This is a genomic window from Acetobacter sp. A11-2, from assembly GCF_040208445.1.
Lineage (GTDB): Bacteria > Pseudomonadota > Alphaproteobacteria > Acetobacterales > Acetobacteraceae > Acetobacter > Acetobacter oryzoeni.
This window is the reverse complement of record NZ_CP157843.1, coordinates 1453914-1510527: the sequence shown is the minus strand read 5'-3', so window position 1 is coordinate 1510527 and position 56614 is coordinate 1453914. Positions and strand designations below refer to the sequence as shown.

Here is a 56614-nt window from a genome sequence, read left to right as displayed (position 1 = left end):
CGGCCAGCATTGCTTTTGTGCTGCTTCCCCCCAGTGCCGGGGTGGATTTTGGATCTTTTCTGGCCATTTACATTGCGTCTTACACAGCTGGGCTGGTGGCCAGTGTGCCGGGCGGTCTGGGTGTGTTTGATGGGGCCATGCTGCTGGCTTTAGGCCCCTATATGCCAGCACCGCAGATTTTGGGCATGGTGCTGATTTTCCGGCTTTTCTATTACATTATTCCGCTGTTTCTGGCTGGAATCATGTTTGCCGGGCACGAGCTGTTTTTGCGCGGTGATGCCGCTCTGGCAGAAAAGAAAAACCGCAAGATACAAAACAACCCGGATGCCCCCGCGGCTCCGGCGCCCGCGCAACGCAGGCCCAGCCAGGTTGTGCGGGAAAGTGAAGCCGCTTTTTCTGTGGCCGTGGCAACGGGCACGGTTTCACTTTGCGGGGTTATGCTGATCTGTCTGGTGATGCTGGACCCCGTGCCCAAATTTGCCATGGTGCCAGAAAGCCTGCTGACAATGGCCCGTGTGGGCGGCAACTATGTGCTTTCCCTTATGGGTGTGGTGCTTATCAGCTTGGCTATTGGGCTTTCCCAGCGGGTTACGCTGGCATGGCGTGGCGCGCTGTATCTGCTGCTTACCGCAACTGTGCTGACGTTTTTGCGCGGTAATACGTTTTTTGTGCCGGTTATGCTGGGGCTTTCTGCGCTGTTTATTGCGCCGTTCCGCTCCTGCTATTACCGGCACGCGCGGCTTTTGAGTGAACCTCTTTCTACCGGTACCCTGCTTTCCTTGCTGCTCCTGTTTGGCTGTGTGATTGCACTGGCCACACGGCATGATACGTCTGGCAGTTGGTGGCAGATGATGCTGGCGACGCATGCCCGGGGTTCCGTACGCTGGACAATCGCGCTTTCTGTGGGCTTGGCGCTGTTTGTTGTGGCGCGGCTGATGTGGCCGGGGCGTATTGCCGTGCGGGAGTGGGATGAAGATGCCTACACCCATTATAAAAATCTGGATCATGCCCTGCCAGATATTCAGGCATTTCAGCCTCAGGGGTATGTGACGGGGGAAGCGGGAGAGGCCATTTTGCCGCTTTACCGGCGAGATGCCTATCTGGTGGCATTGGGGGATCCGGCAGGGGAAGAAACAGACAGTATTTCTGCTATCTGGAAATTTCGGGATCTGGCCTTGCAGGAAAGGCTAAAACCCGTGTTTTGGCAGGTGGGAAATGACTTCCTGCGTATTTACGATGATATCGGGCTGAGTGTATGGGCACTTAATGATGGCAGTGGATTTAATTTCTGCTATCCAGCGGACGATATTGCGCAGGCATCACGCTTTGTTAAAACGTACAAGGGTGGTGCGGGCAATTTGGTGCCATCAGATTTTTCGTGATGAAACGGTGTTTCCTCGGGTAGAGGGCGGATGCCTCGGACAGAACGGTGAGGGGTTATGTCAGCTCATTTTCCCGCAATGCTGTTAACAGCAACAGCATTTACATCTTCCATTTCCTCGTTTCTGCTGGCGTTTCCTGCGCTGTTTTCCATTGTAAACCCGTTTGGGGCTGCGCTTATTTTTGCGCAGGCAACAGCAGGCCGCTCGCAAACTGAAATTATGGCACTGGCGCGGCTGGTGTCTTTTTACTCCCTCTGCCTCATCATGGCCTCGCTTTGGCTGGGCAGTATGGTGCTGGCGTTTTTCGGTATCACCGTAAATGCGCTGCGCGTTGCCGGCGGGCTGGTTGTGGCTGTGCGTGCGTGGGATCTGCTGCAAAGCCCGGAAACGGTTGAAGCACAAAAGGAAAAGCAGGCTCTGCAAGGTGGTCGTACGGTTATGGCCCCTAACTGGGCCGATGCCGCGTTTTTCCCGCTTGCCATGCCATTTACGGTGGGGCCGGGCACAATTGCCGTGGCCATTGCCCTTGGTTCTGGCTGCCCGGCAGATGAGCCTTTCTGGGCGTACACCATTGGCACCACGCTGGCTGGTGTGTGCGTAGTGGCTATTGTATGGGCCGCCTATTCTGGCGCGGATAAGCTGGTATCCATGCTGGGTGTGACCGGCACGCGTATTGTCAGCCGTATGGCAGCGCTAGTGCTGCTGTGCATTGGCGTGCAGATTTTGGCCGCAGGCGTGCAGGGCTTTGCCACAGATATGTGGCGGCACCTGCTTGCCATAAAACTACACGCATAACGTCGGTAAGGGCGTTATTCCGCTATAAGCTGAGTGATGCAGCTTTCATGCGCGCCCAGCACGTGTTGCAGCCGTTCAAGCTGTGCGCCTGCTTTTTCTGCAAAGCCAAATGGCGGGCGGATAACAAGTAGGCCCGCGCCGTTAAGCTGATCCGGGTTGTGTGGTGGGCGCATGAGCAGTTCTGCCACGCAGATATTGCGGATACCGGTGCCCATGAGCGTTTCATGAAAAATCCGAACCGGCGTGCGATGCTTGATGGGGTACCAAATAGCAATAATCGCGTTGGCAAAGCGGGCCTGAATGGTTTGCACCGCTTGTGCGAGCCGGTCGAATTCTCCCGGTTCTTCAAATGGTGGATCAATCAAAATCAGCCCGCGCTTGGCGGTTTTGGGGGGTAACAGGGCACGCAGGGCCTCGTAAGCATCGCGCTCATGCACCGTGACATTGGGAGTGTTGGTAAAGAGCCGGTAGAGGCTGCGTTTATCTTCCGGGTGTTTTTCGCAGCAGATTAACGAATCCTGCGCCCGCAGCATTTGCGCAATAATGAGCGGAGAACCGGGATAATACTCCGGCCCGCCGGCTTTTTTCACCTGCCCCAGCCAATCTGCCAGCGGGCTGGCGGCATCCTCATTCCACAGCTTGCCAATGCCATCTCGCCATTCCTGCGTTTTTTCGGCTTCTGGGCAGTGCAGATCATACCGGCCAATACCGGCATGCGTGTCCAGCACCATAAAGGGTGCGGGTTTGCGCAAAAAACTTTGCAGCAGGGTAACCAGCAGGGCGTGTTTCATGCAGTCGGCAAAGTTGCCGGCGTGGTAGGCGTGGCGATAGTTCATGCGGAGGGTGTTTCTGCTTCAAAACGGCTGGCCATATCTTCCAGTGGCCAGCGCGGGCGAGGGCGTAGGGCGTTATCGTTTATGGGGGGCAGATTGCACTCTGCGGCTTTCTGCCATGTTTCCAAGGCTGCCCACCCCACCATAACGGCGTTATCCGTGCACAGGCGCAAAGGCGGGGCTGCAAAGCGCAGGCCACGTTGTGCTGCTGTTTTTTCTAACGCGGCGCGCAAAACCGTATTTGCGGCCACGCCACCGGCAGCTACCAGAAGTTTGGCTTCGGGCATCATATCCAGTGCGTGTTCAATACGGTTGGTCACCACATCGGCCACAGCCTGCTGGAAGGAAGCAGCCAGATCTGCCGCAAACTGGCGAGGCAGAGGCTCTTTGCCAAAAGGTACAAGCTTTTGGGAGATAGCGGTTTTCAGGCCGGAAAATGAAAAATCGCAGCCTTCACGTCGCCAGAGTGGGCGGGGCAGGGAAATGGCCTTGGGGTTGCCCTCACGCGCCAGTTTTTCCAGCTCCGGGCCACCGGGCCAGCCAAGGCCCAGCATTTTGGCAACCTTATCAAAGGCTTCACCGGCAGCATCATCAATCGTGCCGCCCAGTTTGCGGTAATGGCCTACGCCTTCTACGGCAATGCACTGGCAATGGCCGCCAGAAACCAGCAGCAGCAGGTAGGGGAAGGGCGCGTCATCGGGCACAATGCCGGGCAGGCGGGCTGTGAGGGCATGGGCCTCTACGTGGTTGACCGCTACAAACGGAATGCCCAGCGCCAATGCCAGCCCCTTGGCAAAGCCACTGCCCACAATCAGCCCGCCAATAAGCCCCGGCCCGGTGCTGGCGGCAATGAAAGACAGAGTCGCTGGAGCGATGTTGGCATCCTGCAAAGTGGCCTTAACCAGATTCGGCAACAGGGCCAAATGGGCGCGGGCGGCAATTTCGGGCACCACGCCACCAAAATCTGCATGCCCGTCCTGAGAAATAACACGCTGCGCAAGCACGGTGCCATCGGGGGACAAAATGGCGCATGCGGTTTCATCGCAAGAAGATTCAATGGCCAGTATTGGGCCATCTGGCCTGCGGTTTTGTGCGGTTTCGTTCATGGACGCATCATGCAAAACGGCGTATCCTTACGGCAACGCAATAGATGGACGGGGGCGGAATGTTTTTTCGGTCGCGCAAGTTTTTCAGACCAGCCGGGCATCATCACTTCTTGTCCTTTCTCTACTCCCGGTAATAGACACTCTTATGGATTCAGCCTACCCTTCCTCATCCGCCCCTTCTCCTGCGTTGCAGGAACTTGCGGCGGAAGCGGCGGCCCGCCAGAAAAAGGCAAGTGGCCATTCTGGGCGCCGCACCCTGCCTTTGCGTGTTGGCACGCGGGGTTCGCCCCTCGCGCTGGTGCAGACGCGCGCCTTCCTTACCACACTGACACGCTTCTGCCCCGTTTTGCGGGATATGGGCGCGTTTCAGGAACACCAGATTAACACCACGGGTGATCAGGTGCAAAATCGGCGTTTAGCCGAAATTGGTGGTAAAGGCCTGTTTGCAAAGGAAATTCATGAAGCCCTGGCCGATGGGCGGATTGATTTTGCTGTGCACAGCCTCAAGGATCTGGAAACCACGCTGCCCCCCGGCCTTGTGCTGGCCTGCACGCTTAAGCGGGAAGATGCGCGTGATGCCCTGATCCTCAGCCCCGGCCTTGCGCAGTCTGACCCGGATGATCCGTATTCCGCCCTGCCAGAAGGTGCGCTTATTGGCTGCGCATCCGTACGCCGGCAGGCGCAGATGCTGCATGTGCGCCCAGACCTGCAATTTGGTCTGCTGCGCGGCAACGTGCAAACCCGACTCGATAAACTCGCGGCCCATCAGTGTCAGGCCACGCTGTTGGCTCTTGCCGGGCTTAAGCGCCTTGGCATGGCAGAACGCGCCAGCATTGTGCTGGACCCCACAGTTATGGTGCCAGCCGCAGGGCAGGGCATTGTGGGCGTAACCGTGCGCGAAGATGATATTGAACTGCGCGAACTGCTGGCCGCGATTGAAGATTACGAGGCCCGTGCCGTTGCCACGGCAGAGCGCTCCCTGTTGGCAGAGCTGGATGGTTCGTGCCGCACGCCTATTGGTGGCTACGCGCAGCTTATTCCCATCGTGGCGGGGGAAGACCCCAAACTGCACCTTACGGGCCTTGTTGCGCGTGAAGATGGGTCCTTCCTGTTAAAGCGCAGCATCACGGGCCTGCCGGAAGATGCTGCAAGACTGGGTAAGGAACTGGGTGAAAGCCTGCGTAAAGACAGCCCGTCTGATATTTTTGAGGAAAACTGAGGTAAGGCCATGCATCCGCGCGGCGTGATTATCACGCGCCCGGAACCGGGGCTGAGTGAAACAATGGCAGCCGTTGCAGATGCAGGCTGGCTGCCATTGGCCTCACCTGCATTGGTTGTGCAGCGGTATACGTTGCGCTTACCGAAAAAATTACCCGCAGCCATACTCCTTACCAGTGGGCAGGCTGTTTCTGCTGTGGTGGCAGCGGCACAGCAGGCCAAAGCGCTGGATATACCAGTTTACGCGGTAGGGGATCGCACAGCCCAACGGGCGCGAGATGCCGGGTTTACGCATGTTAAAAGTGCGGATGGTGATGCCCGTGCGCTTGTTGCGCTTTTGCAAACCCACCAACAGCCAGAATGCGGCAGCCTGTTGCTATGCTCTGGGGCAGGGCAAGGCGTAGAGCTTGCAGCTTGGTGCAGGCAAGCCGGGTTTAAGGTTGTGCGCCGGGTTGTTTATGCAGCCAAACCAATCCAGCACATAAACGCGCAAACGTGCACAGCCATTCAGACCGCCAAGGTGGCGGTGGTTCTGTTTTTTTCAGCAGAGAGTGCGGCTGGTTGGTTGGCAGCTTTGCCAAAGGCAGAGCAGAATGCGTTAGCCGCGCAAGCAAGAGCAGTGGTGATATCTGGCCGTGTGGCCGGTGTGCTGCGTGCCGCCGGTTGGCAAAACGTGCGCATTGCAGACCATGTATCCGCCCCAGCGGTTATGGATGCTTTGGGGGCATATCCCGCATAAAAAAAACCTCCGCACCCGTAAGTGCGAAGGCTTTTTGTAACCCTTACAACAAGGGCAACGCGATTATGCGTGGCCTGCTGCTTCGGGGAATTCTGCGCGGCGTGCCTGCCACAGAGCCACAAAGTCGATCGGCTGCAGCACGATGGGCGGGAAGCCACCATCACGCGTGACATCGCTGATGATGTTACGTGCGTAGGGGAAGATCAGACGCGGCACTTCAACCAGCAGGATCGGTTCGATCAGTTCCTGTGGCGGGTTGGTCAGGGTTACCTGTCAGGTTGTGAGACGTCATTGGCGTAATCAAGGATTTCGTCGACCTGTTTCATGATGTCACGACCAGCCGGTTTGATATAGTCTTGATTACGTGACGCGGGATGTTTTTCAAGCCATGAGATGATGCATTGGGCGGGAGCGATGCCGCCCAGAACACGCTGCGGGCGATGATTGTAGGCGAAACAGAAGCCTCTGAGCAGAATTTCCAGATCTTCATGGTTTGAGACACAGACCTGCAGTACTTCTGTAGCGACACGGCCATTGAAGCGTTCCACCATTCCATTGGTCTGAGGGGAGTAAGCCTTGGTCCGGCGTCGGTCGATTCCCATGTCATGACAGGCTTTTTCGAAGGCGTCCGCTGTAAAGCAGGAGCCACGATCGGTCAGGATATGGGTGATCCGGAAAGGAAAGGCCGATTTGACGGCATTGAGGAAATCAACGGAATTATCCGCATTTTCCGCGTCATAAACAGCCAGGTGCACTGAACGGGAACAGCGATCGATGGCGACATACAGAAAACGTTTCCGCCGGTCCCCATCTGCTGTCTGTAATTTTGGCAGATGTTTCACATCGATATGGACATAACCGGGATCGTAATCGCGGAACTTTCCCTGTCCCCGAACTGGTCCGGCCTTTGGAACAGGAGGCAGCCTGTTCAATCCGGCGTCTTTCAGTATCCGCCAGATATTGTCCCGGTTCAGATGCGGCAGGAAATGCCGTAAGACAAAGGTCAGATCATCCAGACCAAAACCGGTAGAACGCCGAAGCTGACAGACAATGGCGCGCTCCTCCTCCGAGGCTTTCCAGGCCAGCCTCCAGGGACGGCTGCTGCGGTCCTGACAGGCGTCCGAACCACGCCTGCGCCACTTGCGGACTGTTTCATCGCTGATCCCGTAGCGTCTGGCGAGCACGGATGTCGGTTCTGACGAACGAGCTATCTCAGCCCGGACAGCCGGTGTCGTGCGTGCCTGTGGGTGGATCTGAAGCATCATTCGGTCTCCCTGCAAACGGAAGAAAACAACGAAGCATAACGCGGTATCGCCCACGCTACATCATCCCAATGACGTCTCACAACCTGACAGTTACCACAGCGGCGTAAACCAGCTCGGTCAGGAACACGGTGCGGCCAGCGGGGCCACCTTCCTTTTCTGGGGCTTCCTTGGCTTCTGCCTTAATGGACAGAACAACCTCGTAAACCATCTGGTCATCCTGCAGGCGGTTGGCCTGCACATCAATGTTCACGCCAATCTGGGGCTGGCTGCGCAGGGTGGCAAAAATTTCTGCACCAACCGGCACTTCAAACGACAGATCGCGGGTGTACTGCAGGTTAACGGCAAGCGGCAGTGCGGGTGGGGCACTCTGTTCTGTTTCAGACATCGGTTCTGCTTTCGTCAGCTTCAACTTTGGATACCCTTCGCGGTAGCATGCCCGCAGGCATCCGCCAACCGCAAGCGGCACGTTTGGCAGGGTATCTGGGCTGTGCGCACGCCTTTTTATGCGTGCTCAGGGTGAAAAATGCTGCCAGTCTCCATTTTCAAAACTCTCTCCGGTCAGGCTCAGCAAAAACCACCAGTGAGAAACCACAAGCGTTTCAGATGCTCTGGCATCCTGCGCCATGATCTGGCGGAACTGTTGTGCCCGGTTTTCCAGGCTTGCACTGCTTTCTGGCAGTGCAGACCACCAGTGCTCATCTATGTGGGCAAAATCTAGATGCGGCCATGCAGATGCCAGAACAGAGGCTGGTGTACCTTTATCGCATGAATACATGCCGCGTTCGCGCACAAGCGGCATAATTTGCGGGGTAATGCCTAAACGTTGCGCCAAAGGTGTGGCGGTTTGCAGCGCACGTGTGAATGGAGAAACCAGTATGCGCCGGATTCCCCTATCCGCCAGCTTCAGGGCCAGTTCCTGTGCGTGGGCCTTGCCCTCAGCAGAAAGATGCGGGTCTTCCAACCCGGGGTCTCCCCCATGAAGGTTGTAATGGCGGTTGAATTCGCTTTCGCAGTGTCGCAGGATGATCATGATACCCGCAAGGTAGGAAGCATAATGCCCCTTTAGCAAGAGGGCAGGTGATTGTATCCCCCCATGCGCGTGACTATGTGATAAGTAACACGCGATTCTCCGGTTCTGTTTCATGTGCTGTGGCAGAACAGGCGCAAGGTTTTTGGTGGACGTAAGACAGATGGATTTTTCTCTCGGCCATTTCCCGGTCGATCTGGTGCTTCTGGCTCTGGTTGCAGCATTTCTGGTGCTGCGGTTGCGTAGCGTGCTGGGCAAGCGCGTGGGTATTCAGCCGGTACAGGTCAAGCTTCAGGTTCGGCCGGATGCAGCGCCTAGAGTTGTGGAAGGCAAGCCAGAGCAGGCTGAAACCGCGGCGGAATTTGATATTCCTGCTCCGGGCACGCGCGTGGGCACATTGCTGGCAGATATCCGGCAAAAAGATCCTTCCTTCACACCCCAGCAGTTTTTGAACGGTGCACAAATTGCATTCGCGCAGGTTGTGGGGGCCTATGCGCAAGGCAATGTGGATGTGCTGAAAACGTATCTGACCCCCGCAGTGCTTTCTGCGTTTGAGGCCGGTATTACAGCCCGCACCAATGCGGAAGAAACACAGCGCACAGATGTAAAAGCCATTCGGTCTCTGGCCATTGAGGATGTGCGCATTGCCCCAATGGAAGCCGGCACGGCAGCAGCCATTGATGTGCGCATTGTTTCTGACCAGATCAGCCTTGTGCTGAACAAGGAAGGTCAGCCGGTAACAGGCACGGATGCCGTTACCGAGTTTTCTGATCTGTGGACTTTTGAGCGCCTGCTGGATGTGAACGGCAGCACATGGCGCCTTGCGGCGGCGCGTAGTGCGTGAAAGCTGCCAAAGGTAACGGGGCATCCCGCGCCAGCACCACATCCACCAAACCACCTCGCGCCCGCCGTTATAAAATTGGGCAGCAGGAAATTGTGATGGGTGACTGCCTGCGTGCGCTCAAGCGCGTGCCGGCGGAATCTGTGGATGTGGTTGTTACGTCCCCCCCTTATAATATCGGCCTGTCCTACCGCAGTTATCCAGACAGGCGGGAGGAAGAGGATTATCTGGACTGGATGCTGGAGGATGCGCAGCAGTTGCAGCGCATCCTCAAGGATGATGGTTCATTCTTCCTGAATATTTCCGGCTCATCCGCACAGCCGTGGCTGCCGTTTGAACTGGCGGTGCGGCTGCGTGATCTGTTTGTGCTGCAAAACCATATTTCGTGGGTGAAATCCATTTCCGTGGGGGAAGATAGCTTCGGGCACTTCAAACCCATGAACAGCCAGCGGTTTTTGCACCGCGGGCACGAGCATGTTTTCCACTTCACGCTGCATGGAGATGTGCGGCTTGATCGGCTGCGCGCCGGGGTGCCGTATAAGGATAAATCCAACATTGCCCGCCGTGGCCATAGGCAGGATAGGCGCTGCCGGGGTGATACGTGGTTTATTCCGTATGAAACCGTGCGGGGCCGTGCAGAAAAGTTTGATCATCCCGGCACATTTCCCGTAGCGCTGCCTGAACAGTGCATTCTGCTGCATGGGCGTGAAGGTGCGCGCGTGCTTGACCCATTTATGGGCACGGGCACCACGCTGCTGGCTGCCCAAAGGCTTGGCTGTTACGGGCTGGGGATGGAGCTGGACCCCGAATACGTGGCTATTGCTCGCGCACGTTTGAAAGATGATCTGGCGTCCTGAACGCCTGATCATCGAAAATTTCAATTATTAAAATAAAAACAATCGTTTGGACATATTGATATGTATCAAACACAATGCAGGTAACAGCGCATAAAAGCTATTCAATCAAGGCGTAGAAATCAGGAGACCGGGTTTTGAAACGATTAATCGTGTCAGCAGTGGGTGCAGCTCTGCTGGCTTATGGTGGAACAGTCGCTTACCTGCAGCATTTTGACCATATTACAGCACCAGAATTACCAGCATCTTCCCCCACGCTGAAAGATCCTGTGGCACTGGCAGCCTTTAATGCCCTGCGTGAGGCACGGTGTGATTACTGCCATGCCGAACAGCGTGATCTGCCGTTTTACTTCCGCGTGCCGGTTGCCAAAGCGCTTATGGAAAAAGATCGCGCCAACGGGCTGCGTCATTTCCGTGTAGAGCCGGTGCTGGATGCGTTTGAACAGGGCACAGCCCCTACGGAAGAGCAGCTTTCCCGCATTGAGGAAGTGATTACGCAAAACCGTATGCCGCCAAACCTGTATCTGATGATGCACTGGCACGCCCATCTGTCTAATGCAGAACGCGAAGCCGTGTTGAAATGGGTGCAGGATACGCGCCGCAAAAACTACAACAACACCGGTGCGGCAGAGCAGTTTGCAGCAGAGCCTATTCGCCCTGTGCCAGAAAGTGTGGAAGCAGACCCGGCCAAATGGACACTGGGGCGCAAGCTCTTCTTTGATAAGAGCCTGTCGGGCGATAACACGCTCAACTGCGCAAGCTGCCATGGGCTGGATACCGGCGGGGTGGATAATCTGGTTACAGCCACCGGTATTGGTGGGCAGAAAGGCCCCATCAACACGCCTACAGTGTATGATGCCTACTTCAAGATGGCACAGTTCTGGAACGCCCGTGCCACTACGCTGGCAGAGCAGGCTGCTGGCCCTGTGATGAACCCGGTGGAAATGGGCTCTCATAACTGGGAGGAAGTGGCCAACAAGCTGAATGCCAACCCGGAATACGCACCGCTGTTTCAGGCTGCATTTGGCCCAGATGCCAAGGTTGATGAAAAAACCATCACCACGGCTATTGGCGAGTTTGAAAAAACGCTGGTCACGCCCAATGGCGCTTTTGATGAATACCTCAAAGGCAAGCCGGATGCCATTAGTGAGCAGGCCAAACGCGGGTATGAACGCTTTAAGGCCATTGGCTGCTCTGGTTGCCATACCGGCATTGGCGTGGGTGGACGCGGCATGGAAATCATGGGTCTTGAAGGTGATTACTTCAAGGATCGTGGTGGCAAGCTGACGGATGCTGATCAAGGCCGTTACGCCGTAACGCATGAACCGAGTGACATGAACCGCTTTGTGGTGCCTAACCTGCGTAATATTGAGCTAACAGGCCCATACTTCCATGATGGCAGCGTAAAAACGCTGGATGAGGCTGTGCGCAAAATGGCCCGTTACCAAACCCCGGATCAGAACATCTCTGATCAGGATGTGGCGGACATTGTGGCCTTCCTGAAAACGCTGACAGGGCGTTACGATGGCAAGCTGCTGACCAACAGCAATCCGGCAGCCAAATAGTAAATCTGATGTAAGAAAAGCAGCCTTCCAAACGGGGGCTGCTTTTTTCTTTTCTTGAAAGATGGCCCGCAGGCAGGTGATAACCAAGCCTGACGGGCCATTTCTGGTTTTAGGGCATGAAACGTAGAGGGTGATGTGAACAGGCGTCGGCGGCATTTGCAGGAGGGGGAAAAGGCGCTATGGGCGCTGGTTGTGCGGGATGTTGCCCCCCTGCATGTGGCCGAACTTGTGCCACCCGCTGCGCAGAATGAGCCAGAGCCACAGGCTATTCCACGTGCGCAGGCCAAGGCTGGCAAAAAGTCTCAGGCCAGTGGGCTTATGGCGTCTTCATCTGGTGGTGAAAGCGGTGTGGCTGCGGCTAATTACGGCTTTACAGCCCCGCGCACCCCTGCTGCGGGGCTGCGCGTGCAACAAGCCCCGCGCCCGGTAGAAACCATAGGCAAACGCCAACCCGGTGTGGATGATTACAGTTGGCGACGTTTTACCCAAGGCACCTTTAAGGTAGAGCGGCGGTTGGATCTGCACGGCATGGTGGCGCAGGAAGCCTTCCATCGGTTGATGGAGTTTATGGACGTGGCCACCCATAGGGGCCTGCGCTGTGTGGAAATTATTACTGGCCTGGGCACGGGGCAGGAAGGCGGTATTTTACGCCGCGAATTGCCCCATTGGCTGGAAAGGCCAGAAATCCGCCGCCGTATTCTGGGGCTTACGTACCCTCATGCAGGTAACAGAGGGTCTGTTCGCGTATTACTGCGCAGGCGGCGTTGAAAGCAGGGCCGGAGGTGTGGCATCCCGCCAGCGGGGCAGGCTTTGGGCAAACCAGCGGCGCAGTGCCATTAGCACATGCGGTTCGGGCATAAGCGTTTCATAAAACGGAGTGCCTGCCGTGCCTGCCAGAATGGTTTGGTTTTCTGCCGCAGCAGCCTGTTGAATGGCCGGACGGTTTGCGCATATTTCAGCCGCATGGCGCCAGCGGGCAATGCTATCGGGTTGGGTAAGGGCAGGCAGCACAAGCCCGGCGCGTAAGCTACACGCTGCGGCAATGGCGCCCCAAGCTGGTAGCAGAAACGCAGGTTGAGAATATTTGTGTTCCTGTTGCAGCACAGCCAACAGATCGGGCGGCAGATTGGGCTGATGAATCTGCATATCTGGCCGGGCATTATTAACAAACAGGGGTGCAAAACCCGCAGCCTGTAATGTGGCAATACGGCTTGGGTAGCTGGCATCCAACGGCAGTTGGATCACATCGGTCTGGCCTGCTTGCAAAGTGGCCATTGCGGCCTCTGGCATGGCATGTCCGGCCACCGGCTGCGGGCGCAGGCCCAGCATATCTAATGCCAGAACGGTGGTGAGCTCCGGCCCTGTCAGTTTGGAAACGGCCACACGTGTAAGCTGCCCGGTTAAACGTGCACGGAAAGATTGATGCAGGCTTACGCGGCCAACCGCAACGCTGGGCTGTGCCACCAAAAACACAGGGGCCCAGCGCCGGTAATCAAAATGAATACGCGGCCCACCCAGCATGGCAGAAAGAATAGCCGTGCCGGGTATCATCAACCCAACAGGGCCGGGGGCTGATTGTTGCTGGGTATCAAACAGATTGGCCCCGGTTATGCCATCCCACCCGGTTGTGGGGGTAAGCTGCAAAGGAGGGCTAAGGTGCAGTTCTTCTTCCAGCGCGGGCGCCAGCAGGCTGGCCCAGCGCCCACATTCGGAAGAAGACGTGCCACCAATAATAAGTGCAGATCCACCATCGGCACTGCTGGGGAGAGGATCCTCAGCGCGTGCCGTGCGTGCGCCCGCTACAACAGCAGCGGCACCCAGCAGAGTGCTTAGGAACACACGACGCGAAAGCTGCCGTTCAGGCATCACAAAAAGCCGGGGCTGATCAGCGTGGGGCAAGCGCGGGAGATCCTCTTTCTGTTTCTGCCCCATATTAAGCGCATATGAGGGCAGAATCACGACAGTTTTATTACGGCCATTTTACTTCTGGCGGCATGCTCATCAGAATGGCTTCAGTATGGCCACCGGTTTTTAGACCAAACAGTGTGCCTCTGTCGTGTAGCAGATTGAATTCCACATATCGGCCACGGCGGATAAGCTGGGCTTCGCGCTGTTCTGGTGTCCAGGGTTCCATCATGCGGCCGCGGATGATTTCAGGGAACGCGTTCAGAAAAGCCAGGCCGACATCCTTGGTAAAGGCAAAGTCTTCCTGCACATTGCCACTGTTCAGCCGATCATAAAAAATACCGCCCAGGCCGCGGGGTTCGTTACGGTGGGGCAGGTAGAAATACTTGTCACACCATGCCTTGAAGCGCGGATAATATTCCGGGTCATGCGCATTACAGGCCTGCGCAAAGGCGGCATGAAAGCGCGCGGCATCATCCTGCGCTTCTGCACTTTCGGGGAACATGGGGGTAATATCCCCACCGCCACCAAACCAGCCTTTGGTGGTAATAATCATGCGGGTGTTAAAATGCGCGGCAGGCACAAGCGGGCTGCACATATGCGCCACCAAGCTAATACCCGTGGCAAAAAAATGCGGATCTTCTGCTGCACCGGGAATGGTGGCGGCAAATTCCGGTGTAAAAGTGCCCTGCACGGTGGAAACGTTTACGCCCACTTTTTCAAAAACACGGCCATGCATTACGCTCATCACACCGCCGCCGCCGGGGCTGCCATCTTTGTTCAGGCGGTTCCAGCTTTTGCGCTCAAAACGGCCTGCGGCTTCGTGGCCGGGCAGAACAGGGCTGTTCTGTTTTACAGCGTCATCCTCAATGGCTTCAAAAGCAGCGCAAATTTTGTCACGCAGGCTTTCAAACCATTGGCGGGCTGGTTCCCTAAGGGCTTGGTGGGCAGAAACATCAGCGGTGTCGGTGGGCGTCATTGAACTGTCTTTTCCTCATCGTCCTTGCCTGAAGCTGCCATCTGCTTACAGGCATTCAAGGGGTGCGCTTTTAGGCGCATCATTGCAAGATGAACCCGAACATCGTTAAACCAACAGCAGCTCTGCGCAGGGCAGGAGCATGCACCCTATAAAGTGGCGTAAGGGGAGAAAAGGGCAAGATGGCAGCAACACCGGCCCGCCATACGGAGCAGGCAGAAAAGGAAGCACATTCCTTTCTACAGCAGGCGGGTGCGTATGCACGGCATTATGGCCGCCTGCCTTTGCCCGCAGACCTGAACTGGTGGTGGACTATTGGCGCCATGTTGGTGGCTGTTCTGGTGCTCATGCTGTTATCGGGGTTAACGCTTACATTGGCTTACACCCCCGATGCCTCGCTTGCGTTCGGGTCAGTCGAGGCTATTGAGCGGCGTATGCCCTCTGGCTGGCTGCTGCGTGCCATGCATATGACAGGGGCCTCGTTTTTTATGGCGGCCCTGTATGTGCATTTGTTGCGCGGGTTGTATTACCGCACCTATCTGCCTCCACGGCGCGGCGTATGGTTAAGCGGTTGTGGCTTGCTGGTGTTGGTGATGGTTACAGCCTTTGCAGGCTATGTGCTGCCTTGGGGGCAAATGTCTTACTGGGGCGCAGATGTGGCTGCCAAGGCTGTAGGGGCAGTGCCATTTGTGGGGCAGGGGCTGGAACAGGTTTTTCTGGGTGGTGAAAGCCCGGGCACACCCACGCTGCACCGTATGCTCACCCTGCATTTTCTGCTGGCGTTTGTGATTATCGGGCTGGTGTTGGTGCATGTTGCTGTTGTGCATGCAAAAGGCAGTTCCAGCCCTTCTGTACAACCCGAAACACGCCGCAAATATCTGCCCTTTTACCCGTATTTTACCACGCGGGATATTCTGGCCGTATTGATTATGGCCTTGGGTTTTGTAGCCGTAATGTGCTTCTGGCCGGGGCTGATAACAGAGCCAGCCAATTATCGCCCAGCCAATCCGTTGCACACACCAGCTGATATTGAACCCGAATGGTATTTTCTGCCGTTTTACGGAATGTTGCAGGTTGTGCCTTCCAAATTCTGGGGACTGCTTGTTTCTGGCGGTGCGGTGGCCGTATTGTTTGCTGTGCCGTGGCTGGATAAAGGCAGGCGCACAGCAAATGGTGGCTTGGCGCGGCTGGCAGATGCCGGGGCGCTGTTGGCCTGCGTAGGGGCTGCTGTTACTGCCGCAGCGGCTGGTGTGCATCATGCTCAGGGTGGGTGGCTTGTGGCTGGGCAGGCTGCCTGTTTGATTTATTACCTGTATTTTCTGGTTTTTCTGCCCTTGCGCACCCGTTTTGAGGGGATGGGGGCATGACCGTGCAGAAAACTCGCCCCACACTTTGGCGATACGCCGGAGGAATGCTGCTTTTGGGTGCTATGGTGCTGGGGCCAAATATTGCACAGCCCACACAAGCACAGCCTGTTAAAGCGCCAGAGCAGAACTGGTCTTTCAAAGGGCCGTTGGGGCATTTTGATCTGCCATCTGTGCAGCGTGGATATGCTGTGTTTGCGGGAATATGTGCCTCCTGCCACAGCTTGTCGGAAGTGCGTTTTTCAGATCTCACAGATATGGGCTTAACGCTGGAAGAAGTGGGAGCTGTTGCCGCCACATGGCAGGTAGCAGATGGGCTGGATGCTGAAGGGCGGCTGAAGCACCGCAACGCCCGGCCAGATGATGCACTTTCTTCTTCCTATTCCGGGCCGGAGGCTGCGCGTGCGGCCAATGGGGGTGTGGTACCGCCCGACCTTTCGCGCATTGTGCAGGTTTACCCCGGCGGAGCAGACAGGCTTTTTGCGCTGCTCACCGGTTATAAGCCCGATGCAGCGCGCGTGCCGGGTAAAGGGTTTGCCAATTCCTTTGCTATTGGCCATTACACCGCCATGCCGCCGCCCTTGCGCGAGGGCGCTGTAAAATATGCAGATAACACCCCCGCAACCGTTACGCAGGAAGCGCGGGATGTTACCACTTTTCTTGCGTGGGTTTCTGCACCGCATCAGGATACCCGCCGCCGTGTTGGCATAGGTGCAGGTTTGTATCTGTGCTTTCTTGCCGTGTTGTTTGTGATTTTAAACCGGAGACTCTGGTCGCATGTCAGAAAATGAAACTGTGGAACCCGTTATTGGCCTGATAGGCGGGTCTGGTCTGTATGATATTGACGGGTTGGAAGAAAAGGAATGGCGCACGGTAGAAACGCCTTGGGGCCTGCCTTCTGACCAGCTTCTTTTCGGGCGGCTGGATGGCGTGCGCTGCGTGTTTCTGCCGCGCCATGGCCGTGGGCACCCCATTCCGCCTTCACGCCTGAACTATCGGGCCAATATTGCCGCCATGAAGATTTCTGGCGTAACAGACATTGTCTCGCTTTCAGCCGTGGGGTCTTTGAAAGAAGAACTGCCGCCGGGGCATTTTGTGGTGATCGATCAATTTATTGACCGCACCATTGCACGCACAAAAAGCTTTTTTGATACAGGCTGTGTGGCGCATATTTCCATGGCAGACCCGCTGTGCAACCGCGTGGGCGATGTGCTGAAGGCACAGGCAGACAAGCTGGGTATTACCGCTGTGCGCGGCGGCACCTATCTGGTTATGGAAGGCCCGCAGTTTTCAACCCGTGCAGAAAGCGAGCTGTACCGGAGCTGGGGTTGCTCCGTTATTGGTATGACCAACATGCCGGAAGCCAGCTTGGCGCGTGAAGCTGAAATCTGTTACGCCACAGTGGCTATGGTGACAGATTATGACTGCTGGCACACGGAGCATGACAACGTAACCGTAGATAGCGTTGTAAAAACCATGCAGGCGAACTCAGCCAATGCCAAGGCGCTGATTAAGGCTGTTATTCCTGCTTTGGGTGGCAAGCGCCATAGCTGTAGCGCAGGCTGCGACCATGCGTTGGAACACGCTATTATGACGGCACCTTCTGTGCGTGACCCGGAACTGGTAGCAAAGCTGAAAAGCATTGCTGGCCGCGTTCTGTAAAAATGTAAAAACAAGGTATGGGGCATTGGTTTTGAGTGCTTCATACCTTGGGTTTTTAGGCTGTTAGCAAAACCGACCTTAAAAACAAAAAGAAATACAATACATGATAAAACCAGCCTGCACGTCTGCCTCTTTGCTTATCATGTGCCTGCTTGTGGGTGGTGTGCATGCAGCGCAGACGCATCGAGTTGTAAAATCTTGCAAACCGGCTGATTTATCTGTGCATTTTGAGAGCGGGCAGGGTGCTTTTGACGGCATGTCCCATAGCGGGGCGTGGGTTGTTCTTTCTAACCGCAGCGCCACGCGCTGTGCTGTGCCTGCATTGCCGGTTGTGCAGCTTGAAGATGCACAGGATCATGTTCTGGCAATAGGCAAGTCAGCGCCACTTTCCCCCAACCAGCAGCTGGGCCAGAAAATACTCAAGCCCCATGCACTGTGGCGGGCCAGCATGTATTGGGTTTCTGGCAATGTGTATGATGGGGGGCAATGTGTTTCCCCCAATCGTGCTGTATTGACGTTCCCTTTGGGTGATGTGCGCGTTAATTTTCCTGCACGCACTTTATGCGGGCCAGCCCAAACTCCGCTTACGTTTGAGCAAGGGCCATTACAGCTGGCACCACGTTAACAACACAAGCGTGTTAAAAACCAAATGCTGCGCGTATTGCAGTGGCATCAAAGGTGTACTGTTTTTTATTACAGCCTGTTCACCTTTTCCGTTTTCTCCTTTAGGACGCTTTCAAACCTTTAACCGGAGAGCCGGATAGTTATGCCGCATGTTTTCCTTCCTGTGCTGGCGTTTGCTGCTGCATGGGGTGTTCTTGTTTTACGGCGTGTCGTCAGTTAAGCCCTGAGAGTGGCACGTGAGGGTTGTACTTTGTGTCTGCGTGTGCTGACTGTTTTCCCATTTTTTGGGGAGACAGACAGATGCGGCGCTATAGTTTACGCGATGACCAGTGGGAGCGGATAAAGGATCTTCTTCCTGGTCGAGAAGGCTATGTCGGCGGCACTGCGGTGAATAACCGTCTGTTCGTGGAGGCGGTGCTGTATCGCTATCGCGCGGGTATTCCATGGCGCGACCTTCCTGCCCGTTTCGGTGACTGGAAAAACGTGCACCGGCGTCTGCGCCGCTGGTGTGAAAGCGGCGTCATCGAACGGATATTTCGTTATCTGGCCGCTGATTACGACAACGAATACATGATGATCGACAGCACAATTGTCCGAGCGCATCAGCATAGTGCCGGAGCTCTCAAAAAAGGGGCACGGATCAGGCCATCGGACGATCACGAGGCGGGCTAACTACAAAGATCCATGCCATCTGCGACGCTCTGGGCAATCCAGTGGAACTCGGCATCACACCGGGACAGGATGCCGATATCACCCAGGCAGAACCACTTCTGGAAAACATCGAACCGGATGCTTTCCTTGCTGACAAGGCGTATGACGCGGACAGGTTGATCGATCGGCTGATACAGCGCGGGATTACCCCGGTCATCCCGCCAAAACGCAACAGAACGACACGACGGAAAACCGATTTTTCTCTCTATCGCGAACGGAACCTTGTTGAGAGGTTCTTCAATAAACTCAAGCAGTTTCGCGCTATCGCAACCCGCTACGATAAACTGAAATCGACCTTCCTCGCAGCCGTGCAGTTCGCCTCAATCATCATCCTGCTTAACTGACGACACGCCGTAGGAAAACTTTCGGAATCTCTTCATGTTTTTTTGAAATCGGGATTCCTTTGTTTTCTGCTGCATGGCAATTAAATGCCGGAACGCAAAAGACATAAGCGCACACCCAATAACAAACCCTATAAGGGTGAACATAACCAAGGCAGAAGTGCTGTAAACAGCCCATGATCTGGTATCGGGCAGGGCATCCCATACCGGTTTTAGCCAGCTTACACTGTGCGGATCATGCACCGGTATATTTGCGCGCAGCATGGCATCTTTAATAATTACCATTAAGGTTATGGGTAATGAAAGTGCCATTAAAAATGCACCAGATGCCCATATTAGAATGTATCTTCGTTCCTCTGTGCACATTTCTTGTTTTCCCCTTACATGTTCTTCAGATCATGCAATTGTGCATAAGTAACGCCGCAACTCTGCTTGAAGTTGCGTACTCTGCAGGGGAAGGAAGTTTCGGGCTTCTGTTACAAAGGCGTATTTTCTGAGTATCTACTGGAAAATACTTAAAAAGTTTCTGTTTACGGTGCGATTAATCTGAAAAACTAAAATAAATTACGGCGGATGGCCTGCATGTAGCAGACCCTTCCGCCGTGTTTTTTAGAGATGCGTGAACAGGCTTTTTTCTGGCAAACGCGACTTGGGCAGTTTAGCGTTGAAATCTGCATCGGAATGATAGCCGAGTGAGACAATAACAGCCGGAGCAAGCCCTTTTTCTTTCAAGCCCAGTTCCTTATCCAGAATGGCAGCATCAAAACCTTCCATGGGTGTTGCATCCACTCCAAGAAGTGCGGCTGAAAGCAGCAGAAAACCTTGTGCAATATATGTCTGCTTTTGTGCCCAGGTTGCCACATCGCCCATTTGCTCATGCAGCCCCACAAAACCATTCCGCCCTTTGGTAATGGATATTTTGGTGGCTTCATCTGCAAAGCGGCCGTCTTTCTGTTCCTGTTCAGTAATATCTTGCAGATATGCAGGTGGCAGGCTGGTGCGTGAACTCAGCACGATAACATGCGAGGCATCCATAACGCGCGGCGCATTAAAGGCAAACGGGCCGCTTGTGGCCTTGGCAATGCGGGCTTTGCCTTCATCATTGTCAGCAACAAAAAAGTGCCACGGCTGAGAGTTTACGGAAGATGGGCTGTAGCGCAGGGCTTCTTGTAACTGGGTAAAAATATCTGCCGGAATTTTACGGGTTTTATCGTAAGCTTTGGTGGTGTGCCGGTGGGTAAGAGTTTCAAGAAGCGTCACGGCTGTTCTCCTCAGCTTTATGCAATGGGGTATTTGTAAGCGTAACTTCGTGGCCTCAAAAGGTCACGCCGCTTTCGTTAATGGATGCTATGCCGAAACATATGAAGCAGAAATGGTCATGATAACATGGTGTGCGCCACACGGCATGCTGCCAGATCCCAAACAGCACATCCTACGGATTTAAAGAATATGGGATGTGTGAAATCTGGTGGCATATCCAGCGCTTCTGCCAGAGCGTGCACGTTGTTCCAGTTTACTCCTGCTTGCAGAATATCCCCGGCTTCTGTTGGGGCGCCAATCGGGTCATCCACATAAAGCTGGCTGGCGCGTACAATCTGTGGCGCAATTTCTGCCATATCGGGGCGGTAAGCGCCTACGCCAATAACAAGGCAATGCGGGTCGGCTTTGCCATCATAAATGGGCGTAGTGCTGGCTGTGGTGGTGATAACAACATTAAACGGTGTTTCTTTGGGGGCTTCCGGGCGTAGCGTCAGAAGGGATGTTGCATGTTGCTTACAAAAATGTTCCGCCCGTTCTGGGGTGCGGCCACGAATTGCAACCTCAATGCCCGGATGTAAGGCAGAGAGCGCCTCTACATGAGCAAGGGCTTGCGTGCCTGTGCCAATAATCAACACCCGATTTACAGGGCCAGAAGCAAACGTACGAATACCCAGCATGCTCATGGCTGATGTGCGACGCATTGTTACGGTGGGGCCATCCAGATTGAAAAGGAAGCGCCCATTATGTGCATCAGCGCATGTAATCATGCCCTGTATGGTGGGCAGGTGCTGCACGGCATTTTTGCCAAAAATTGTGAGTATTTTTGTGGCAATTAAATCTTCCGCCACGGTTGGCATGCACATAAGCGTGCCGTTGCCATCTTGCGTGGGAACAACAGTGCGCGGCGGGCATGTAATGGCCCCATGTGCGTAATCGCGCACCGTACGGGCCAACAGGTCTACCAATGCAGGAAATGGTAAAAGTGCCTGCGTTTCTGGCGCACCGTAATATTTCATGTAAGGCGTGTTCCATAGTTTAGTTCAGGGAGTGTGACGCTTATTGCACTCTGCTGTGCAATAAGCGTCAAGGATGGAACCGCCAATTTTCACTCGGGTATGGCACAAACACTTTAGAACATTGCTGAATAATGCTCAGTCTTGTTGTTTGTGGCGTTATTATCGCAGGAGCAGATTGGTGATGGTATCAGTCAGTTTGTTGAATGGGGGCTGAAGCAGCGTTGCGGCATTAAAGCGCCCCTGCTTGTAAATGCCACGGGCATGCGTAAGGGCCATAAAACCTTCTTTTCCGTGATAGGCTCCAATACCGCTTTCTCCCACACCGCCAAATGGCAGGGCGTCCTGCACGTAATGCAGCAATGTGCCGTTTATGGTTACGTTTCCTGAAACCGTGCGTTGCAAAAGTCTGTTTTGTTCAGCGTGTTTTTCTCCAAAGTAATACAAAGCCAAAGGTCTGGGGCGTGCGTTGATAAAAGCAATGGCTTCATCAAGATTTTTGTAGGTCAGCACAGGCAAAACGGGTCCGAAAATTTCTTCCTGCATAACCGCCATTTCAGGTTTGGCGTTAAGTATCAGAACCGGTGCAAGCACATGGTTGGCGGCGGAATCGCTTCCCATTCGGATAACCTGCGCGCCCTGTTCCTCCGCATCACGGATCAGGCCGCTAAGCCGTGTATAATGATGCTGGTTAAGAATGGCTGTATAATCGGGAGACCCCACATAACCGCCGGGATGCAGCTTTTTTACGGCTGCCTGATAGGCGGCGGCAAAAGCCTGCTGTTGGCTTTCATGCACCATTGCATAATCTGGGGCAATGCAGGTTTGCCCGGCATTGGTGAGCTTGCCAAATGCCACGCGGCCTGCCACCCGCTGCATGGAAAAACCGGGCTCGATCACGACGGGAGATTTGCCGCCCAACTCAAGGGTGACGGGGGTGAGATTGCGCGCCGCGGCTTCAGCCACTTTCTTTCCAACTGCCGTGCTGCCGGTGAACAGGATATGATCGACGCGGAAATCTTCTGTGGTTACCGTCCGTTATGCAAGAGTTTTCTGACCAATATTGACGTGTGATCGTGTGCGGTCTTCTGTAAGGCCTGTTGATGTGGCCTTTCAGAAGCCACTGGCCGGTATGGTGATCAGCGGATCAGATCCAAATCTCACAGGCGTGCTTTAAAGCACAGAGAAATCCACTGGTTTTTCCGATCCGGATCAAACGATCATGCGCCCATTCAGGTCATCGCCCTCTCACACCCCTACCGGTTCCATCCGCGGGAGCCGAGCCATCGCTCAGGCTGCCAGGGACAGGGCCGGATCCCGATAATCCTCCTGTTTTGTTGCCATGGCCCAGATGGCTCGTGCCATCCTGTTGGCCAGCGCAATGGCTACCAGCATACGGGGCTTGCGGGCCAGCATCCGTGCCAGCCAGCTTCCCGGTGCAGGGGCCTTACGGCTGGCCCAGTTCACCTGGGTCATGGCGCCCATGATGAGAAGCCTGCGGATATCAGCCTGCCCGGCTTTTGATATCTTCCCCAGCCTTTCCTTTCCGCCAGATGAGAACTGACGGGGCACCAGCCCCAGCCACGCAGCAAAGTCGCGCCCGCGCCGGAAGCTCTGCAGGTCAGGCGCAAAAGCTTCAATCGCAAGAGCGGTCAGAGGACCCACTCCAGGCATGCTCTGCAATCTGCAGGTGTTTTCACTTTCCTGGGCAAGCATCCTGATCTTCTTTGTTCTGACATCAATCCGCACACTCTGCTCCGAAATCTGTCGCAGCAGATCAAGGCATTCCTGCTTCACAGCCTCTGGCAGAACCGCCTCATCCAGCATGGTTTCAATGTGTCTGATATGCGCAATCCCCTGTGGCACGACGAGACCGAATTCATACAGAACGGCACGCAGGGCATTCACCAGTTCCGTGCGCTGGTGCACCAGACGCTGCCGGGCCCGGAAAAGAACGCCACGCGCCTGCTGCGCTTCAGTGCGTGGTTCGACAAAGCGCATTTCCGGCTGCCGGGCCGCAATGACGATCGCTTCCGCATCAGCAGCATCGTTCTTCTGGCGCTTCACGAAAGGCTTCACATACTGCGGAGCGATCAGTCTGACCTCGTGACCAGCTCCTGCCAGTTCGCGAGCCCAGTAATGCGCGCTCCCGCACGCTTCAAGAACGACCAGAGCAGGCGGCTGCGTGGCCATGAACTGCATAAACTGCTGACGACGCAGCTTTTTGCGAAACATCACCTCGCCCGCACGCGAAGCTCCATGAACCTGGAAAATGTTCTTTGCCAGATCAACGCCTATCACTGTATCCTTCATCTGCCGTCCTTTCGCGCAGTCGTTTCTTCCAACGACCATTCTGGCACATTGCGATGCCGTGCGGGGAGGACGGCAACCACCCCATCTCACAGAAGGGTTGTACATCGGGTTAGATTATGAAAAAGTCTGTTTTGCACAAAAGAAATTTTCGTAAGCTATAAGAAAACCCGATGCAGACAGAGTGTAGCGCAGGCGCGTATGAGTTTCCAGCCTCCTGTGGACGGCGTGTTGTGGCCCGTTTTGACGGGGGTCGCATGAGTTCGGATGGGGGCGTCATTCTGGTGAAGCAGGCTGATGACATTCTGGGGCTCAGCCGCCGCTTTGCTGCCTGTTTTCGCGATAAGCGGCATCCCGGCTTTGTGGAATACCGGGTTGAAGACCTTGTCCGTCAGCGGATCATGGGCCTGGCACTGGGCTATGAAGATCTCAATGATCACGATGCCCTGCGGCATGACCTGATCTTTGGTCTGGCCTCGGGTCGTCTGTCAGGAGGCCGGGCAAACTGCGCAGCATTGGCTGGCAAATCTACACTGAACCGGTTGGAGCGCAGTGGGCACAAGGCAGATCGTTACTGTCGGATCATTGCTGATCATGAGGCCCTGGCTACCCTGTTCGTCACGCTCTTCCTTGACCAGCATGAGCACGCACCCGCCCGGATCGTTCTGGATGTGGATGCCACCGATGACCGTATCCATGGCCATCAGGAAGGCCGCGCCTTTCATGGATATTACGGCCATAACTGCTATCTGCCGTTATACATCTTCTGCGGAGACCATCTCCTGAGCGCCACCCTGCGCACGGCAGACAGGGACCCGGGGAAGGAAGCACTGGCAGACATCCGCCGGATCGTGGAGCAGATCAGGAGCCGTTGGCCTCGGGTGCGTATCCTGGTGCGTGGGGACAGCGGTTTCGCCCGGGACAGTCTGATGACATGGTGCGAAGACAACCACGTTGACTTCCTGTTCGGGCTTGCAGGCAACACCCGCCTGTATGACCGGATTGCCTCTTTGTCCGCTGAGGTTCGTGACGAAGCCGCCACGACAGGCAGAGCTGCGCGCGGTTTCGCCTCCTTTGACTGGATCACAAAGGACAGCTGGACGCGCCGCAGGCGGGTCGTGGCCAAGGCCGAATGGCGCCACGGCAACCGCTATCATCGCTTCATTGTCACCACGCTACCGCAGGGAATGTCCGACCCCCGCCATCTCTACGAACAGATTTACTGCGCACGCGGGGATATGGAAAACCGCATCAAGGAATGCCAGATGGATCTGTTCTCAGACAGGACCTCGTCCCACACCATCCGGGCCAACCAGCTCCGGCTGTGGTTCTCGGCCGCAGCCTATGTCCTGCTGACCGCTCTGCAAAGACTGGCCCTTGGCCAGACCAGCCTGGAGACGGCGACCTGTGGCACCATACGCGCACGGCTGCTCAAAATCGCGACACGTGTAACGCTCAGCGTCCGTCGGATTGTCCTGTCCATGCCGGACATGTTCCCCTGTCAGCATGAATTCGCCCTCGCTCATGCACGATTGCGAAGGCTCCGGCAGGCCATCTGAAGAAACAGACAGTGCACAGACCACATAGCTTCCACCAACACTGCCTTCTCAGGCCGTGACACCCTCACTGCGTTCAGAACCCGCCGCCAGAAGCAGAATATCGTCAATATTCCAGATCGGGCTCCTGTGGGATGACTGAATTCTACAAAATGACCCGAAATTGCCTCAAGTGTGAGATGGGGTGGTTGCCGTCCTCCCCGCACGGCATCGCAATGTGCCAGAATGGTCGTTGGAAGAAACGACTGCGCGAAAGGACGGCAGATGAAGGATACAGTGATAGGCGTTGATCTGGCAAAGAACATTTTCCAGGTTCATGGAGCTTCGCGTGCGGGAGCGCGCATTACTGGGCTCGCGAACTGGCAGGAGCTGGTCACGAGGTCAGACTGATCGCTCCGCAGTATGTGAAGCCTTTCGTGAAGCGCCAGAAGAACGATGCTGCTGATGCGGAAGCGATCGTCATTGCGGCCCGGCAGCCGGAAATGCGCTTTGTCGAACCACGCACTGAAGCGCAGCAGGCGCGTGGCGTTCTTTTCCGGGCCCGGCAGCGTCTGGTGCACCAGCGCACGGAACTGGTGAATGCCCTGCGTGCCGTTCTGTATGAATTCGGTCTCGTCGTGCCACAGGGGATTGCGCATATCAGACACATTGAAACCATGCTGGATGAGGCGGTTCTGCCAGAGGCTGTGAAGCAGGAATGCCTTGATCTGCTGCGACAGATTTCGGAGCAGAGTGTGCGGATTGATGTCAGAACAAAGAAGATCAGGATGCTTGCCCAGGAAAGTGAAAACACCTGCAGATTGCAGAGCATGCCTGGAGTGGGTCCTCTGACCGCTCTTGCGATTGAAGCTTTTGCGCCTGACCTGCAGAGCTTCCGGCGCGGGCGCGACTTTGCTGCGTGGCTGGGGCTGGTGCCCCGTCAGTTCTCATCTGGCGGAAAGGAAAGGCTGGGGAAGATATCAAAAGCCGGGCAGGCTGATATCCGCAGGCTTCTCATCATGGGCGCCATGACCCAGGTGAACTGGGCCAGCCGTAAGGCCCCTGCACCGGGAAGCTGGCTGGCACGGATGCTGGCCCGCAAGCCCCGTATGCTGGTAGCCATTGCGCTGGCCAACAGGATGGCACGAGCCATCTGGGCCATGGCAACAAAACAGGAGGATTATCGGGATCCGGCCCTGTCCCTGGCAGCCTGAGCGATGGCTCGGCTCCCGCGGATGGAACCGGTAGGGGTGTGAGAGGGCGATGACCTGAATGGGCGCATGATCGTTTGATCCGGATCGGAAAAACCAGTGGATTTCTCTGTGCTTTAAAGCACGCCTGTGAGATTTGGATCTGATCCGCTGATCACCATACCGGCCAGTGGCTTCTGAAAGGCCACATCAACAGGCCTTACAGAAGACCGCACACGATCACACGTCAATATTGGTCAGAAAACTCTTGCATAACGGACGGTAACCACAGAAGAAATCCGCGTCGAAGGGTAGGGCTGAAAACGCAGCCCCAACTTCACCATCTCCCGTCACAACAGAGACCTGATCCGGCGGAAAGACAGCCTGCACGATTTCGCCAATCACTGCCGATGTAGCTGGAGTGAATTCCGATGGCTTCAGCATGGCGCGGTTGCCCGCAGCAATGGCTGTAGCCAGTGGCACAAGGGCGAGGGAAACCGGGTAGTTCCACGGTGCAATAATGCCGACAACCCCGATAGGCTGGCGCACCACCCATGCTTTCCCGCACTGGAAATAGGCCGCTATATGCCGACACTCCGGCTTCATCCAGTGCCCGACATGCCGGATCATATAATTGATCGACTGCACAAGCGGGATGAGCTCCACAATGGCGCTTTCCCGTTCTGAGCGCTGGCCAAAATCGGTTTTCAGAGCACGCACGATGTTAATGCGTCGCTTAAGGATTTCAGCTTTAAGGCGGCGTAGATCAGCCCGTCGCTGTTTCAGATCCGGTGGTCCGGCGCGTAGAAACGTGGCGCGTTGATGATCAAGAATGCGGCGCAGATCGGCAGAAGTAACATCAGGCATTGTGCGCTCCATGTTTACAGGAGAAACTTATGCAGGCAGGGTATGAGCCATAATAGTTTGGTGTCAACGAAAGTTTCTTCTGTAAACATGAGCCTCACGAATGAGTGAAACCACAAACCGCCCTTATCATCATGGTGATTTACGTCGCGCCCTGATCGACACAGCACTCGCCATGCTGGCAGCAGACCAGAACTGGGCTTTTACTTTGCGGGAAGTGGCGCGGCGCACGGGTGTTAGCCATGCAGCCCCTTACAAGCATTTCCGGGATAAGGAGGCGCTTTTGCGTGAACTGGCGCGCATCGGCTTTGTTCAGCTTGGGCAGAGCATGACGCAGGCCATGGTATCAGGCACTTTTTCCGTAAGAGAGAAGTTTCTTGCTGGAGCACAGGCTTGTATTGAGTTTGCCCTCCACAATCCCGGACTTTATCGTCTGATGTTTAGTTCCGATGCAGATAAAACAGTAGATTTCCAACTGCATGATGCAGCTATGAGTACCTTCGGGCTTCTTCTACAGCTTTTGGAAGAGGGGCAGCGGGATGGCAGTTTCCGGGCCGTTGCCATAAATGCGCAGGCGGCGGCAAGTTGGGCACAGGTGCATGGTCTGGCTATGCTGGCAATCAGCAATCAATTACTTGAGGAAAAGGTCGGGGCCGCCCCGATTTCAGCCGCGCTGGAGGTGTTGCTGGATGGTATGTGTTGTGGAGTAAGCACCCAACAGAAGGCATAGACCTTTCACGCCGTCTTTATGCCGCTGCATCGTTATATGCTGCAAATTTCCAAAAAGTTGCAGTCTTTACCGTGATGTTTTCTTTAGAAACCAGTGGGGTTGTCTTGCCTTTCCCGGAAACTTGCGTGTTGTATTGAAAGAAACTTATGGGCCGATAAGGTGTTTTATACGGTAACAGGCAAAGGAAGAGTATGGTGCAGCGCATAATTGCCGGACTGGTGCTTGTTGGTCTTCTGCCGTTGAGTGCAAATACCGTGTGCGCTCAGGATACAGCCCAGAATCAGCCAGAAAAGCCGCCCACCACCTATTACTGGCACAACTGGGCAGACCATAACGGCATAAGCCATATGACAAAGTGCCCATTCCATCATTACACCCTCAAGACAATGAACAAGCCTGCGGCCCCTCAGTGGTCAGACGTGCTTTCCAAAGGAGAGGTGCAAATTATTTCAACAGTGCAGCCCGATCATTGGAACGGCGCATGGCATACTGACCCCAAGGTGCAGTGGATTATTCCACTGAAGGGCACATGGTTTGTTCAGGCAATGGATGGCACGCGTGTTGAAATGGGACCGGGGGATATATCTTTAGGTGAAGACCAAAGAACACTTCCTGATGCGCAGGGGCATAAAGGACACTTGGGCGGGAATGTAACGTCTGGCCCGGTAACGCTGATGGTGATTCAGTTAGCAGAAGCACCTACAGTGGATGAGGCATGCCGCTTTAAATAAAACATCAGGGCGCATACGCGGGCGTATAGAACACATTCTGGATTTGCGACGTCCGCTGATGGAGGAATGGGCTGCGGAGTGTCGTGAATGATCGTCAGCACCATTCAGTATATCGTTTTTGCGGTGTTACCGCACATTAAGACTCGCCGGGCGTTATGTTTCCGGTCGGATCGCCCAGCGCAAAGATCGTCACTTGCGATGATGTCGTTTTGGTTGGCATGATAAGAGGGTGACAGCAGCCGTATCTTCAAAATAGTCTGGATGCGCCATAAGAGGCATGGATACGACATCGTCGCTCCGATGGTCAGTATAGACGAACGTCAAATAGTAAGACTGAGCCTTGGTTCAGGGTTCGCCATTAAACATCTTGTCCCATTCCAGCAGGTCGCGCCGCAGTGGCGATCCGACGCCGCCACTGCGGGTCCAGACCGCCGATACACAGGTCGCAACACGCCCGACACGCCCGATCAACCGCCCATTGAGAAACGCTTTTCCATCAAGCTCCTCGTTGAACATCGTATTGCCGTTGTAAGACTGCTCCTCCAAAGACACCGGCTTGGCGTCCGCGTGTGCGGTGCCGCCGATACAGATGGCACAAATCAGGCTCAGGAGAGCGCGCATCATCAATATCGTCCTTCCAGCAGAAGCATAGCCTCGTCGTGCCATCTTCGGACCAGGCCAAGCGACCTTGCCTTATATTTGGGAACCCCAGTTCTCAATGGTTAATGGCACAAGGCTAGGAATGGGATAAGCATTGCCGCAGGTTTGTGGCTCCCTATCCATTCGACAGGGAAGACCCGCATCTAGGTTGCATGATTGGAGCATGCAAAAGATAAGATACTGATTTTGTAAGTGTTTATGCTGATTGTTTTAAGAGGGGTAACGCTTAATAAGCGACCGCTATCTTTTTGTTTTTATTGAATATTTTTAAGAAAAATGGTGGAGGGAGTTGGATTCGAACCAACGTAGGCGTACGCCAGCGGATTTACAGTCCGCCCCCTTTAGCCACTCGGGCATCCCTCCGATTTGTTGAGCCGTGATCTAAAGGGTTGGAGAAGTGTTGTCAATGCTTTGAAGGACATTCTTTTTCTTTTTGTGGTTTTGCTCTGCTTCGGGCCATGGCAGGGCTGGACAGCCGAAGGGGATAGAGGAAAGCTGCCCCCACTTTTTGATCCACGATCCTGAACTGAAACAAGGAGAGAATACGCGTGAGCAGACATCAAACAGTCAAGCGGCACACACCGCGATCTTTGGCGGCGCTGGATGCTCCTATCGTGTCTCTTACCGCTTATACGGCCCCCATGGCCCGCTTGCTGGATGCGCATTGTGATCTGCTGCTGGTGGGGGATTCTGTGGGCATGGTGGTGTACGGCATGGAGTCTACCTTGGCCGTTACGCCGGAAATGATGATAGCGCATGGTCAGGCTGTTGTGCGGGGCAGCCAGCGGGCCTGTGTGGCGGTGGATATGCCTTTTGGCAGTTATCAGGAAAGCCCGCAGCAAGCGTTCCGGGTGGCGGCGCAGATTATGGCGCAAACCGGTGCCGGATGCGTAAAGCTGGAAGGTGGGCAGGAAATGGCCGAGACCATTCAGTTTTTGGTGCAGCGCGGTATTCCGGTTGTGGGGCATATTGGGCTGAAACCGCAGGCTGTGCATGCGCATGGTGGTTTCCGCACCGTTGGCCGTGGTGATGAAGCCGAACAGATTTTGGCGGATGCGCGTGCCGTGCAAAACGCTGGCGCGTGGGCGGTGGTGATTGAAAGCACAATGGAGCCACTTTCCCGCAAGATTAGCGAAATCTTGCATATCCCCACCATTGGCATTGGGGCTTCTCCCGCATGTGGCGGGCAGGTATTGGTAACCGAAGATATGCTGGGGTTGTTCCCGGATTTCACACCCAGGTTTGTGAGGAAATTTGCTGATCTGGGCAAGGAAGTTGAGCAGGCAGCCGCTGCATACGCGCAGGCCGTGCGCAACCGCAGCTTTCCCGGCCCGGCGGAATGTGTGGGAATGCCAGAGAAAAAATAAGTTTTCCACCTTGTTCCGGGCATCTGAGGCAGAGCCCGGAACAAGTGCGTAATTCTGCGTTACTGATAACGCGCCAGCCACCACCCGTAAGAAGGTGGCAGAACTTTTCCGGCATCTTTTACATGCAAAGTGCGTGCGGCTTCATACGGCCAGTGCGGGTTGGCAAGTAAGGGACGACCAAGCGTTACCAGATCCAGCGCACCTGTGCGGATGAGTGCATCAGCCTGTCGGCCTTCGCTAATGTACCATGAGGTTGTGACAGGCAGCGCAGCTTCCTGTTTTACGCGCTGAGCATACGGAGCCATAAACCCGGAACCCCATGGAATGTTGGCGGTGGGCGTGGAAAACCCGATGCTGACATCCAGAAAATCCAGGCCTACACCTTTCATTTTCTCAACAAGGGCAATGGATTCCGCCAGAGTTTGCTCATCCTGCCCGTCAAATTCAATCACGCCAAAGCGCGCAGAAAGAGGTAGGTTTTCGGGCCATACAGCGCGCACGGCTTCCAGCGTTTCCAGCAAAAAGCGGCCGCGGTTTTCAGCAGATCCACCATACTGATCTGTACGTTTGTTGGAGTGGGTGGACCAAAAGCTTTGCGCCAGATAACCGTGGGCAAAATGCAGCATCAGCCATTTAAACCCGGCATCTCGCGCACGTTCTGCGGCACGCACAAAATCGGCTTTTACACGGGCAATGTCATCCAATGTCATTTCCGTGGGCACGCGGGGCAGGTTGGCCCCAAATGCTATGGGAGAAGGGGCAATGGGTTGCCATCCTGCCGGGTCTGCTTCCGGAATATGGTCATCACCTTCCCACGGCACGTGTGCGCTGGCTTTGCGGCCGGCATGGGCAAGCTGGATGCCCGGCACAGCGCCTGCTTTGCTAATAGCTGCTGTAATAGGGGCAAAAGCTGCGGCTTGCTCATCATTCCATAAGCCAAGGCAGTTGGGGGTAATGCGCCCTTCGGGGGAAACGGCTGTGGCTTCTACCACAACAAGCGCTGCACCACCACGGGCCAGTGTGGGGTAATGCACGCTGTGCCAATCATTCGGCACGCCTTCTTGCGCCGTGTATTGGCACATGGGGCCAACCACAATACGGTTGCGCAAGGTAATATCTTTAAGGGTATAGGTATCAAACAGTGTCGGCATGCGTAGTCTCCGTTACGGATCAGGTCTGCACGACCATTAGTTCGACTATAATCGAACTAATCCTGAAGGCAAGAGTTAAGGGCTTAGGCACAACTCATGAAGCAGTATGATCATCCTGCCCCCGAAGAGTTCCAACTGGCGGGTATTCTGCACGCGCTGGCAGACCCTTTTCGGCTTTCTGTTGTGCAAAAGCTGATGCAGCATCAGCCTCAGGCCTGTGCACCATTGCAGGATGGGCGGCCTAAATCTTCTATCTCGCACCATTTTGCGGTGCTGCGTAAATCTGGTTTGTTGCGCACGGAAGTTGTGGGCGTGACGCATATGAACAGCCTGCGTTTGCAGGATATGGAAGCGCGTTTTCCCGGCCTGCTGGTAGCTATTCTGGCCGCTGCGGAGCAAGAGGAAATGTCTGCTCCGCAACCGGCTTGATATATTGATCTGGGCTTAGGGCACCAGCACGGCGGCACCATCAAACCGCCCATGCCGTAAATCATCCAGCGCCTTGTTGGCGTCTTTCAAGGCGTATGTGGTTGTGGTGGTGTGAATGCCAATTTTGGGCGCGATGGACAGAAAATCCAACCCATCCTGACGGGTGAGATTGGCAACGGAAACAATTTCGCGCTCTTCCCACAAGATATCATAAGAAAAGGCGGGTATTTCGCTCATATGGATGCCTGCGCATACTACGCGCCCGCCTTTGCGCAGGGTTTTAAGGGCTGCGGGCACCAAGGCGCCTACAGGTGCAAAAATAATGGTGGCATCCAGTTGTTCAGGCGGCAGTTCGTCAGAACCTCCGGCCCATGTGGCCCCTAATTCGCGCGCAAAGGCTTGGGTTTTTGCATCACCAGGGCGGGTAAAGGCGTAAACCTGCTTTTTCTGCCAGACCAGAACCTGCGCAATAATATGGGCCGCAGCACCAAAGCCATATAACCCCACTTTTTGCGCATTTCCGGTTTTTACCAAGGAACGCCAGCCAATAAGCCCGGCGCACAATAGGGGCGCTACTTCTACGTCCGATCCTTCTTCCCCTAGAGGGAAGGCAAAACGCGCATCGGCCACGGCCATTGTGGCGTAACCGCCATCTCGCGTGTATCCGGTAAATACGGGGTGGTCACACAGGTTTTCATGATGATCGCTGCAATAAAAGCAGTGCCCGCATGTGTGCCCAAGCCACGGAATACCCACGCGCTGCCCAACAGATAAAGAAGTAACGCCAGAGCCAATCTGATCAATCCGCCCGACAATTTCGTGGCCGGGAATAATGGGCAGCTTGGGGTGTGTGAGGTCTCCATCTACCACGAGCAAATCTGTGCGGCACACACCGCAGGCCAGCACTTTTACCCGAATTTCACCGGGGCCGGGCACCGGGTCTGGCACTTCCTCCCATTGCAAGGGTGTTTTGGGCTGGTGCAGACGCATGGCAAACATGGAGGTTTCCTTTCTGCGGTATCAAACCTTGGTATTTCTACCAGAACGAAGCCTACCCTGCGCAGGGGAATATGGGCTGTCTTTGATCTGTCGCAGTTTAAGGGCGTGTTTTTTAGTTCTGGCTTAAAAGAGGCACGGCGCGGCCGCCTGCGCCATTGGTAAATGCCTGCACCTGCACGCCAATAACGTGCCACCCGGCCTGATTATGAAACAGCAGGGGCGCACCACTGCTGCCATGCGTGCCAGCACAATCATGCACCAGTAAAGGGTTACCGCCCTCATCTTGGGTTGTATTTAAAAAATGGCAGTTCTGATCAGCGGTAATAATATCAGGTTGATTTTGTTCATACCCACCCAATACAACAGGCATGCCGGGTGTTAGGGCCTGTAATGGGGTATCAATATGAAAAACCTCATCCGGCTTGGCAATGGCATGGTCCAGAATAAGCGTGGCGTGGTCTAACCCGCCGCTATTGCTTTCCTGATCCGTTCTGTAACCGGGGGGGATAATAATTTGCACAGCACGGGCGTGGGCCATGTAATGCTCCCCCGTATAGGCACGTAAAAAATGCACGCTCTGGGGCTGCACAAACCCACGCACATGGCTCAGCCACAGGCAGTGCCCGGCGGTTTCCACCACGTTAGGCGCAATCAGAAAACCAGTGCATCTGCTGCCCAGTTCTGTTTGCACACGCCCCACGGCAGACCAAGGGGGCTGCGTGGCATCCACTCTTTGGCGCGGATCATGTAGCCCTACACCAGCCAGATGCGTGCGATAGGCAGGGCCTTCTGCCAAGGCTGCATGGCCTGTAAAGGTAGCCTGCATGGCAGCGGCAAATGCCACCATGCAGGAAAAAAGAAGGTTACGCGCCATAACCCTGCGGGTGGTTTTTGCGCCAGTTGAAGGCTGTTTCCACAATCCGATCAATATCCGTAAACTCTGGTGCCCAACCGGTTGCTTCCATCAGGCGGGCAGGGCTGGCAACCAAGCTGGCCGGATCACCGGCACGGCGCGGGCCAGCCTGCCAGGGCACTTCCAGATTGCTCACGCGGCCTACGGCATCAATAATTTCACGGTTGGAATTGCCGCGCCCTGTGCCAACGTTAAACACCACGCTTTTATCATTCAGCAACGGCAATACGGCCAGATGGGCACGCGCCAGATCTGTAACATGCACATAATCACGGATGCAGGTGCCATCTGGCGTGGGGTAGTCCTCACCAAACAGGGTAAGGGCTGGGCGGCGCTTCAGGGCGGCATCAATAACCAGCGGGATCAGGTGCGTTTCGGGGCGGTGGTCTTCCCCCGCACGGCCAGCGGGATCTGCCCCGGCAGCGTTGAAGTACCGCAGGCACGCACTTTTCAGACCATGAATTTTATCTGCCCAGTACAGGGCGCGTTCCACCATATATTTGCTCTCACCATAAGGGGAGCCGGGGTTGATGGGGGCATCCTCGTTAATCGGGCCTTCCCCGGCGGAACCAAACAGGTTGGCGGTAGAGGAAAACACAAAGCGTTTCACACCATGGCGCACACAGGCATCAATCAGGCCAAAGCCGTAACCTGCATTGGCTGTCATGTACATCATGGGGTTCTGCATGCTTTCTCCCACCAGAGAAAGTGCTGCAAAATGCAAAATGCCATCCCACGGGCCGGAGGAAAGAACTTTATCCAGACAGGCAATGTCTGAAATATCACCTTGCACAAAAGTGGCCTGATCAGGCACGGCAGCGCGATGGCCAGTGCGCAGGTTGTCCAGCACAACAACGTCATGCCCATCATCCAGCAGGGCAAGCACAACGTGGCTGCCAACATATCCGGCGCCACCAGTTACCAGAAAACGTGCCATACTCTCTCTTTCGCTCCGTGCAATGTAAAAAGTTATATCCGGCTACCTTGTTAATGAGTCGGATAGAATATTTTGCTCAGTCCCTGTTTCAGAACGGTTTGAGCAAACGGTCAAGGTAATCCAGTTCCTGCTGCGGACGGGTGCGGTCTGAATCTCGCCGCCTGAGTTCCTGCTCAATTTCTCTGGCGCGCTGGCGGGCCACGTTATCTGGAATGTGGGTGGAATCATCCTCGGTCTGATCCTTGCCTTCACCCAGTTTGCGGCCCAGCGGATCGCGCTTGCCGCCCTGTTGGTCTTCTTCCTCCTGATTTTCTGAGGAATCAGACGGTGTGCCAGAACCATTCTGCCCATCGGATGCACTGCCAGAGCCGGAAGATCCATCAGATGGGCTGCCAAGCGCAGGCAAAAAGCTGGGGATACTGTTTTTGCCATTGCCCTTAACGGCATCCTGCATTTGTTGGCGGGTTTTGCGCAGGGCTTCCAATGCTTTTTCTTCAGCATTGGCGGCGGCGGCATCATCTCCATCGGCCAGCGCCTTGCGGGCATCCTGCATGCTTTTGCGGGCTTCATCAAAAGCGGCGGGGGTTTTGCCTGTCAGATCCTTAAATTCGTCTTTCAGCTCATCCAGCGCGTGTTCCAGTGCATGCTGCATGGCGCGTTCATTGCGGCGGGCTGCTGCCTGTGCCTCTGCTTTGGCAGGGTCGGGCATGGCTGGTGGCGTTTCGGGCTGCGTGGGCGGAGGGGGTGGCGCGGCCGGTGCGTTTTCCGAACCCGGCGGCATGGGCAGGCCTAAACGGCGCAACAGTTCGGATGTGGGCATGTTGGCGTAATCGGCCTCACCATCACCATCGTCTGCCAGATCACTTTGCTTTTGGGCCTGCGCTTTCAGGTTTTCATCAAGGCGAGATTGCGCATGGTCCAACAAGGCAGTTTGTTTGCTGGCCAGATCATGCAGGGCGGCTGCCTGTTCACGCATTTTCTGCTGTGCCAACATCTGCTGCGCCAAGTTTGCCATATCCTGCGGTGTGGCGTTGCGCATGCGCTCGGTGGCGTTTTCCATATCCTGCAAACGCTTGAGCGCTTCATCCGCATGGCCATTGGTGGCATCGGACTGAAGCTGACGCATCAGGCGGGAAAAAGCCTGATTACCCGCGCTGGTAAAGCCCGGAAGATCGGGAATAACCGTATGATCTTTCATGGCCTGGTTGGCCAGTGCCTGCATTTTACGGCTGATGGCGCTTTGCAGGGTTTTTAACCTATCTTCCAGTTCCTGCTGGGCCTGTTGCCCTTGCTGCCCATCCTGGCGTATGTGCTGGAGTTGCTGTGCCACAGCGGCTTGGGCCGCACGCACATCAATAGAGGCTTGAGCACTGGCATCATCCCCATTACGGCGGTCTTCTATATCCAGCGCCAGATCCCACAGCAGGTTTGTGGCGCCTGCGCGGGCAGTGGCGGTGTCTGTCAGACTGTCATCCAGCATGGCCACCACGCTGCTGAGTGCCAGCAACATGCCGGTATGTTCACGCACGGGGCCGGGGGCATCGGCCAGTGCTTCCAGATCTGATGCCGCATCCTGCCGGCTTTCCTGCCCCAGAGCAAAGCGTTTGCGTACATCCAGCAAAGCGCGAGCAATGGGGGAATGGAAGGTGCGTGCGCCCATGCGGAATGAGGCAGAAGCGCTTTTGCCTTCATGCCCACTGACAGAGGTGGCAACCACCCGGCCGATTACGGTTTCACCCGCCCACGGGTCTTCCGACAGATCTGGGCTGATAGCGCCTTTTACAGATTTGGGGTGCCCAACAAGAGGCAGGGGAATGGTAAGCACGCGTTCTGGCCCATGTTTGGCATGTGCCAGATGCAACTCTACCTTAAGGGATGCCAAACCATAGGCATGGCTGGCCTCATACGGCAGAAGTGTGCGCCATTCTTCCTTGCGGGGAGAGCCGGGGTTAGGCCCCCATTTTACGCTAGGGTCTGCATCCGGCAGAACGGTAACAGGCCATTGGGCCAATGTGCGGCCACGGCCTGTAAGGCGTACGGTGCCAGAATGCTCCAACACCACATCCAGCTTCCAGCTATGGGCATCCAGCTTATGGCGTGTGGCATCATGCAGCACCATGCCGCCCTGTTCCCGCAAGGTGGGGTGGGAGGCCAAGCCTGTAACAATAGCGGTGAGGTGCGCCCCTTGCGGGGTTTGGGGTGGCGTTTTGATATTGCCCAGAAAAACCGGGGCATCTGGCGCATAAGAGGGTGGGGTTATCCATGCCTCTACGCGTGGGAAGGGAACATCAGGATCATCCCGCCCCGGAATAAACCCGGCAAGAATACGCCCCGGCGCGGAGGCCCCCGCAAGCCCGGCGGTGCCAGCAAGGGCTGCCACCAATACCCAAGCGCCAATTTGCCGTGTGCGGCCTTGTGGCCAAAGGCGCGGCCAAGCGGCCCGCAACGTGCCGAGTGATGCCAGAATGCGCTGTTGATGTGCTTGCCATAAGGTGCTGGAACTTTGCGAGGCTGTGCCCGCAGGGTGGTCCGTTAGCGTAGCAAGGGGGCGGTTGCGGAGGCCGGATGCCTGTTCAATCCGCCGATCAACCTCGCTTGAGGTGGGGGGTACAAGGTTTTCAACATCCTTGTGCAGCCGCCAGCCACATAAGCTCAGCCAACTTGCCACCAGCAGCAGCCGCACACCATCTGGCAGGTGCTGAGGAATACGCAGCAAAGACGCCACGCAATAAATACCCAGCAGGGCAAGAGTGGGCTGCAACGCAGGCCACAACCGTTCTATCCGCAAAACAATGGTGGTGTGGCGGCGTGCGGTGGCAAGGCGCTCCGCCAGCGCTCCATCCTCAGCGGTGGAGGCGGTCAGGGATTGGTGCAGACCGCCTTGGTTCATGTGGCTTTGGCAAGGTGGGAGGGCACAGTTTCATCCTGCCACAGTTCTTCAACACTCTGCCTTTGGCGTATCACCTGCCACTGGCCATCTTCAACCAGAACTTCTGCGGCAAGCGGGCGGCTGTTGTAGGTGGAGCTCATAACCGCACCATACGCGCCTGTATCCAGAAGGGCTATACGTGCATTGCGTGCCAGCGGGGGCAAAAGCCTGTCCCGCGCAAATGTATCTCCACTTTCGCAAACAGGGCCAACCACATGGGCCAGAGAAACAGGCTGGCTGAACGCCTGCGGTGCCAGCGGCAGAATACCGTGCCATGCATCATACATGCTGGGGCGCAGCAGTTCGTTCATGGCTGTATCCAGCACAAGAAAGGGCACATCCATGCCCTGTGCCTTACGCAGGATCACGCTGCTCAGCAGCACACCAGCCGGGCCAATGGGCCAGCGCCCCGGCTCAATAGCCAGCTTTACGCCCAGATCACCCAGTTCTGCCTTAATGGCACCGGCAAGGGCTTCGGGCTGGCCTTCGGTTTCATTGCGGTAGCAAATGCCAAGGCCGCCGCCACAATCCACAACGCTTACGGCATTGCCGGCGGCGCGCACGGTGCGCACCAGTTCCGCCACGCGGGCATAGGCTGCACGATAAGGAGCCGTGGTTAAAATCTGGCTGCCAATATGGGTGGCAAACCCAACAGGCTGCACACCGGAAAGGGTGAATGCATGAGCATACAGTGCTGCGGCATCTTGAAACGGAATGCCAAATTTGTTGGCCGCCAACCCGGTTGTAATTTTGGCGTGGGTTTTGGCATCCACATCCGGGTTTACGCGCAGCGTAATGGTGGCCTGCTTGCCCAGCTTGCTGGCAATGGCAGAAATAGCTTCCAGCTCTTCCGCGCTTTCCACGTTAATCTGGCCAATGCCGTGGCTAATGGCCTGCTCCAGTTCGGCATCTGTTTTGCCAACGCCGGAAAACACAATGCGGCTTGCCGGAATACCGGCCTTTAGGGCGCGTGCCAGTTCACCACCGCTTACAATATCCGCCCCAAAACCTTCCTGACCGATCAGGGTAAGAATGGCCAGATGGTCATTGGCTTTCACGGCATAGTGGATGGAAACATCCAGCCCGGCATTGTGCATGGCGGTGTGCATGCGCCGCATACGTGCGCGCAGCGTGCCAGCCCCCAACACCCAGCAGGGCGTGCCAACAGAATCAGCTATGGCGTTCAGGGCCACGCCTTCCAGCATCAGCCCACAGGTGGGGTCAACCGTAAGCTGCGGGTGTGTTTTTAACAGTTCTGCCAGTGTTGGGTCGGCATCGGTATAAACAGGTGTTTCGGCCATGAGGCGTAAAAGCCCTGATTGTAAAAGAGGAGCAGGAGGCCACGCCAAGAAAAACTCGGCATGGCTGGTTACGAAGTGCGGTGCAGTATCAAACCAATATAATGCGCACTGTGGTCTTATTCATCCGGTGGGTACATCCGCGGGTAGGTAATTTTATTTTGCGGGCCGGGCTGATGTGGCGTGCCCTTTTTGCCGCAGGCTGCCAAAGGCAGAAACAAGATGGTGGCCAGCGCAAGGCCAAAAATCAGGCGGTAATTCATGGTTTACTGCCCCGCTGCGGTGGGTTCTGCACCCAGAGCTTTCAGCCAGCGCTGTGCCTGTGCGCTTACGTTGCCCGGTGCGGTGCCGCCTTCGCTAGTGCGTGAGGCAATGGAGGCATCTACGCTGAGAACCGAATAGATATCATCTGTAATGCCGGGTTCTTCTGCCTGCATTTCCTGCAATGTCAGATCTGCCAGCCCCACGCCTTTTTCTTCGGCCTTGGCCACTAGGCGGCCAGTTACGTGGTGGGCAGTGCGGAAAGGCACTTTCAGCACCCGCACCAGCCAGTCTGCAATATCGGTGGCGGTGGAATAGCCGGAACCTGCCAGTGCACGCATCTGGGCGGTGTTGGCTGTCATATCCCGCACCATGCCATCACATGCGGCAAGGGAGAGGGCTGCGGCATCCGTGGCTTCAAACACGGGTTCCTTATCTTCCTGCATATCCTTGGCGTAGGCCAGTGGCAGGCCTTTCATCACCGTCAGCAGGCTGACAAGGCTGCCGGTTATGCGGCCGGTTTTGGCGCGCACCAGTTCTGCTGCATCCGGGTTGCGCTTTTGCGGCATGATGGAAGAGCCGGTGGTGAACGCATCTGAAAGGCGAATGAAGGAGAAAGGTGAGGAGCACCAGATTACAATTTCTTCCGCCATGCGGGAAAGATGCATGGCCATGATGGACAGCGCAGAAAGATATTCCAGCGCAAAATCACGGTCGGAGACAGAATCCAGAGAATTGGCGGTGGGGCGGTCAAAATGCAGCAGTTCGGCGGTCATCTTCCGATCAATGGGGAAGGATGTGCCAGCCAGCGCGGCAGAACCCAGCGGGCATTCGTTCAGGCGCTTGCGTGTATCTGCCAGACGGCCCCGGTCACGCGCCAGCATTTCCACATACGCCATCAGGTGGTGGCCGAATGTTACGGGCTGTGCGGTTTGCAGGTGGGTAAAGCCCGGCATGGGGGTGGCGGCGTGTTCTGCTGCCCGGCGGGCGAGGGAGCGCATTAGGGCGGCAACCTGCTGGTCCAGCCCATCAATGGCATCACGCACCCACAGGCGGAAATCTGTTGCAACCTGATCATTGCGGGAGCGGGCGGTGTGCAGGCGTTTTCCGGCTTCACCAATCCGGTCAGACAGGCGGGCTTCGATATTCATGTGAATATCTTCCAGCGCTTCGGAAAAGGGGAAGTTGCCAGCCGCAATTTCCTGCCCGATTTCTGTCAGCCCCTTGCGGATGGTGGCTTCATCATCCTTGGAGATAATGCCCACATGCGCCAGCATGGCGGCATGGGCGAGGGAGCCGGCAATATCCTGCTTCCACATCACCTTATCAAAGCCGATGGAGGCATTAATGGCCTGCATAATCTCAGAAGGGCCACCGGCAAACCGCCCGCCCCACTGGACATTGGCGTTTTTCTGGTTTTCCGTTTCCGTGCTGTTCTGGCTGTTCAGAGACATTTTAGGCCCTAATTCCGTCCTGCTGCGTAAGATGTGCTCAGGCGTTGGCTTATACTGCCGCGGCGCGGATGCAAAGATGCCACAGTAATGTTGCGCGCCCTAGGGCGCAAATGCCGGTTTTGGCAAAGGGTGTGGCAGGGCCGATCCTGCGGCGGGGCTGTTCTGTGCGCTGCTGTGCGGGAAAGGGCTGTGCCCGGCGGCATTTCTCTGCTTAAAAGCAAGTGAAATTCAGGGAGTTCATGAACATGACAACACCACATAAGCTTACAACCTTTGCCGTGATTGATCCCGGCCCGAATGTGCTTTTGGAAGTTATTCGCGCAGAAAGCCCTGTTGTGGCTGTTGAGCGCCTGGAAGGTAAAATGCGTGGGCCGGAATATGTGGCAGCCCGCAGCTACGATGTTGGTGGCGAAGAATCGCTTGATGGCGCAGATCCGGCCTATCTGGTGTACGAACTGGATGATAGCGGGCTGGATGCAGAAGGCCTGACGGGGGAAGACGCAGGACAGGTGCGTGCACAGGCAGATCTGGCTGCTGTTGTGGTATCTTCCGCCAAATAAGTTTTCAAACCCGAACACGAGTGTTCTGCGGCATGGCGCAAAGGGTGGGGCGTTACCCTGCTTTTTCCGCACCATGCCGCGCGATGCAGGAGGTGGAAAGGCATGTCTGTTGATCAGGTGCTGATGGCAGAAAGTTTTGTGGTGCATGGCCGGGATGAAGGTGGCCCCTTTGTGCTGGTAAGTGACCATGCAGGCCGTGCCATTCCGCCTGAACTGGGTGATCTGGGGCTAAGTGCGCACGAACGTGCGCGCCATATCGGTTGGGATATCGGCATAGATGGCGTGGGCCGCAAACTGGCAGACCTGCTGCCCGCTGTGTTGATTGAGCAGGTCTATTCCCGCTTGGTGATAGATTGTAACCGTGCCCCCGGGCACCCAACCTCCATCGTGCAGGTAAGCGATGGCACAACAGTGCCACGCAACCAGAATATCTCAGCGCAGGATCGGGCATGGCGGGAGCAGACAATTCTGCACCCCTATCACGCCCGTATTCGGCAGGAACTGGATGCCCATGTGGCCGCAGGCCGCCAGACAGTGGTGGTGGCGCTACACAGTTTTACGCCATTCATGCACGGCAAACAGCGCCCGTGGCATGCCGGGCTTTTGCATAATCATGATTCCCGGCTGGCCCGTATCATGATTGCTCTTTTGCAAAAGGATGGCTTGGTGGTGGGGGATAACGAGCCCTACGCCCTTACAGATACATCAGACTACACTATTCCCCAGCATGGTGAGCAGCGCGAACTGCCACATATTGAAATTGAAATCCGGCAGGATCTGATAGCCGATGATGCCGGGCAGACCGAATGGGCAAACCGTCTGGCCCGTTTGCTGCCACAAGCATGGCAGCAGTTTTGTGAACAGTATGGAGAAAACGCATGACCGCCACAGATACAGCCAAGCCGCAGATTATTACGGGCAAGGCCAAGCTGGCGGGTGTTCTGGGCTGGCCCGTTGCGCATTCGCGCTCCCCCGTGCTGCACAATTACTGGTTGCGGCGGTACGGTGTGGATGGCGCTTATGTGCCGCTGCCGGTTGAGCCAGATGCGTTTGTGGCAGCCGTTCTGGGCCTACAGGCAGCGGGTTTTCGGGGCGCGAATGTAACTATTCCGCACAAGGAAGCCGCTTTTAAAATTGCCGATGTGCTGGACCATTCCGCCCAGCGCGCAGGGGCCGTGAACACGCTTGTGTTTGAAGATGACGGCAAAATTCACGGTTACTCCACCGATGGCGCAGGGTTTGTAGCCAGCATGGAAGCCGCAGGCTTAAACCCACCCAAACAGGCACAGGCTCTGCTACTGGGTGCGGGCGGTGCTGCGCGGTCTGTTGCCGCGGCTTTGCAGGATTGTGGCCTGCGTGTTGCCGTAACCAACCGCACCCAAGGGCGGGCGGAAGAGCTGGCAAAAGCCCTGCCGGGGCTGGATGTGGTGCCATGGAATGCGTGGGAAGAACGCCTTGGCGCGTTTAGCCTGCTGGTCAACACCACGTCTTTGGGGATGGAAGGTGGCCCAGATGCTGTATTTCGGCCTTCCTTGGCGCATGCAGCCAAGGAACTGGTGGTGGCAGATATTGTATATGTGCCCCGCGTAACACCTTTGTTGGCCGAGGCGCAGTCTGCTGGTCTGCGCACTTTGGGCGGGCTTGGCATGCTGTTGCATCAGGCACGGCTGGGTTTTGAAAAATGGTATGGCGTGAACCCGGAAGTGGATGCCGCCACGGAAGCTTTTGTGCAGGAAAGTTTCTAAGGGCTACAGCAAGGGCATGAAAATTCTGGGCCTTACCGGCGGTATGGGCATGGGCAAAAGCACCGTGGCCACATTGTTGCAGCGTGCAGGCTTGCCGGTGTTTGATGCCGATGCCGAAGTGCGCCGCCTGCAGGCAGATCATGGGGCCGCTTTGCCTGCCATCGCCCAACTGGTGCCGCATGCCGTGCAAAACGGGCATTTGGATAGAGCCGTATTGCGGCAAGCTGTGATAAAACAACCGACGTTATTGAAAAAACTGGAACACATTATCCACCCCATGGTGCGGGCTGCGCGTACACGGTTTTTACGCACGCAACGCTTGCAGGGCGCGCGCTGTGTGGTGCTGGATATTCCGCTGCTGTATGAAACAGGCGCCCAGCGTGAATGTGATAATGTGCTGGTGGTATCCGCCCCACATTGGGTGCAGGCGCGGCGCGTGGCCAAAAGGCGGGGCATGCCACCGGCCGAGGCACGCAAGCTGATAGCCCGGCAAATGCCAGATGCCCAACGCGTGCGCCAGGCTGGCAAGGTTATCCGCACCGGCGGCAGTATGCGAGAAACAGAGCGGCAGGTGCGCCAGTTCATCAGGAGCCTGAGGGCATGAAAAGATCCATTCTGTTTGATACGGAAACCACGGGGCTGGACCCGGCCACGGGTGACAGGGTGATTGAAATTGCTGCTTTGGAGCTGGTGGGAGACCTGCCAACCGGGCGCAGCTTTCACACGCTGATAGACCCGGAGCGCGATGTGCCGGAGGAGGCATCCCGCGTGCATGGCTTCACGCAGGCGGATCTGGAAGGCAAACCCAAATTTGCCGAAATTGCGGATGATTTTCTGGCCTTTGTGGGGGATGACCCACTTATTGCGCACAATGCCCGGTTTGACTTTGGCTTTATGAATGCGGAGCTCAAACGCGCAGGCAAAAAAACGCTGGATCTGGACCGTATGGTGGATACGCTGGATATGGCGCGCGAGCGCTTTCCCGGCATGCCCAACAGTTTGGATGCCTTGTGCCGCCGCTTTGGCGTAGATCTTTCTGCCCGAACCACCCATAACGCGCTGCTGGACTGCAAATTGCTGGCCGATGTGTATGTGGAACTTATGGGCGGCCGCCAGCATGGGTTGGGGTTGATGGCGGAAGATGGGCAACTGCCTTCTGTCATGTATGAAGGCCCCGTGAACCGCAAGGTTGTGCGTGTGCAGCCAACGGCAGAAGAACTGGCAGCGCATGCGGCATTTGTTGCGGGTTTGAAAGAGCCTGTCTGGGAGCTCTGACCGCACATTCAAACCGTGTCGTCAATTCTTGCGAAAAGGGCTTTGCAGGGGCGGGTGGGTATGCCATCCTTGATTCTATAAAACGTGACGAAATGTACAAAAATGTTTTGTCAGCCGTTTCCACCGCTTTTCACGCAACGGAAAAGGTAAGTTGTTTCAATGAATTCGGGGAGCCCTTTGATGCGTTCTGCATCCCGCCATTTTGCTGCTGCCTTGGCGCTGTGCGGAGCATGGTTCATGCCTGCGGGCGCAGAAACTATGCTCGGTCCGGTTACGGCAACAGTTACATTTAATACGCGTTCGGCGGATCTGGGCGTAGGATATACATGGGGCCGGGGTGTGCTGACATATGGCGGCCGCCAGTATCCGTTCGAAATCAAGGGGGCTTCCGCCATTGCTGTTGGGTATTCCTCTGGCCACAGTGTGGGCAAGGTGTACAACCTTCAGCGTATTGAAGATTTTGAAGGTACCTTCTGGGCACTTTCTGGTGAGGCCACAGTTGGCCGTGGCGTTGGCGGCCTGCTGATGGAAAATAATGATGGCGTGCGCATCCGGCTGGATGAATGTCGCTCAGGTGGGCGTATTGCGGCATCGCCTTCCCGCCTGACAATTCATTTGCTGAATAAGGTCGGCACCCCTGTTGCAACCGCACCGGTTGATCAGAAATCAGCCCACTAAATACATTACTCCCGCGCTTGCTGGTTTTAGTGGGTCAGCAGGCGCGTGGTGGTTTGTAGAATTGTTTTTTCATCAAACAGGCGCAAGGCACGTTTCAGCCCGGCAGCGCCCATGTGCTGGCGCAAACTTGGGTTCTGCACCAGCGTTGTAAGGGCTTCTGCCAGTTCTGCCGTGGTGCCGGGTGGCACAAGTAGCCCTGTTTCATGCGGTACAACCTGCTCGCGCGAGCCCCGAATATTGGTAGCCACAACAGGCAGCCCGCATAGCATGGCTTCGATAATAGACATGGGCAGGCCCTCAAAATGGCTGGGCAGCACAAAAATGTCTGCTGCTGCCAGTAAGGCCGGAATATCTGCCCGATAACCAAGGCATTTTAGCCGTGGGCCAAGTGTTGCACGTGCTTTGGCGAGGTATTCCCCCATATTGGCACCGTGGTCTGATGCCAGCCTTTCCCCCACAATCCATAACTCTGCATCTGGCACCTGCTCCATGGCGGCCAGGAGTTCTGGATACCCTTTGTGGCGCACAAGACGAGAGACAACGATAATTACGGGTGTTTGCGCAGGTGTGCCCAATTCTGTGCGGATACGGGTTCTGGCTTGTGCATCTGGGTGAAAGCGGGCCGGGTCTCGCCCATTGCCAATAGCAACCGGGTGGGGGTGAATATGCAGGCGTTTGGCATCCTGCGTTTCCTCACGGCTGACGGTCAGGTACACATCGGTTATGCGCCCACACAAAACTTCCAGCACCAATGCCAATCCGCGCCGTAGGCGGGAGCCGGGCTGGTTGAACAAAAAGCCGTGGCACGTATAGGCAATGCGCGGCACGCCGCACAACTTGGCCGCCGCACGCGCCAGAATGCCGCTAATGGGCATATGTGCGTGCACCAGATCCGGCTTTTCTTTTTTTATAAGCTGCACAAGCGCCCAAAAGGCCCGTAGCTGCGCGGGTATGGAAAATGAACGCGCAAAGGGCAGTGTTTCAACCCGAAACCCCTCGCTTCTGGGGTGTTGAAGTAAAGGGCCATCTGCACAAACGCCTATGACTTCGTGCCCTTCTGCCCGTAACTCCCGCATGAGGGGCAGTAGAAAATGGGTGAGTGAAAAATCGACGTTTGTAATTTCCAGAATTTTCACGTCAGCCCATTACGCGTTCTTGAGGGAAAGCGACCAGCGGATAGGCGGTTTGCTTGGGGCCTGTGGCACAGGTGGGGGGGGCAGCAAGGTGTTTTCCAACCCGTGCGCCTCAGGGGTGGAAGGATCAGCCAACAGGCCAGAACCAACTTCTGGCACTACGGGCATCTGTTCTTCCGGCATATCGGGGGGCGTGGCGAATTCGGCGTCTTCTTCCGGTTCACTTTGGGGAGAAGAGTGTGCATCTTCATCGTTCTGATCAGGCTGTGCTGGGGTAAGCACGAATTGCCGCGTGGCCTCGCATTTTCCCTGCCCCAGATAAACGCTTTCTTCTATTTCAATATGCGCGTCAGACCAGAAGAACCATGTTTCTTCCGGCGTGTGCAGCAGGTAGCCATCTTCTTCCTGCTCAATGCTGACATCAGGATGCAGATGGAAGCGGATGCAAAGCGGCACCGGAATACTCACATCTTCCAGCTTTTCAATACCTTGCAGAACCGTGCCGTCTTTATCCAGATAAATCTTACGAGAATACAGGCCACCGCCTTGGGGCTTGTAGCCATCATGCGTCATGCTCAGGCAATGCACACCATCCTGCACGGATGTTTGGCGTGTAACCTGTGGTTTTTGAGAAATACCGCCATTGGCATCAAACCGCATGGGGGTAAGGTCTGCCAGTTCCAGAACAGAATGTGCAGCCGGGTAACGCAAGGCTTCTGCCCAACCGCGCTGGATACTGCTGCCACAATTTACAATCAGTCGTTGCCTGCCAGATGAAAATTCAAAGGACAACATGCCCGCATGCGCGCTGCCATCATAACCCGCAGGGGCGGCAGAGGCAGCATCGGCAATCAACAGGGCGCGGCCGTTATTAAGGCGTGCAAAGCCAGATTCTGGCAGGCCAGCCGCCACAACGCGGGTGCGGGAGGCGCGGCTCAGCACGTGTTCGATAAACTGAGGGTTTTGTTCACAACTGCCATTAAACAGGGCCAGCCCACCATCTCCATGCCGCATGGCGCGCAGGGCCGGGGCGCTGCGGTTGGCGGCATCCAATACGCTGGTGGGCAACGGTACGCGGGCAACCTGCAGAATATACAGCATTTCCGCCAGCTCGCGCACGCACTGCAACAGGTCTTCCGGGCAGCGGGTAATGTGGCCGCCATCGGGCAAAATCTGTTGGCTGATGGTGCTATCAATCAGGCGCAGATAACGGGTTAGAAATTCTGGATAATCGGGTAGGGAAACCGCAACAGCCAGCAGCCCCTTAAGGGCGGTAAGGGCACGCCAGCCTTTGGCTTCCTCTGGCATAAGCGCCATGATGGAACGCGCCTCCATAATCAGCGATGCCATAAGCTGCTGGCGGAAGGAATCATCTGCCGATGCAGCAAAAAATTCGTAACAGCCCAGCCAAGCCGCCAAGCGCGCACCCGTTATGGATGGGTCTGAAATAGGCCGTTCTGCCGGGGTTTGCTCCATCCACTGGGCCACCAGCGTACGGGCCTTGATGCGAGCAGATTCAGCCCCCAGTTCACGCAGATCCTGCAACCACGTAAAACCCTGCAACCAACGGCGGTAGGCTTCTGGCCATTGCGGGTTATCCCATTCCCCTTCAATCAGAGGGCGTTGGGTGCCTTCAAAAAGTGTCTGGTTGCGAACAAGCTGTTCACCCCCAGCAGCGTTTCCTGACCACAGATCCCGCAATGCAACGGCAGGGGCTGCCGGCACGCGGGCAAACCCTCCCAATGGGTTGCGCATGGCATAGGCAAGGCGGGCTCCGCGGGTCCAGCGACGCAGGGGCATTGGAAGTTCAGAACTCCATCAAGGCAGGTGTAGAAAAAGTTGTGATCGGGTTATGGCAGAATATTCATGCAAGGAATGACTTATTTGCCGGATGTGGCTTTATTTTGGCTTAGCAACATGTGCGCGCAAGGCAGCAATAGCGGCGGCATAATCTTTTTTGCCATATACGGCGCTTCCGGCAATGAGCACATCGGCGCCAGCATCTATGGCCAGCGGGGCGGTTGTGGCGTCTATACCGCCATCTACAGCCAGCCGGATATCACGCCCGCTTTGGGTGATCATATCCCGAATGCGCCGGATTTTGGGAAGCTGGCTGGACAGGAACTTCTGCCCCCCAAATCCGGGGTTAACAGTCATCACCAGAATAATATCCACCAGATCCAGCACTTCACTAATGGCTTCGGGCGGTGTGGCGGGGCACAGCACAACGCCCGGCTTGGCTCCCAAATCCCGAATGCGCTGTAAGGAACGGTGGGTATGCGGCCCGGCCTCAATGTGAATTAAAATCTGGTCTGCCCCGGCTTGAGCAAAGGCTTCCAGATACGGATCCACCGGTGCAATCATCAGGTGCACATCAAATGGCAGATCAGAGCAGGGGCGCAGCGCCTTCACCACAGCCGGGCCGAACGAAATGTTGGGCACAAAATGCCCATCCATGACATCCAGATGCACCCAGTCTGCCCCAGCCTGTTTGAGTGCTGAAACTTCCTCTCCCAACCGTGTAAAATCGGCAGCGAGAACACTTGGGGCGATAAGGGGATAAGATACAGGGCGCATACCCTGTTTATCGGCAATCCTACGCTTGTGCGCAACCGTATGTTTGGTCTTTTTTCAAACAGTTTTGCAAATGTTATGGACGAATAAAGCGCGCGGCAAAAAATCCATCCATGCTGCCTTTGTCTGCCCACATTCCGGGGTGGGTGCGCAGCCAGCCTTCGGGGGTTCTGGCTTCTGGCAGAAAGGCCAGTTCTTCTGGCGTAAACGGATCTGGCACCAGCCCCATGGCTTCTGCGGCGCGGGCACGGTCTGGCCCTTCTTCCTGCTGCAAGGAGCACACGGCATAAACCAGCCGGCCACCGGGGCGCAGCATGTTTTTGGCGGCTTCCAGCAAACGGTCTTGCCCGGCGGTGAGTGTTGTTAAATCACGCGGGCGTTTTACCCATAAAACATCCGGGTGGCGGCGTGCCGTGCCTGTAGCGGAGCAAGGGGCATCCAGCAAAATGGCATCAAGCGGGGCATCAGGTTGCCACGTGCCTGCATCTGCTTGCAGGGTAGCAACATTGCCAAGGCCCAGGCGCGCCATATTTTCCTTGAGCCGCGCCATGCGGTTGGGGTTGTTTTCAATAGCGGCAACCTGCGCGCCGGTGACAGCAAGCTGTGCGGTTTTGCCACCTGGCGCCGCGCACAAATCTGCGACTTTTTCACCTTCCTTCACGTTCAGGAGGCGCGCAGGAAGAGTGGCTGCTGCATCCTGAACCCAAAAAGCGCCTTCTTCATATCCTGCCAGATCAGCAACGCGCGTGCCTGCCGGATAACGCACAGACCCGTTGGGTAGAACACTTCCCCCCTCCGGCGCTGTGGCGCCGGGGCGCAGGGTAATATCCAGCGGGGCTTCATGGCTGATTCCTTCAGCTATGGCGCGGGGCACGCCACGGCCTAGCACGCTCCATGAACTCCATAGCCATGCGGGAATGTTCAACCGTGCCTGATCCAGCCCTTCCAGTACGTTTTGCCCTTCTGCCGCTACCTTGCGCAGCACGGCATTGGCCAGCCCGGCAAACGGGGCCAGCTTACGCCGACGCAGCAGGGAAACAGTGGTGCCAACAGCCGCATGCGGAGGTGTTTCTAAAAACAGAAGCTGCGCGCAGCCAATCATCAGCGCCACACGTACGGGTTCTGGCGGTTCCTTGCGTAAAAATGGTTCCAGCACAGTGCGCAGCGTGCCCATGTGGCGCAACGTGGCTGCGGCCAAGCGGTGTGCTGCGGCTCTGTCTCGCGGTTCGGCCTTATGTGCTTCAGCAGAGCGAGACAGACTGTTTTCCAGCATGCGCCGGTGTTCCACCACGCCGCACAGAATATCAAAGGCGATATCGCGCGTAGGATCAGGCTGCGGAGGGGCAGGGCGGCCTTTTCCACGTTTTGGGGAACGGGGGGCGCGTGCTGGTGTGTTCATAAGACTGTCAGAACCGTTCAGGAAAACAGAAAGAGAAAAAGCGCCTTACCCAACAAGCAGGGCGCACTCTGCCGGAGCAGAAACAGGGCGTTGAAGCAGAAAGTGGCGGAGCACCTGCGGGTAAAGTTGGTGTTCCTGCCGCAGAACGCGGGCCCCAAGTGTATCTGCGGTATCACCCGGCAGAACAGGCACAGCGGCCTGGCCCAGAATTGGCCCTTCATCCATGCCTTCTGTTACCAGATGCACAGTGCATCCATGCACGCGCACGCCCGCTTGCAGCGCACGTTCATGTGTATGCAGGCCGGGGAACACAGGCAGCAGGCTGGGGTGGATGTTCAGCATCCGGCCAGCCCATGCGCCGGTTAAAAACGGGGTGAGCAGGCGCATATAACCCGCAAGGCAGATAGCCTGAGCACCAGCTTCTGTCAGGGCTGCATGCACTGCGCGTTCATGCGCTTCACGGTCTTTGCCAAAATCACGATGGTTGATGGCCAGCGTGCGCAGGCCCGCTTTTTTAGCCATTTCCAGCCCCGGTGCATCCGGGTTGTTGCTTAAAACAAGGCAGATGCGGGCAGGAAAGGAAGGATCTTCACACGCGCGGATCAGGGCCGTGGCATTGCTGCCCCGGCCGCTGATCAAAATGGCAATGGGTGTTTTTTCAACGCTCATGCTGCGCGAAAATCCGGAGTAGCCTGCATTTTCAGATCAGGCTTGGCAGTGGGGGAGGCTGCTTTGGCAATATGACCAATGCGTACGGCCGGTTCACCCATATCATGCAGGCGGGCCAGAACGGCATCGGGTTCTGGGGTAATCAGGATCATGCCGATACCGCAGTTGAACACACGCAGCATTTCTTCTGTATCCACATTGCCGGTACGGGCCAGCCATTTGAATACAGGTGCCACAGGCCATTCCTGATCAATCACGGCATCCAAACCATCAGGCAGCACGCGGGGCAGGTTGCCGGGCAGGCCACCGCCAGTAATATGGGCTGCACCATGCAGCAGGCCTGCTTTATGCAAAGCCAGAACCGGGCGCACATACAGGCGTGTGGGTTCTAAAAATGCTTCACCAAGGGTTTTGCCCGGCGCAAAGGCTGCGGGGTCTGTCCATGCCAGATGAGCGTCTGCCACAATGCGCCGCACCAAAGAGAAGCCATTGGAATGCACGCCAGAGGAGGGCAGCGCAATAAGGGCATCACCTTCTGCAATGCCTGCGGGCAGAAGCGCGCCGCGTTCTGCCGCACCAACGGAAAAACCAGCCAGATCATAGTGCCCATCGGCATACATGCCGGGCATTTCTGCTGTTTCACCGCCTACAAGGGCGCAGCCAGACTGTTCGCACCCGGTGGCAATGCCGCGCACAACCTTGGCAGCGCTGTTAACAGATAGACGGCCTGTGGCGAAGTAATCCAGAAAGAACAGGGGTTCAGCCCCCTGCACGATTAGATCGTTCACACACATGGCTACCAGATCAATGCCCACGGTTTCGTGCAGGTCATTATCAATAGCCAGTGTCAGCTTGGTGCCTACGCCATCTGTGCAGGAAACAAGCACGGGGTCTTTAAAGCCGGCGGCCTTCAGATCAAACAGCGCGCCAAATCCGCCAAGGCCCCCCATTGTGCCGGGGCGGTCTGTGGCTTTGGCCGCCGGGCGAATGGCATCAACAAGGGCTTCGCCTGCTTCAATGTCCACGCCGGAATCACGGTAAGTGAGGCCGGAGGAAGGGGTGCTAGGTGAAGACGTCATGCGCGTGCTCTTGGTCCGAATGAGAATAAGGGTCGATGTGCGGGACAGGGTGGGTTAGGATTCCCTCTCGAGGACAGTCTTTACGGCAGGAGAAGCGGCGCGCAAAGCGGCATGACACGGATTGATGAAACAAAAAGCCCCTTAAACGCGCCTTCGGGTGGGCAAAAGCGCCAAAATGAGGCCAACGAGGCAGAACAGATTGCCTTGCCCTTTGCGCATCGCCCCCGATTCGGAAGGTCGGACTTTGTGGCAGCACCCTCCAATGCGGCGGCACGGGCATGGGTGCTGGATGCAGAAGCCGCGGCGCGTTGGCCAGAAGGCCGCATGGCCCTGTGGGGGGAAAGTGGCACGGGCAAAACGCATCTTCTTTCCATTTGGGCGGGCCGTTATGGCGCACCCATTATGGAGGGCAGCCGCCTGAACACGCATGAAGCCGCAATGCTATTTGAGGATGGCGGGTTTCGTGCCGCTGCATTGGATAATGCCGATAAAGTGCCCAATGAGCGGGATTTGCTGCACCTTATCAATCTGGCGCGGGAGCGGCGTGTGGCCTTGTTAATGGCAGCGCGCAGGCCACCAGCCCGCTGGCCAGTAGTGCTGCCAGATCTGGCAAGCCGCCTGCGGGCCACCGCGTCCGTACCGTTAGGCCCGGCGGAAGAGGGGCTGTTGCACCGCCTTTTGCTGCGGCTGTTGGCTGAACGCCAGATTGTTGTGGGGGCACAGGTTACAGAATGGCTGTTGCGTCGCCTGCCACGCCGGGCAAGTGCTGTGCGCGATTGTGTGGCCATGCTGGACCAGGCCGCATTAGAATCGGGCGGGCGCATTACGCGCGCCTTGGCTGCGAATGTGCTGGAAAGTCTGCTGGCACGGGAAGAATAATGAATATATTCGCTTCAGACGTGTTGTGATGTTTCAGTTTTATGACATCATTCATCAGAATGATGAGCTGAACTTTTCGCGCCAGCCGTGTTTGCGTAAAGCTTTGCTTGCCCCAAGGCGGGAAACGGGGCGCATGATGCAGCACAAGGAAAGGAAGAAACGTGACGGCGCAGGATAAAAAAGAGCAGGCCCCTGTAAAAGCTCGTTCACCAGCCCGAAAAGCAGCGCCCAGAAAACCGTCTACCCGCCAACCGCGCCAGAGCAGAAAAACGGCAGAGCGGAAGATCACTCTGGAAATGCCGGAACGGTTTATCAACCGCGAGTTATCTTGGCTGGATTTCAACCAGCGTGTGGTGGAAGAGGCCGATAACGCCCGCAACCCCTTGCTGGAACGCCTGCGCTTTTTATCTATCAGCGCCAGCAATCTGGATGAGTTCTATTCCGTCCGTGTGGCCGGGCTTGTCGGGCAGGTGCGTGAGGGGCTGACCAAACTCTCACCCGATGGCCGTACTCCAGCCCAACAGCTTGAGGCTGTGCGTGAACGCTGCGCCCGCCTGCTGCGTGAACAGCAGCGAATCTGGACAGAACTGCGCGGCCTGCTGGCAGAAGCTGGCGTAGAGCTGTGTGAGCCAGATGCGCTGACGGATGCTGATAAGGAACATCTGGCCAAAATCTTTATGGACAGGGTGTTCCCGGTTCTTACACCCCTTGCAGTGGACCCGGCACATCCTCTGCCGTTTATCCCCAATATGGGTTTGGCACTGGGTTTGCGCCTGCTTTATGCAGATACGGGCCTGTTCGCCATGAACGCCCTTATTCTGCTGCCCGCGCAGATAGAGCGTTTTATTCGCCTGCCATCTCCCACCCCGGCAACGGATGCCGCAACCCCGCCAAAGGTGCGCTTCTTCCGTCTGGAAGACCTGATCACCCTGTTTATTGACCGTCTGTTTGATGGTCTGGAAGTGGGTGAAAGCGGCGTGCTGCGCGTGGTGCGTGACACCGACGTGGAATTTGAAGACGAGGCAGAAGACCTTGTCCGCTCCTATGAAACAGCATTGAAGCGCCGCCGCCGTGGTGTGGTGATCCATCTGGATATGGAAAAGCGGGTGCCGACGGAACTGGCAGAAGCCATTGCCTCGGACCTTGATTTGCCGCCCGATGAAATTGCCGTGCATTCCGGCATGATCGGGGTGGTGGATCTGAAGCAGATGATTGTGGATGATCGGCCGGATCTGTTGTTCCCGCCCTACACCCCGCGCTTTCCTGAACGTATCCGGGATTTTAATGGTGATTGCTTTGCCGCCATTCGCGCCAAAGATCTGCTGGTGCATCACCCGTTTGAAAGCTTTGATGTAGTGGTGCAGTTCCTGCGGCAGGCTGCGCTGGACCCCAACGTAATTGCCATTAAGCAGACGCTGTATCGCACCTCGCGCGATTCACCTATTGTGAAAGCGCTGATTGAGGCGGCAGAAGCTGGCAAGTCCGTCACTGCTATGGTGGAATTGCGTGCCCGGTTTGATGAGGAAGCCAATATTCGCCTTTCCCGCGCGTTGGAAGCTGCAGGCGTGCAGGTGGTGTTTGGTTTTGCGGATTTGAAAACCCACGCCAAGCTCAGCCTTGTGGTGCGGCGTGAAGGCGGGCTTGTGCGCTCTTACGCACATTTTGGCACGGGCAATTATCACCCCATCACCGCCCGTATTTATACAGATCTTTCCTTCTTTACGTGTGATCCGGCATTGGCGCGGGATTCTGCACGCCTGTTCAATTACGTAACCGGCTACGCCATGCCCGCGCAGATGGAGAAAATTGCTTTTTCCCCCATCACCATCCGCAGCACGTTGAAGGAACTGATTCAGGAAGAAATTGATCACGTTAAGGCAGGTAAACCGGGCAGCATCTGGCTGAAGATGAATGCGCTGGTGGACCCGGAACTGATTGATTGCCTGTACAAAGCCTCCTGCGCAGGGGTGAAGATTGTAGGTGTTATCCGCGGCATCTGCTGCCTGCGGCCCGGTGTGCCGGGGCTTTCAGAAAATATCCGCATTAAATCCATTGTCGGGCGCTTTTTGGAACATTCGCGCATTTTTGTGTTTGGGAACGAACATCGCCTGCCATCGCGCTATGCCAAGGTCTTTATTTCCTCGGCAGACTGGATGACGCGGAACATGGACTGGCGTGTGGAAAGCATGGTGCCCATTACCAACCCAACTGTGCACGCGCAGGTTTTGGGCCAGATCATGGTGTCCAACATTCGCGATACCCTACAATCATGGATGCTGGAACAGAATGGAGAATGGCGGCGCGTAAACCCCGGAAACCGGCCTTTTTCCGCGCATGAATGGTTTATGACACATCCTTCACTTTCCGGACGCGGCTCCGCCGCGCATGACACCCCCATCCGGGCCCCGGCATCTTTGACCTCTTCACAGGACTTGCTGATAGATTGATGTCTGAAATCATGAGCTTTTTTCTTGCGTCGGGATTATCTCATCCCCGTTGTTCCAAGCTGCGCAGTCAGTTTTTGCAAACGGGGAGGGGCTTCTGATGGAGGCTGATCAACCGTGCCGTTCCGCAGTGGTGGATCTTGGCTCCAATTCCGTAAGGCTTGTGGTTTTTGAAGGGCGTTCGCGCAATCCACTTCCCATTTTCAATGAAAAAGCCGTGCTGCGTTTGGGGCGCGGGCTGACTGAAACCGGGAAGCTGAATGAAGAAGGCGTGGAAATGGCCAAGGAAGTGCTCAGCCGCTTCCATGCCATTGCCCGCGCCATGAAGGCCGATCCGTTTGAAATTCTGGCAACCGCCGCTGTGCGGGATGCCAGCAATGGCCCAGCTTTTGTGCAAACCCTGCGCGAAAGCATGCCCGGTGTGCCTATCCGCATTCTTTCCGGCAAGGAAGAAGCCGATCATTCCGCCATAGGCGTTATGTGCGGTATTCCCGGTGCATCCGGGTTGGTGGCCGATGTGGGCGGTGGCTCTTTGGAGCTTATTCACCTTACGCCACAGGGGCGGCATGATGCCACAACCCTGCCACTAGGTATGATCCGGCTGGCAGACCGTTCTGGCCGAGATCTGGATAAAGCCAAAACACTGGCGGATAAGGATATTGGCGGCGTAGAATGGCTGCCCAAGGTAAAAGGCAGCACGCTTTATCTGGTGGGTGGGGCTTTCCGTGCGCTGGCGCGGCTTCAGATTGCGCGCACGCAATATCCGCTCAACATTGTGCACTATTATACAATGGATGTGCAGGAAGCGCGGGAAATGACGGGCTGGCTGCAAAACAGCTCGCGCCGCAGTCTGGAACGTTTGCCCGGAGCACCCCGCAAGCGGTTGGATGATACACCTTTTGCCGCCATGGTATTGCGGCGGCTGATGAAAAAGGTGCAG

The 56614-nt window shown here is 56.1% G+C and carries 52 protein-coding genes, 1 tRNA gene and 5 pseudogenes (2 of these 58 only partly in view); 28 read left to right on the top strand and 30 right to left on the bottom strand.

Features of this window, described 5'->3' with window-relative positions; translation table 11 throughout:
- A protein-coding gene (locus tag ABNV41_RS07245; RefSeq protein WP_050819490.1) for a lysylphosphatidylglycerol synthase domain-containing protein crosses the window boundary here: on the top strand, positions 1 to 1382 show its 3' portion. 706 nt of this gene lie to the left of the window's left edge; 1382 of the gene's 2088 nt are visible here — the last part of the coding sequence; its start codon lies off the left edge, out of view; it ends in the stop codon at positions 1380 to 1382.
- A 57-nt stretch (positions 1383 to 1439) separates the two neighbouring features.
- Positions 1440 to 2177 (top strand): MarC family protein, encoded by a 738-nt coding sequence (locus ABNV41_RS07240; protein WP_003628324.1) that lies wholly within the window; start codon positions 1440 to 1442, stop codon positions 2175 to 2177.
- A 14-nt stretch (positions 2178 to 2191) separates the two neighbouring features.
- On the opposite strand, the gene ABNV41_RS07235 is transcribed toward ABNV41_RS07240, so the two are convergent.
- Together ABNV41_RS07235 and tsaD are read right to left on the bottom strand one after the other, a co-directional pair.
- Entirely contained in the window at positions 2192 to 3013 is an 822-nt protein-coding gene (locus ABNV41_RS07235; protein ID WP_050819491.1) for a 23S rRNA (adenine(2030)-N(6))-methyltransferase RlmJ, read from the bottom strand.
- Positions 3010 to 4116 carry a tRNA (adenosine(37)-N6)-threonylcarbamoyltransferase complex transferase subunit TsaD gene (gene tsaD, locus ABNV41_RS07230; protein WP_050819492.1) on the bottom strand — a complete coding sequence of 369 codons (1107 nt, stop codon included), beginning with the start codon at positions 4114 to 4116 and terminating at the stop codon, positions 3010 to 3012. Before tsaD ends, ABNV41_RS07235 begins: the two co-directional genes overlap by 4 nt.
- 145 nt (positions 4117 to 4261) lie before the next feature.
- Here tsaD and hemC point away from each other — a divergent pair, with 145 nt between their 5' ends.
- Together hemC and ABNV41_RS07220 are read left to right on the top strand one after the other, a co-directional pair.
- On the top strand, positions 4262 to 5335 hold the full coding sequence (gene hemC, locus ABNV41_RS07225; protein WP_050819493.1) for a hydroxymethylbilane synthase: 1074 nt from the start codon (positions 4262 to 4264) through the stop codon (positions 5333 to 5335).
- Between the two features lie 9 nt (positions 5336 to 5344).
- Positions 5345 to 6073, top strand: a complete 729-nt coding sequence (locus tag ABNV41_RS07220; protein WP_050819494.1) for a uroporphyrinogen-III synthase — start codon at positions 5345 to 5347, stop codon at positions 6071 to 6073.
- A 63-nt stretch (positions 6074 to 6136) separates the two neighbouring features.
- Here the strand turns inward: ABNV41_RS07220 and ABNV41_RS07215 are convergent.
- The 4 genes and pseudogenes from ABNV41_RS07215 to ABNV41_RS07200 form a co-directional block, all read right to left on the bottom strand.
- Positions 6137 to 6343, bottom strand: a pseudogene (locus tag ABNV41_RS07215) (protein-export chaperone SecB); the annotation flags it as partial.
- A complete protein-coding gene (locus ABNV41_RS07210; RefSeq protein ID WP_050820407.1) occupies positions 6340 to 7335 on the bottom strand; it encodes an IS481 family transposase in 996 nt (331 codons plus the stop codon). The gene ABNV41_RS07210 and the pseudogene ABNV41_RS07215, both read right to left, overlap by 4 nt.
- An 88-nt stretch (positions 7336 to 7423) precedes the next feature.
- Positions 7424 to 7723 (bottom strand): annotated as a pseudogene (locus ABNV41_RS07205) (protein-export chaperone SecB); the annotation flags it as partial.
- 126 nt (positions 7724 to 7849) lie between these two features.
- The gene (locus tag ABNV41_RS07200; protein ID WP_080986767.1) at positions 7850 to 8482 is read right to left on the bottom strand and encodes a histidine phosphatase family protein; all 633 of its coding nucleotides are present in this window, start codon (positions 8480 to 8482) and stop codon (positions 7850 to 7852) included.
- Between the two features lie 46 nt (positions 8483 to 8528).
- Between ABNV41_RS07200 and ABNV41_RS07195 the strand changes: the two genes are divergently transcribed.
- From ABNV41_RS07195 to ABNV41_RS07180, 4 genes are all read left to right on the top strand, one after another.
- Positions 8529 to 9209 carry a Tim44/TimA family putative adaptor protein gene (locus ABNV41_RS07195; protein ID WP_050819496.1) on the top strand — a complete coding sequence of 227 codons (681 nt, stop codon included), beginning with the start codon at positions 8529 to 8531 and terminating at the stop codon, positions 9207 to 9209.
- On the top strand, positions 9206 to 10063 hold the full coding sequence (locus ABNV41_RS07190; protein ID WP_349934513.1) for a site-specific DNA-methyltransferase: 858 nt from the start codon (positions 9206 to 9208) through the stop codon (positions 10061 to 10063). The genes ABNV41_RS07195 and ABNV41_RS07190 overlap by 4 nt, the downstream gene beginning before the upstream one ends.
- 134 nt (positions 10064 to 10197) lie before the next feature.
- Positions 10198 to 11625: a cytochrome-c peroxidase gene (locus tag ABNV41_RS07185; RefSeq protein WP_050819498.1), complete on the top strand. Its 1428-nt coding sequence runs from the start codon at positions 10198 to 10200 to the stop codon at positions 11623 to 11625.
- Positions 11626 to 11760: 135 nt separating this feature from the next.
- Positions 11761 to 12393 (top strand): Smr/MutS family protein, encoded by a 633-nt coding sequence (locus tag ABNV41_RS07180; protein WP_050819499.1) that lies wholly within the window; start codon positions 11761 to 11763, stop codon positions 12391 to 12393.
- On the opposite strand, the gene ABNV41_RS07175 is transcribed toward ABNV41_RS07180, so the two are convergent.
- Together ABNV41_RS07175 and hemF are read right to left on the bottom strand one after the other, a co-directional pair.
- Entirely contained in the window at positions 12373 to 13584 is a 1212-nt protein-coding gene (locus tag ABNV41_RS07175) for a hypothetical protein (protein ID WP_050819500.1), read from the bottom strand. The genes ABNV41_RS07180 and ABNV41_RS07175 overlap by 21 nt on opposite strands.
- Positions 13585 to 13594: 10 nt before the next feature.
- Entirely contained in the window at positions 13595 to 14509 is a 915-nt protein-coding gene (gene hemF / locus ABNV41_RS07170; protein WP_349934512.1) for an oxygen-dependent coproporphyrinogen oxidase, read from the bottom strand.
- Positions 14510 to 14688: 179 nt separating this feature from the next.
- Here hemF and ABNV41_RS07165 point away from each other — a divergent pair, with 179 nt between their 5' ends.
- The 5 genes from ABNV41_RS07165 to ABNV41_RS07145 all read left to right on the top strand — a co-directional run bounded on the left by ABNV41_RS07165 (position 14689) and on the right by ABNV41_RS07145 (position 19211).
- Positions 14689 to 15873: a cytochrome b N-terminal domain-containing protein gene (locus ABNV41_RS07165; RefSeq protein WP_050819502.1), complete on the top strand. Its 1185-nt coding sequence runs from the start codon at positions 14689 to 14691 to the stop codon at positions 15871 to 15873.
- A complete protein-coding gene (locus ABNV41_RS07160) occupies positions 15870 to 16661 on the top strand; it encodes a cytochrome c1 (protein ID WP_050819503.1) in 792 nt (263 codons plus the stop codon). Before ABNV41_RS07165 ends, ABNV41_RS07160 begins: the two co-directional genes overlap by 4 nt.
- Positions 16648 to 17532, top strand: coding sequence for an S-methyl-5'-thioadenosine phosphorylase (locus ABNV41_RS07155; protein ID WP_003628301.1), 885 nt, complete (start codon positions 16648 to 16650; stop codon positions 17530 to 17532). The genes ABNV41_RS07160 and ABNV41_RS07155 overlap by 14 nt, the downstream gene beginning before the upstream one ends.
- Positions 17533 to 17635: 103 nt before the next feature.
- On the top strand, positions 17636 to 18157 hold the full coding sequence (locus ABNV41_RS07150) for a DUF4232 domain-containing protein (protein WP_050819504.1): 522 nt from the start codon (positions 17636 to 17638) through the stop codon (positions 18155 to 18157).
- Positions 18158 to 18456: 299 nt separating this feature from the next.
- Positions 18457 to 19211, top strand: a protein-coding gene (locus ABNV41_RS07145; RefSeq protein WP_087651418.1) for an IS5 family transposase whose coding sequence is annotated in 2 segments (ribosomal slippage) — positions 18457 to 18796 and positions 18796 to 19211 — 756 coding nt in all. Because the reading frame shifts where the segments join, the coding sequence is not laid out codon by codon here.
- Here the strand turns inward: ABNV41_RS07145 and ABNV41_RS07140 are convergent.
- From ABNV41_RS07140 to ABNV41_RS07120, 5 genes and pseudogenes are all read right to left on the bottom strand, one after another.
- Positions 19188 to 19574 carry a hypothetical protein gene (locus tag ABNV41_RS07140; RefSeq protein ID WP_087651417.1) on the bottom strand — a complete coding sequence of 129 codons (387 nt, stop codon included), beginning with the start codon at positions 19572 to 19574 and terminating at the stop codon, positions 19188 to 19190. The genes ABNV41_RS07145 and ABNV41_RS07140 overlap by 24 nt on opposite strands.
- A 243-nt stretch (positions 19575 to 19817) precedes the next feature.
- Positions 19818 to 20468, bottom strand: a complete 651-nt coding sequence (locus tag ABNV41_RS07135; protein ID WP_050819506.1) for an oxygen-insensitive NAD(P)H-dependent nitroreductase NfsB — start codon at positions 20466 to 20468, stop codon at positions 19818 to 19820.
- Between the two features lie 116 nt (positions 20469 to 20584).
- Positions 20585 to 21484 carry a delta(1)-pyrroline-2-carboxylate reductase family protein gene (locus tag ABNV41_RS07130; RefSeq protein WP_050819507.1) on the bottom strand — a complete coding sequence of 300 codons (900 nt, stop codon included), beginning with the start codon at positions 21482 to 21484 and terminating at the stop codon, positions 20585 to 20587.
- A gap of 159 nt (positions 21485 to 21643) precedes the next feature.
- Positions 21644 to 22495, bottom strand: a pseudogene (locus tag ABNV41_RS07125) (aldehyde dehydrogenase family protein); the annotation flags it as partial.
- Positions 22496 to 22771: 276 nt separating this feature from the next.
- Positions 22772 to 23794, bottom strand: coding sequence for an IS110 family transposase (locus ABNV41_RS07120; protein WP_050818395.1), 1023 nt, complete (start codon positions 23792 to 23794; stop codon positions 22772 to 22774).
- Positions 23795 to 23964: 170 nt separating this feature from the next.
- Between ABNV41_RS07120 and ABNV41_RS07115 the strand changes: the two genes are divergently transcribed.
- Positions 23965 to 25350 (top strand): IS1380-like element IS1380A family transposase, encoded by a 1386-nt coding sequence (locus ABNV41_RS07115; protein WP_349934511.1) that lies wholly within the window; start codon positions 23965 to 23967, stop codon positions 25348 to 25350.
- 261 nt (positions 25351 to 25611) lie between these two features.
- Positions 25612 to 26540 (top strand): annotated as a pseudogene (locus ABNV41_RS07110) (IS110 family transposase).
- A 261-nt stretch (positions 26541 to 26801) separates the two neighbouring features.
- Here the strand turns inward: ABNV41_RS07110 and ABNV41_RS07105 are convergent.
- A pseudogene (locus tag ABNV41_RS07105) lies at positions 26802 to 27395 on the bottom strand (aldehyde dehydrogenase family protein); the annotation flags it as partial.
- 88 nt (positions 27396 to 27483) lie between these two features.
- Between ABNV41_RS07105 and ABNV41_RS07100 the strand changes: the two are divergent.
- A complete protein-coding gene (locus ABNV41_RS07100) occupies positions 27484 to 28110 on the top strand; it encodes a TetR/AcrR family transcriptional regulator (protein WP_050819509.1) in 627 nt (208 codons plus the stop codon).
- 191 nt (positions 28111 to 28301) lie between these two features.
- Entirely contained in the window at positions 28302 to 28841 is a 540-nt protein-coding gene (locus tag ABNV41_RS07095) for a hypothetical protein (RefSeq protein ID WP_050819510.1), read from the top strand.
- Between the two features lie 345 nt (positions 28842 to 29186).
- Here the strand turns inward: ABNV41_RS07095 and ABNV41_RS07090 are convergent, their stop codons facing one another.
- Complete coding sequence (locus tag ABNV41_RS07090; protein WP_230844486.1) at positions 29187 to 29465, bottom strand: hypothetical protein; 279 nt, start codon at positions 29463 to 29465, stop codon at positions 29187 to 29189.
- 313 nt (positions 29466 to 29778) lie between these two features.
- Positions 29779 to 29864: transfer RNA gene (locus ABNV41_RS07085), tRNA-Tyr, on the bottom strand.
- A gap of 185 nt (positions 29865 to 30049) precedes the next feature.
- Between ABNV41_RS07085 and panB the strand changes: the two genes are divergently transcribed.
- Positions 30050 to 30868 carry a 3-methyl-2-oxobutanoate hydroxymethyltransferase gene (gene panB / locus ABNV41_RS07080; protein ID WP_012812736.1) on the top strand — a complete coding sequence of 273 codons (819 nt, stop codon included), beginning with the start codon at positions 30050 to 30052 and terminating at the stop codon, positions 30866 to 30868.
- Between the two features lie 59 nt (positions 30869 to 30927).
- Here panB and ABNV41_RS07075 read toward each other — a convergent pair whose 3' ends face one another.
- Entirely contained in the window at positions 30928 to 32019 is a 1092-nt protein-coding gene (locus ABNV41_RS07075; RefSeq protein ID WP_050819511.1) for an NADH:flavin oxidoreductase/NADH oxidase, read from the bottom strand.
- A 96-nt stretch (positions 32020 to 32115) separates the two neighbouring features.
- Between ABNV41_RS07075 and ABNV41_RS07070 the strand changes: the two genes are divergently transcribed.
- A complete protein-coding gene (locus ABNV41_RS07070) occupies positions 32116 to 32448 on the top strand; it encodes a helix-turn-helix transcriptional regulator (protein WP_050819512.1) in 333 nt (110 codons plus the stop codon).
- A 15-nt stretch (positions 32449 to 32463) separates the two neighbouring features.
- Here ABNV41_RS07070 and ABNV41_RS07065 read toward each other — a convergent pair whose 3' ends face one another.
- The 7 genes from ABNV41_RS07065 to argH all read right to left on the bottom strand — a co-directional run bounded on the left by ABNV41_RS07065 (position 32464) and on the right by argH (position 41239).
- On the bottom strand, positions 32464 to 33447 hold the full coding sequence (locus tag ABNV41_RS07065; RefSeq protein WP_349934510.1) for a zinc-dependent alcohol dehydrogenase family protein: 984 nt from the start codon (positions 33445 to 33447) through the stop codon (positions 32464 to 32466).
- A 112-nt stretch (positions 33448 to 33559) separates the two neighbouring features.
- Positions 33560 to 34294, bottom strand: a complete 735-nt coding sequence (locus tag ABNV41_RS07060; RefSeq protein ID WP_196332634.1) for a serine protease — start codon at positions 34292 to 34294, stop codon at positions 33560 to 33562.
- Between the two features lie 16 nt (positions 34295 to 34310).
- The gene (galE, locus tag ABNV41_RS07055) at positions 34311 to 35297 is read right to left on the bottom strand and encodes a UDP-glucose 4-epimerase GalE (protein WP_012812739.1); all 987 of its coding nucleotides are present in this window, start codon (positions 35295 to 35297) and stop codon (positions 34311 to 34313) included.
- A gap of 88 nt (positions 35298 to 35385) precedes the next feature.
- Positions 35386 to 38187, bottom strand: a complete 2802-nt coding sequence (locus tag ABNV41_RS07050; protein WP_050819514.1) for a DUF4175 domain-containing protein — start codon at positions 38185 to 38187, stop codon at positions 35386 to 35388.
- Entirely contained in the window at positions 38184 to 39527 is a 1344-nt protein-coding gene (gene lysA, locus ABNV41_RS07045) for a diaminopimelate decarboxylase (RefSeq protein WP_050819515.1), read from the bottom strand. Before lysA ends, ABNV41_RS07050 begins: the two co-directional genes overlap by 4 nt.
- A gap of 116 nt (positions 39528 to 39643) precedes the next feature.
- Positions 39644 to 39787 carry a hypothetical protein gene (locus tag ABNV41_RS07040; protein ID WP_019089984.1) on the bottom strand — a complete coding sequence of 48 codons (144 nt, stop codon included), beginning with the start codon at positions 39785 to 39787 and terminating at the stop codon, positions 39644 to 39646.
- A 3-nt stretch (positions 39788 to 39790) separates the two neighbouring features.
- Positions 39791 to 41239 (bottom strand): argininosuccinate lyase, encoded by a 1449-nt coding sequence (argH, locus tag ABNV41_RS07035; protein WP_050819516.1) that lies wholly within the window; start codon positions 41237 to 41239, stop codon positions 39791 to 39793.
- A gap of 239 nt (positions 41240 to 41478) precedes the next feature.
- Here argH and ABNV41_RS07030 point away from each other — a divergent pair, with 239 nt between their 5' ends.
- From ABNV41_RS07030 to ABNV41_RS07005, 6 genes are all read left to right on the top strand, one after another.
- Entirely contained in the window at positions 41479 to 41799 is a 321-nt protein-coding gene (locus ABNV41_RS07030; RefSeq protein WP_003625146.1) for a hypothetical protein, read from the top strand.
- A gap of 102 nt (positions 41800 to 41901) precedes the next feature.
- Positions 41902 to 42681 (top strand): N-formylglutamate amidohydrolase, encoded by a 780-nt coding sequence (locus ABNV41_RS07025; protein WP_050819517.1) that lies wholly within the window; start codon positions 41902 to 41904, stop codon positions 42679 to 42681.
- Positions 42678 to 43544: a shikimate dehydrogenase gene (locus tag ABNV41_RS07020; RefSeq protein WP_050819518.1), complete on the top strand. Its 867-nt coding sequence runs from the start codon at positions 42678 to 42680 to the stop codon at positions 43542 to 43544. Before ABNV41_RS07025 ends, ABNV41_RS07020 begins: the two co-directional genes overlap by 4 nt.
- Before the next feature lie 16 nt (positions 43545 to 43560).
- Complete coding sequence (gene coaE / locus ABNV41_RS07015; RefSeq protein ID WP_050819519.1) at positions 43561 to 44148, top strand: dephospho-CoA kinase; 588 nt, start codon at positions 43561 to 43563, stop codon at positions 44146 to 44148.
- A complete protein-coding gene (gene dnaQ, locus ABNV41_RS07010) occupies positions 44145 to 44819 on the top strand; it encodes a DNA polymerase III subunit epsilon (RefSeq protein ID WP_050819520.1) in 675 nt (224 codons plus the stop codon). Before coaE ends, dnaQ begins: the two co-directional genes overlap by 4 nt.
- Positions 44820 to 44978: 159 nt before the next feature.
- Positions 44979 to 45497, top strand: a complete 519-nt coding sequence (locus tag ABNV41_RS07005; protein WP_012812746.1) for a hypothetical protein — start codon at positions 44979 to 44981, stop codon at positions 45495 to 45497.
- Positions 45498 to 45523: 26 nt separating this feature from the next.
- Here the strand turns inward: ABNV41_RS07005 and ABNV41_RS07000 are convergent, their stop codons facing one another.
- The 6 genes from ABNV41_RS07000 to purM form a co-directional block, all read right to left on the bottom strand.
- Positions 45524 to 46633 carry a glycosyltransferase family 4 protein gene (locus ABNV41_RS07000; RefSeq protein WP_087651411.1) on the bottom strand — a complete coding sequence of 370 codons (1110 nt, stop codon included), beginning with the start codon at positions 46631 to 46633 and terminating at the stop codon, positions 45524 to 45526.
- A gap of 9 nt (positions 46634 to 46642) precedes the next feature.
- Complete coding sequence (locus tag ABNV41_RS06995; protein ID WP_050819522.1) at positions 46643 to 48430, bottom strand: heparinase II/III family protein; 1788 nt, start codon at positions 48428 to 48430, stop codon at positions 46643 to 46645.
- A gap of 99 nt (positions 48431 to 48529) precedes the next feature.
- Positions 48530 to 49207, bottom strand: a complete 678-nt coding sequence (rpe, locus tag ABNV41_RS06990; RefSeq protein WP_050819523.1) for a ribulose-phosphate 3-epimerase — start codon at positions 49205 to 49207, stop codon at positions 48530 to 48532.
- A 73-nt stretch (positions 49208 to 49280) separates the two neighbouring features.
- The gene (locus ABNV41_RS06985; RefSeq protein WP_050819524.1) at positions 49281 to 50603 is read right to left on the bottom strand and encodes an RsmB/NOP family class I SAM-dependent RNA methyltransferase; all 1323 of its coding nucleotides are present in this window, start codon (positions 50601 to 50603) and stop codon (positions 49281 to 49283) included.
- A 45-nt stretch (positions 50604 to 50648) separates the two neighbouring features.
- Positions 50649 to 51272, bottom strand: coding sequence for a phosphoribosylglycinamide formyltransferase (gene purN, locus ABNV41_RS06980; protein WP_003628267.1), 624 nt, complete (start codon positions 51270 to 51272; stop codon positions 50649 to 50651).
- Entirely contained in the window at positions 51269 to 52351 is a 1083-nt protein-coding gene (gene purM, locus ABNV41_RS06975; RefSeq protein WP_050819525.1) for a phosphoribosylformylglycinamidine cyclo-ligase, read from the bottom strand. The genes purN and purM overlap by 4 nt, the downstream gene beginning before the upstream one ends.
- Before the next feature lie 111 nt (positions 52352 to 52462).
- Between purM and ABNV41_RS06970 the strand changes: the two genes are divergently transcribed.
- The 3 genes from ABNV41_RS06970 to ABNV41_RS06960 all read left to right on the top strand — a co-directional run.
- Positions 52463 to 53230 (top strand): chromosomal replication initiator protein DnaA, encoded by a 768-nt coding sequence (locus ABNV41_RS06970; RefSeq protein ID WP_003625165.1) that lies wholly within the window; start codon positions 52463 to 52465, stop codon positions 53228 to 53230.
- A gap of 161 nt (positions 53231 to 53391) precedes the next feature.
- A complete protein-coding gene (locus tag ABNV41_RS06965; RefSeq protein ID WP_003625169.1) occupies positions 53392 to 55677 on the top strand; it encodes an RNA degradosome polyphosphate kinase in 2286 nt (761 codons plus the stop codon).
- Between the two features lie 97 nt (positions 55678 to 55774).
- On the top strand, positions 55775 to 56614 hold the 5' portion of the coding sequence (locus ABNV41_RS06960) for a Ppx/GppA family phosphatase (RefSeq protein ID WP_050819526.1). 651 nt of this gene lie beyond the right edge of the window; only the first 840 of its 1491 coding nucleotides appear in the window; it begins with the start codon at positions 55775 to 55777; the stop codon falls past the right edge of the window.

Bases quoted from the DNA above. Each gene is read 5' to 3' on its own strand.
- ABNV41_RS07090 (WP_230844486.1), bottom strand. From the start codon at position 29,465: ATGATGCGCGCTCTCCTGAGCCTGATTTGTGCCATCTGTATCGGCGGC.
- ABNV41_RS07095 (WP_050819510.1), top strand. From the start codon at position 28,302: ATGGTGCAGCGCATAATTGCCGGACTGGTGCTTGTTGGTCTTCTGCCG.
- ABNV41_RS07100 (WP_050819509.1), top strand. From the start codon at position 27,484: ATGAGTGAAACCACAAACCGCCCTTATCATCATGGTGATTTACGTCGC.
- ABNV41_RS07030 (WP_003625146.1), top strand. From the start codon at position 41,479: ATGAACATGACAACACCACATAAGCTTACAACCTTTGCCGTGATTGAT.
- coaE (WP_050819519.1), top strand. From the start codon at position 43,561: ATGAAAATTCTGGGCCTTACCGGCGGTATGGGCATGGGCAAAAGCACC.
- ABNV41_RS07240 (WP_003628324.1), top strand. From the start codon at position 1,440: ATGTCAGCTCATTTTCCCGCAATGCTGTTAACAGCAACAGCATTTACA.
- ABNV41_RS07065 (WP_349934510.1), bottom strand. From the start codon at position 33,447: ATGTTTGCCATGCGTCTGCACCAGCCCAAAACACCCTTGCAATGGGAG.
- ABNV41_RS07210 (WP_050820407.1), bottom strand. From the start codon at position 7,335: ATGCTTCAGATCCACCCACAGGCACGCACGACACCGGCTGTCCGGGCT.
- ABNV41_RS07060 (WP_196332634.1), bottom strand. From the start codon at position 34,294: ATGGTGGCATTTGCCGCTGCCATGCAGGCTACCTTTACAGGCCATGCA.
- ABNV41_RS07140 (WP_087651417.1), bottom strand. From the start codon at position 19,574: ATGTGCACAGAGGAACGAAGATACATTCTAATATGGGCATCTGGTGCA.
- ABNV41_RS07075 (WP_050819511.1), bottom strand. From the start codon at position 32,019: ATGCCGACACTGTTTGATACCTATACCCTTAAAGATATTACCTTGCGC.
- ABNV41_RS07070 (WP_050819512.1), top strand. From the start codon at position 32,116: ATGAAGCAGTATGATCATCCTGCCCCCGAAGAGTTCCAACTGGCGGGT.
- purM (WP_050819525.1), bottom strand. From the start codon at position 52,351: ATGACGTCTTCACCTAGCACCCCTTCCTCCGGCCTCACTTACCGTGAT.
- galE (WP_012812739.1), bottom strand. From the start codon at position 35,297: ATGGCACGTTTTCTGGTAACTGGTGGCGCCGGATATGTTGGCAGCCAC.
- ABNV41_RS07120 (WP_050818395.1), bottom strand. From the start codon at position 23,794: ATGAAGGATACAGTGATAGGCGTTGATCTGGCAAAGAACATTTTCCAG.
- ABNV41_RS07195 (WP_050819496.1), top strand. From the start codon at position 8,529: ATGGATTTTTCTCTCGGCCATTTCCCGGTCGATCTGGTGCTTCTGGCT.
- ABNV41_RS07025 (WP_050819517.1), top strand. From the start codon at position 41,902: ATGTCTGTTGATCAGGTGCTGATGGCAGAAAGTTTTGTGGTGCATGGC.
- ABNV41_RS07150 (WP_050819504.1), top strand. From the start codon at position 17,636: ATGATAAAACCAGCCTGCACGTCTGCCTCTTTGCTTATCATGTGCCTG.
- argH (WP_050819516.1), bottom strand. From the start codon at position 41,239: ATGTCTCTGAACAGCCAGAACAGCACGGAAACGGAAAACCAGAAAAAC.
- ABNV41_RS07160 (WP_050819503.1), top strand. From the start codon at position 15,870: ATGACCGTGCAGAAAACTCGCCCCACACTTTGGCGATACGCCGGAGGA.
- ABNV41_RS07165 (WP_050819502.1), top strand. From the start codon at position 14,689: ATGGCAGCAACACCGGCCCGCCATACGGAGCAGGCAGAAAAGGAAGCA.
- rpe (WP_050819523.1), bottom strand. From the start codon at position 49,207: ATGCGCCCTGTATCTTATCCCCTTATCGCCCCAAGTGTTCTCGCTGCC.
- ABNV41_RS07155 (WP_003628301.1), top strand. From the start codon at position 16,648: ATGTCAGAAAATGAAACTGTGGAACCCGTTATTGGCCTGATAGGCGGG.
- ABNV41_RS07220 (WP_050819494.1), top strand. From the start codon at position 5,345: ATGCATCCGCGCGGCGTGATTATCACGCGCCCGGAACCGGGGCTGAGT.
- lysA (WP_050819515.1), bottom strand. From the start codon at position 39,527: ATGGCCGAAACACCTGTTTATACCGATGCCGACCCAACACTGGCAGAA.
- ABNV41_RS06970 (WP_003625165.1), top strand. From the start codon at position 52,463: ATGACACGGATTGATGAAACAAAAAGCCCCTTAAACGCGCCTTCGGGT.
- ABNV41_RS07115 (WP_349934511.1), top strand. From the start codon at position 23,965: ATGCAGACAGAGTGTAGCGCAGGCGCGTATGAGTTTCCAGCCTCCTGT.
- ABNV41_RS07020 (WP_050819518.1), top strand. From the start codon at position 42,678: ATGACCGCCACAGATACAGCCAAGCCGCAGATTATTACGGGCAAGGCC.
- ABNV41_RS07235 (WP_050819491.1), bottom strand. From the start codon at position 3,013: ATGAACTATCGCCACGCCTACCACGCCGGCAACTTTGCCGACTGCATG.
- ABNV41_RS07200 (WP_080986767.1), bottom strand. From the start codon at position 8,482: ATGAAACAGAACCGGAGAATCGCGTGTTACTTATCACATAGTCACGCG.
- ABNV41_RS07005 (WP_012812746.1), top strand. From the start codon at position 44,979: ATGAATTCGGGGAGCCCTTTGATGCGTTCTGCATCCCGCCATTTTGCT.
- ABNV41_RS06995 (WP_050819522.1), bottom strand. From the start codon at position 48,430: ATGCCCCTGCGTCGCTGGACCCGCGGAGCCCGCCTTGCCTATGCCATG.
- ABNV41_RS06985 (WP_050819524.1), bottom strand. From the start codon at position 50,603: ATGAACACACCAGCACGCGCCCCCCGTTCCCCAAAACGTGGAAAAGGC.
- hemC (WP_050819493.1), top strand. From the start codon at position 4,262: ATGGATTCAGCCTACCCTTCCTCATCCGCCCCTTCTCCTGCGTTGCAG.
- tsaD (WP_050819492.1), bottom strand. From the start codon at position 4,116: ATGAACGAAACCGCACAAAACCGCAGGCCAGATGGCCCAATACTGGCC.
- hemF (WP_349934512.1), bottom strand. From the start codon at position 14,509: ATGACGCCCACCGACACCGCTGATGTTTCTGCCCACCAAGCCCTTAGG.
- ABNV41_RS07040 (WP_019089984.1), bottom strand. From the start codon at position 39,787: ATGAATTACCGCCTGATTTTTGGCCTTGCGCTGGCCACCATCTTGTTT.
- purN (WP_003628267.1), bottom strand. From the start codon at position 51,272: ATGAGCGTTGAAAAAACACCCATTGCCATTTTGATCAGCGGCCGGGGC.
- dnaQ (WP_050819520.1), top strand. From the start codon at position 44,145: ATGAAAAGATCCATTCTGTTTGATACGGAAACCACGGGGCTGGACCCG.
- ABNV41_RS07130 (WP_050819507.1), bottom strand. From the start codon at position 21,484: ATGAAATATTACGGTGCGCCAGAAACGCAGGCACTTTTACCATTTCCT.
- ABNV41_RS07050 (WP_050819514.1), bottom strand. From the start codon at position 38,187: ATGAACCAAGGCGGTCTGCACCAATCCCTGACCGCCTCCACCGCTGAG.